We start from the raw sequence: 56233 nt of genomic DNA, 5'->3' as shown, positions 1-56233 counted from the left end.
GCGTTGGCGCGCGCGAGTTGGGACTGGGGGTTCGGCGACTGGGAGTCGGCGCTGGGCGCCGCTTCGCACGTGGGTCGACGCGACATTGCCGAGGTCCTGCTGGCGCACGGCGCGCGGGCCAACCTGTTTACGTTTGCGATGCTCGGCCAGGTGGATGTGGTGCGCGCGATCTGCACCGCTCATCCGGGAATTCAACGCACGCCCGGGCCGCACGGCATCACGCTGCTCAAGCACGCGGTGGCCGGCGAGGATGAGGCGCATGATGTGGTCGAGTATCTCACGGCGCTGGGAGGCGCCGATGAATCGCCGGCCAACCTGCCGGTCGATGAAGCGGCCGCCAAACCGTACGTGGCTCAGTACGAGCCGATCGGCATGCCCCACGTGCGACTGAGCATCGCCTGGAGCGACAAGCGCCAGGGGCTGATGCTTTCGCGCGATGATCGCTCCGCTCGCTTTCTGCTCAATGAAGGTGGCCACGTCTTTCATCCCGTCGGTGCGCCAGATGTGAGCATCACCTTTTCGGTGATCGAGGATCTGGCATTGGACATGACGATCATCGACGGAGACCACACGTTGATCGCGCGGCGTGTGAACTAGTTCGATCTCGCTGAGGCATCGGCCATCCACGCATGAGCACGCTGCTGCGTGATCCGAGCCCCACGCGTCAGCACGGGGCCAGGACGTTCGAAACGCGGCTGCGCTCGATTCATCGTTGAGCGCACACGGCCAAGACCCTCCCTCACGGTCGGGGCTCGGCTCCGGGCGGCGCAGCTCGTTTCCGGACTTTGCGGCTCGGTTCCGGCGGCCCTGTTGTGCGTGCGCCGGCAACCGGTTCGCGCGGATCGGGCAACGCGCACGATTTCACGAGCGACTGAACCTCGCGCTCACTCCGCTCGTACTAGCCCCGAGCGGGCCCCGCAAAATCAGAAGGGTTTGTGGCAACGGGGGCTCGCAATAACGAAAGGACATGCTCATGCGATCACACAAGTCATCCCGCGGATTTCTGCCGCGCCGACTGGCCTCGCTCATCGTCGCCGGCGGCGCCTGTACATTTCTGACTGCACCCGTGCTCATGGGATTCGATGACCCCGCGCCTCCCAAGGCCATCTCGTCGGCGGAGGCGATCTCCGCGGCGTTCCGTGATGCGGCCCGGACCATCTCGCCGTCGGTCGTGAACATCACCACGGTCGATCGGCCCGACAACGTCTCATTTAACCAGCAGTCGCCGGGCCAGCAGATTCCGCCGCAGCTGCGTCAGCAGATTCCCCCTGAGTTCCGCCGCTTCTTCGGCGACACGCCGGGGCAGATCGTGCCCTTCGGCGGTCAGGGCGGCCCGATGCCCGAGCGCCGCGGCCAGGGTTCGGGCGTCATCATCAAGTCGGACGGCTACATCCTCACCAACAACCACGTCGTGCAGGGCGCTGACGAACTGAAGGTTCGCCTCAGCGACCGGCGCGACTACACCGCCACCGTCGTGGGCGCCGACCCCGACAGCGACCTCGCCGTGATCAAGATCGATGCGACCGGCCTGCCCGCCGCGAAGTTCGGCGACTCCGATGCGCTCCAGCAGGGCGACTGGGTCGTCGCGGTCGGTAACCCCTTCGGCCTCGACCACACCGTAACCGCCGGCGTCGTGAGCGCCAAGGGTCGCGGCAACATCGGCCTGAACACCTACGAAGACTTCATCCAGACGGACGCGGCGATCAACCCCGGCAACTCCGGTGGCCCGCTCGTCAATCTGCACGGCGAGATGGTCGGCATCAACTCCGCCATTCACTCGCGCACCGGCGGAAGCGACGGCATCGGCTTTGCCATCCCGTCCAACCTCGCCCAGCACGTGGCCGATTCACTCATCGACAGCGGACGCGTCGATCGCGGCTGGATCGGCGTCGGTGTACAGCCGCTCACGCCTGATCTCGCCCACGCGTTCAACTACACCGGCTCGACCGGCGTGGTCGTGACGAACGTGATGGATGGCACGCCTGCTCAGAAGAGCGGCCTCAAGTCGGGCGACATCATCGTCGAGGTGGACAACCGCACGATCGATTCGCCGCGCGCCCTGATCAACTTCATCGGCCAGCGCGAGCCGGGCGAGCAGGTGAAAGTGACCGTCTCGCGCAATGGCTCCGAGCAGGTCGTCCCGCTGACGCTGGGGCAGCGCCCGGGGCAGGAGCAGGTGATCGCCTCGCAGGCGCCGTCGCAGGCGCCGTCGGCGGAAGCGTCGCTGGGCTTGGCGGTGCAGCCGCTGACGGATGATCTGCGCCGGCAACTGGGCGTTTCGGCGGCCGGTGGCCTGCTCGTGACGCAGGTGCAGCCCGGTTCGCCCGCCGAACGCGCCGGCCTGCAGCCGGAAGACGTCATCGTCGAGGCAAATCACTCGGCGGTGCGAAGCGCCCGCGACCTCGCCAACCAGGCGAAGAACCTCGGCGAGGGCGTGCTGCTCAAGATCGAGCGCGGCGGTCAGCCGCTGTACATGGTCCTCAAGAGCGAATAAGCCGCGAGATGACCTGCGAGGTCATCGCCTTTCACAGCGCACACCGCACCGGCGGTGTGCGCTGTTTTTGTTGATGCGGTGCGAAGTTGTCGCGCCGAACGCATCCTAGCTGCGAGAACGCGGAAGTGACGAACTCTGGCACGTGCTGTCGCGGCACGTGTCGTCATGCCTGCGAAGGCAGGCATCCAGTCGAGCGGGCTGGGACGTTCATTTTTCGAAGACGAGTACGTGCGCGACTGCACGCCCGTGGAGTTCCGCCCCGCCCTTCGCAGGAGCAGGCTCTGCGCGGGAATGACGGGGTTGCCCAATCGACCTTCACAGTCGCGGCTCGTCTCGGCCTGCGCCCTCGCCCACTGTCCAGTCGCCCCTCGGTCCGCTCTACGGCCCCGGCTCGGCAGACGCGCTCGCGTCCGCGGCCTTGCGCAAGTAGACCCAGACCCAGCCGTGGTTCCGCCGTTCGGGTTCGAAACGCGCCAACTGCGGCCAGAGTTCCTGCAGTTCGGTCGAAACCTCGTTGAAGCCCTCGACCTCGGCGGAAACTTCATCCCAGAGTTGGCCCCACTTCTCCTGCTGCTCGGTCGTCATTTCCTCTTCGGGTCCGACGCCGACGCGCTCGCGGAGTTTGGCGTCGAGCACCGCCCAGAGTTGCTGGTAGCGCGTCATCACGGTCTGCTGCCGCTCCCGGATTCGATCGCGCTCCGCGATGTCTTCATCCGACAGGTTCGGCTGCTCGGCGGTCGTCGTCTGAAAGTCGCCTACGAGCACGTCGAGACGGCTGTCGCCATTCCAGTCCGCGATGCAGACCTTGGTGCGCGCGCCGGGGCGCTTGATGAGTTTGCCTTCGATGTCGTCAGTCGGGTTGGTGTACGCGGCCATCATCTCTTCATCCGACATCGGCTGCACGAGCGCGATGGCGGCGGCGAGCGTGGGCATCTGCCTTTCGCCGCGTGCCGTGGCGCGATAGAACCACACGCCGCCCTGGCCGTCGCCGCAGATGAGATCATCCGCGCCGTCGCCATCCCAGTCGGCCACGGTCGGCCCGGCATCGCCCTTCACGCGGATGTTCTCGCCGCCGGCCGCCAGTTGCTGCGCGTCGCCGAACTTCGGCACGCCCTTGCCTTCGTGGACGTTGGGCACGAAGAAGACGTCGCCTTCAATGGTGCCGAGGAGGAGATCGAGATCCCCGTCGCGGTCCCAGTCCGTCACCGCCGCGGCCGACGCCTGGCCCACGTTCACGTCGCCGCCGCTGCTGCTTTCGAGTTTGATCGGCTCTTCGTACGCACCGTCGCGGGCGCCGGCGAAGAAGAAGATTTCGCCTGGCCACGAGCCGGAGATCACATCGCGCATCCCGTCGCCGTTGAGGTCCGCCAACTGCGGACCGAAGCCGACGCATCAGCCCGACGGGATCGAGCCGAGCCCCTTGCGCGTCTGAAACCACGCGAAGTCGCTGTCGAACTTCGGCTCGGCGTTGCTGCCGACGTTGCGGTAGATGCGCATCTTGCCGTCGCCGAACTGGCCGACGAGCAGGTCGTTCTTCCCGTCGCCGTTCCAATCCGCGACCCACGGCGCCGCGTGGCCGATGTCCACGTCGATCCACTCATCGCCCGCGCTGACGCGGAACGGAGGTTCGAATTCAGGCGGACCGGCCAGCGCCGCAGCGCATCCGAACATCGCAACCAAAGCCAGTGACGATTTCATGAGGCCTCCCATCTCAATCGCAAGTTCGGGCCAGCGAGACTCTGAACATCATAACGCACGGCGGGCGGCCGCCGGCTTACGAACGCGCTGAATTGCACAAAGAAAGTGGATTCGTGCGTACCGACCGGAAGTCGAACACGCGTACCGGCCGGCCGCCGCGTTACTGTTCGCCGTCCCCGGCGCGCTGCCTGGCCAGGCGCATGAACTGCTCGTGGCAGCCCAGTTCGGCCGCGGCGTCGCGCGGCGTGCGCTGCAGATATGTGCCGTCGCTGGCCATATCCCACGTCTGCCTCTGGTCGGCGAGCTGGATGCGCAGGATCTCCCAGCACTTCTCGCGCAGGGCTGGCTCCTCGACCGGGACGATCGCCTCGACGCGGTTGGACAGGTTGCGGTACATCCAGTCGGCGCTGCCGAAGTAGAACTCGCCGTGCGCCGGATTCTCGCAGCCGGCCCGGAAGTGAAACAGGCGTGCATGCTCGAGGAGCCGTCCGACAATCGACATCACGCGGATGTTCTCGCTCAGCCCCGGCACGCCTGGCCGCAAACAGCAGAAGCCTCTCACGATCAGATCGATCGGCACGCCCTCGCCCGAAGCGCGGTAGAGCGCCGCGCAGATGCCCAGGTCTTCGAGGCTGTTCATCTTCGCCACGATGCCGCACGGCCGGCCGGCGCGGCAATTGAGAATCTCGCGATCGATCATTGCGATGAAGCGCTCGCGCATGTTCACCGGCGCCACGAGCAGCTTGTGGTAGTCGCGCTTGCGCGACCGGCCGGTGAGGAAGTGAAACAGGTCGATGAGTTCCTCGGTGATGGCCGGGTTGCACGTGAACAGCCCGAGGTCGGTGTAGAGCCGCGAAGTGCCCACGTGATAGTTGCCCGTCCCGATGTGCGCGTACGAGCGCAGTCCGCTTCCTTCGCGACGAACCACCAGCACCGTCTTCGTGTGCGTCTTGAGCCCGAGCACGCCGTACACCACGTGGACGCCGACCTTTTCGAGCGTGCGGGCCCACTGGATGTTCCGCTCTTCGTCGAAGCGCGCCTTGAGCTCGACGAGGCACACGACCTGCTTACCCAGTTCGGCCGCCTGGATGAGCCGCCGCACGAACGGGCTGTCATCGCCCGTGCGATAGAGCGTCATCTTGATGGCCAGCACGTTGCGATCCGTCGCCGCCGCCGCTACGAAGCGCTCGACGCTGGCGCTGAAACTGTCGTACGGGTGGTGCACGAGTTGATCGCCGTTGCGGATGACGCTGAAGATATCCGTCGATTCGTCGGCGAAGGCGGGCGGCGTCACCGGGGTCCACGCGCGGAAGCGCAGGTCGGCAATGGGCAGGTCCGCGATCGGCGCGAGGTCGCTGTAATCGAGTTCGCCGGGCAGCTCGTACACGTCGCTGCGCGAAAGTTCGAGTTCGGCGATGAGGAAGTCGAGAATCTCCGGATTCGGATCCGGTCCGTGCTCGAGGCGCACGATCTTCTCGAAGCGCCGCTGGCGCATCTCCTGCGCGATGGATTCGAGCAGGTCTTCGACGTCTTCTTCATCGCGCTCGATGTCGGCGTTGCGCGTCACGCGGAAGGGCATGATGTCAAGAATGACCATCTCCGGGAAGAGATCGTCGAGGTTGCGCGCGATGAGTTCGTGCAGCGTGACGAAGCGATACACGCCGCTGCCGTTGTCCTGCGGGTTGACGCGAATGAGCGACGGCAGAACTTCGGGAATCTTCACGCGCGCAAAGAGGTGCTCGGTGCTCTCGGGGTGCCGCAACGTGATGCCCAGCGACGTGGAGAGGTTTGAGATGAACGGGAACGGATGACCCGGATCGACCGCCAGCGGCGTGAGCACGGGGAACACGTTCTCGCGGAAGTACTGCGAAGCGAAGCGCAGTTCCGGCCCGGTGAGATCATGCCACTTGACGATGCCGATGCCGCGCTCGGCCAGCGCGGGCCGGATGATCTCGCGATCGGTCTGCGCCTGCTGCTCCAGCATGGGGATCACGGTCTGCCGGATGGCGCTGAGTTGCTGCGCCGGCGTCAGGCCGTCGGGCGTGCGCGGCACGGCGCCCGCGGCGACCTGGCGCTTGAGCCCGCCGACGCGCTTCATGAAAAACTCGTCGAGGTTGCTCGTGAAGATCGCCAGGAAGCGCACGCGCTCAAGCAGCGGCGTGCGGTCATCCATCGCCTCGTGCAGCACGCGACGATTGAACTCGAGCCATGAGAGTTCGCGGTTGAGCAGATCGCCCGGCTGGAGCGCACGCGGCTCGGCGGGAGGCGCAGCGCTTTGGCCGGCCTCACTGGCAAGATGCACCGAATCCGGAGAATTGGCGTTCATCGACCCTCCGCGCCCGCCGCGCAGTGGGTGAAGGTATCGCCGCGGGCACGCGCGTGCAAGCGCTCGGTATGTTAGAATTCGGCTAATGGATGGTCCGCCTTCACCTCCCGCGACTTTGGCCGCTGCGTTCCGTCTACGCTTGCCGGCACATTCGCCCGCCTGTCTGCGGCAGCGTCCGCCCGGGCAGGCCCCACCGAAATCCACGAGCCGCCATGCCCAACGACCGAATCGTCGCATTCATTGACCTCGGCACCAACTCGGCGCGCCTGCTGCTCGTCAGCGTCGCCGCCGACGGCTCGACCACCACGCTTTCGCAGCAGAAGGAGGTCATCCGCCTGGGCGAAGGCGAGTTTGCCAGCCGGCGACTCCAGAAGGACGCGATGGATCGCGCCGTGGCTGTGTGCGGGCGCTTCGCCGAGATGGCCCGGGCCCGCGACGCGAGCGAGATCATCGCCGTGGCCACCTCCGCCACGCGCGAGGCGAGCAACCGCGGCGCGTTCCTCGAGCGCATGCGCCGCGAAGCGAAGATCAACCTCCACGTCATCTCAGGCAAGGAGGAAGCCCGACTCATCTACCTCGGCGTCGCCAGCGGCACGCGCATCGACAATCAGAAGGCCCTGTTCATCGACATCGGCGGCGGCAGCACCGAAGTCGTCCTCGGCAACCAGAGTGAGCACTTCTTCATCGACTCACTCAAACTCGGCGCCATCCGCCTCACGTCGATGTTCTTCGAGCCCGGCTTCGACGGGCCGGTGAGCAAGGCGACGTACCGGCGCCTCACCGAGCACGTGCGCCACAAGACGCTTCGCGCCGTGCAGGCGCTGGGCAAACACAAGATCGACCTCGCCATCGGCTCAAGCGGCACGATCCAGAACATGGTGGATCTCACGGCGCGCCAGACGCTGGGCCGACCGGCGCAGCGCGATGACGCCATCGCGACCGCTGATCTCAGCCGCATGATTGAAGAGCTGTGCGACATGCCGCTGGCGGCCCGGCGCAAGGCGCCGGGCATCAATCCTGACCGCGCCGACATCATCATCGCCGGCGCAGCAATCCTCGAACCCCTGCTCACGCAACTCAAAGTGCCATCCATCCGCGCCAGCGAGCGCGGCCTGCGCGAGGGCCTGCTCATCGATTATCTCGCGCGCAGCGCCCGCGCGGTGCCACTCACTTCGACCTCGTTTCGCGAGCGCAGCGTGCTGCGCCTGGGGCGCACGTGCTCGTTTGACGAGCCGCATGCGCTGCAGGTCGCGCGTCTCTCGCTCATGCTCTTCGAGTCGGCTCGCGACCTGGGCCTGCACCAACTCGGCCCGGCCGAGCGCGAACTGCTCGAATACGCCGCGCTGCTGCACGACGTGGGCACGTTCGTCTCCTACGCCAACCACCAGGTGCACTCGCACTATCTCATCCGTCACGGCGAGCTGCTGGGCTTTGACGATCGCGAAATCAGCCTCATTGCGCTCATCGCTCGCTACCACCAGAAGTCGTATCCGGGCAAGTCGCTCGCCGAGTTCGCCGCACTGCCCGATGAAGATCAGCGCATGGTGGAAGTATGCTGCACACTGCTGCGCCTGGCCGAGTGCCTCGACCGCAGCCACATGGGCGCCGTGACCGCGGCGCGATTCGAAGCGGGCCAGGCGAAAGGTGCGGCTGGCCAGGACAAGGCAAACGGCAAGCAAGAGAGTGATGCGCGGAAGTCTGAAGGCAAGAACGGCAAGAGCCGCGTGACGCTGATCATCGAAGCCGCCGCCGACTGTCGCATGGAGGTCTGGGGCGTGCACGACCGAGCCAAGGCGTTCCGCAAGACCTTCGACAAGCATCTCGACGTGCGCATCAGCGAGGCCTTGGCAGAGAGCAAAGCGGTGAAGTAGGATGAATCCGGGATCGTCGAAGTGAATCGCACTTGTTCGAGACGCGGGGTTCTCGCCGCGAGGTCGATTGACACCTTGCCCCCCCCTAACATGGCTACGCCACTTCATCGGCAGGCGCATTGGACAAGCTCAGCGGTAGCCCGCGGATGTGGTCGAGTTGTCAGCAAAGCCGAGGGTGCTTCGTCATGTTGCAGTGTGCATCGAATTCGTGGATGACTGTGAGAAACGCCGTGACGTTGGCATGCATCGTGGCGTGCGCGTTCCAAACGTCCTGCGGCAAGAGCGAGAGTTCCGACGGCGCTCCTGCAGCCTCGACGACCAGCGCCCCGGCTGCGGTTGTCTCCGAGATTGCAGTATGGAAATCCGTTGGCGGCGTGACCGACGCCCGTGAACTCGCCCCGAAGGCCTCGGGAGGTCGAAACGCTGCCGATCTGCACCGGCCGCTCATCGAGGTGATGAAGACCATGTCGGCCGCCGATGAAGCCATGATCAAAGACCCGTGGGGTACCGATCCAGGCACGCTCAAGTACGCGCTTGAGTCTTATGAACGTGAACTCTCAACGATTCGCGAGGCGCTCGCTCTGCCGTACTGCAACTGGAATGCGCACTACGAGCAGGGCATGGATATGGAGTTGCCTCACCTTGCGTACAGCCGGAGCGTGGCTCGATTGTTCGTGGTCGAGGCCATCGTGCGCGCCGATGCCGACGACTATCAGGGAGCGGCGGCGTCCATCCAGGATATCTTCCGTCTCAGCGATCAGGTCGCGACAGACCCGATCGCGCTGGTCATGGCCGTTCGCTTCTCGCTGGATCAATTGGCGCTGGAGGCGATTCACCAGCTGTTCTACGAGAAGGGTTTTGATCAGATAGACGGGTTGCGGCAAACACTGGCGAATCGCAACTATCGCAGTGAGATCAGAAGAGCGCTGCTCGGCGAAGGAGCGATTGGCATTGGCATGTACCGCACCAAAGCCGGTGGGGCAACGAACCCGATCGAGCAGCAGCCCATGTCTGCGGCGGTCGCCGATGAACTCGTCTGGTATCTGAGGATGACTCGGTCATTCGTCGATCAGTCAATGCAGCCATATTACCAGACGAGCTCGCTTGCGGATGCGCCGCCGAGGCCGGGGAGCGCTGTCGTCGACGAACGCTTCACGAATGCCGATCAATTCGACCGGATGTGCCGGTGGGCTGCCGGCGCCGAGAATTACGCAGCAGCAGCGCAACTGGCGCTCGAACTGCGTGAGCGAAAGGAAAAGACTGGTGCGTATCCAGACCCGTCGGAGGTGAGCACGCCGCGCGATGCGCTCACGGGTGAAAAGATGGGCTACAGCAGGAAGGGCGACGGCTTTGTGATCCGCTTCTCCCATTTCGGGTTTGGCGGGACGCAGACGGATAATGAGTGGGAGTGGTAGGCTGCTGCTGGACATGGTTGACGAAACGCTCCGCGCCGACGACCGGGAATCCGACGGCGATCGAGATCGAATCATGACCACATTCTGGGATGACTTCTTGTCCGGCACGCCGACACCTGAAGTTGTGGCGTTCTCGGGGCGCGTTCTCCTCATCCTCATTGCGGTGTCGTTCATCCCGGCGATCACCGGTAAGTGGGCGCCGCGCTGGACGCATCGCATCGTGGCGTGGGCCGTCGTGTTCACCTGGATCATGTGGGGCACGATCTCCGTGCTGTTCCACTGGGACGTCTACCGCCCGTATCTCGCGGCCGGCTGGGATCTCGAGGAACTCGGCATCAAGTACATGAACGATCTCGGCTACTTCGGCCTGAGCATCTGGGGGATGATCTTCGCCCTGTTCGCCGCGTGGGAAATGCTGACGGGCCGCCAGATCGGCGACCATGATCCGGACGAACAGGATCCGCCTGCCGATGAGTAAGCGAGTCCGCCGATCACCCCCTCACCCCCTCACCCGTTCACCCCATCACCCGTTCACCCCATCACCCCATCACCCCATCACCCCATCACCCGTTCACCCCATCACCCTCCGCCCCCTGCCACCTTGGCACCCGGCTGGCCGCCGCGCCGGCTCGTTGGCAGCATCGTCGCCCGCCAGATCCAGCCGCAAACCGGCCTGACGCTCTGAAAAACGCCGTTTCCACCCCGGCGCCGCCGCCGCCACCCCCGGCACCCGCCTTGCACCTGTCCGGTCTCAACTACGGAGATCGTCCGCGCATGGTGTCCATGCCCGACAACCTGAACCACCCGCGACCCGCCCGCCTGTCCGGCGAGCCTGACGGCCCAGGTGCCGCCGCCCGGCCCGGCAACCGGCTCAACCTCCTGCTCAGTTACGCAGGCTGGCGGCCGCAGAGCTGGGCCGAGCAGCTGCCGCAGCTCCTCGAGCCCATGGGGATCGCGTCGTTCCGCGTTCAGTCCGGCCGCGAGGCGTCGGAGGTCATCCAGCGCCAACGCATGCACATCGCCGTGGTCGATCTCGGCCTGCCCATCGACGACCCCAGCCAGGCCGCACCGAGCACCGGCAGCGAAACCGGCGGCACCCGGCTGCTGCAGATCATCCGCCGCCTCGACGCACCGCCGCCGACCATCGTCATTCGCCGACCCATCGACAAAGCGCACGGCAACGAGCGCACGCTGCACGAAGCCCTGCGCGAAGGCGCCTTTACCGTCCTCGACGTGCCCGTCCAGCTCGAACACCTGCTCGAACTGATGCGCCGCATCCTCCGTCGCCACTACCGCGACGCCTGGCCGACGCTCGGCGGACCCAGTCCCGGATCGTCAAGCTGACACGTCGCGCCGGGGCTCCGGCCCGACCTCGTTGAACTCTCAATGTCATTCAACCTCAACCCCCAACCCACTGCAACCGGAGAACAGAACATGAAAGTCCGCCCACTCGGTGACAAGATCCTCATCAAGCGCGATGAAGCGACGACCAAGACCGATTCCGGCCTCTACCTCCCCGAGTCCGCCAAGGACACGCCGCGCACCGGTGTCGTCAAAGCCGTCGGCCAGGGTCGCCTCAACAAGGACACCGGCGACTACACCCCCTTCAGCGTCAAGAAGGGCGATCGCGTTCTGTTCAACTCATACGCCGGCACCGAAGTCAAGATCGACGGCGAGGAACTCCTTCTCATGAACGAAGAGTCCATCCTCGCGCTCATCGACTGACCCGACGCCGCGCGCCGCGACTGAAAGGCAACAGATGACGCCCGAGCAACTCCGCACCGCACTCACCGGCCTCAAGGGAGATCGCACGACTCGATTCATGTTCGAATCGTGCGCGGAAATGCTCTGTGTGACCAACGCGTTCCTCGTGCCCGTCGAGTCGGACAACCTCATCAAGCTCACGGATGGCAAGAAGGAATACGTCATCGACGCTCAGCGCATCGCGTGGGTCGAGATCGGCTGATGCAACCGCCGGCCAAACGCCGGAGAATCGAGAACACCATGGCCACACCCGTTGAACTCCTGTCCGACACCACCGAGCCTCATCTGCCCTTCGGCCGGCTGCACGTACAGCGCCTGCGCTGCGGGCAGGTCGAGACGGTCGTGGTGACCGGCATCGACTGGGGCGGGTCCATCATCGCCGAACGAATCGCCGTGGTCCGCCCGCCACAGGGAGGCGCCCCGGCCGACGTCGAAGCCGCGCTGCGGGCAGACGTGCTCGGCTCTCTCGAAGCCCGGCGCAACTGAAACCATCAATCGAAGCAACACCGAAGACTTAACACTTACCGGAAGGAACGAATCACATGGCTGCCAAGCACATCGCCTTTGAAGCCGACGCCCGCGAGCGCATTCGCAAGGGCGTCGCCAAACTCGCCGCCGCAGTGCGCACCACCCTCGGCCCGTCCGGCCGCGTCGTCATGATCGAAAAATCATTCGGCGCGCCGACTGTTACAAAGGACGGCGTCACCGTCGCCAAGGAAATCGAACTCGACGACCCCTACGAAAACATGGGCGCGCAGATGGTGAAGGAAGTTGCCTCAAAATCGTCAAAAGACGCTGGCGATGGCACCACGACTGCCACGATCTACGCGGAGGCCATTTTTAGTGAGGGTCTGAAAAACATCACTGCGGGGGCGAATGCGAACGCGGTGAAGCGCGGCATCGACCTCGCCGTCGCCGCGGTCGTTGAAGAACTCGGCAAAATGAGCAAAAAGGTCACCACCTCCACCGAAATCGCCCAGGTCGGCACCTGCAGCGCCAACCAGGACGCCGCGATCGGCAAAATCATCGCCGAGGCCATGGATAAAGTCGGAAAAGACGGCGTGATCACCGTCGAAGAAGGCAAATCCCTCGAAACCGACGTCGATCTCCTCGAAGGCATGCAGTTCGACAAGGGCTACCTCAGCCCCCACTTCGTCACCGACATCGCCAACATGGAGTGCGTCCTCGAGGACTGTTACGTCCTGATTCACGAGAAAAAGATCACTTCCGCCAAAGATCTCATCCCCATCCTCGGCAAGGTCGCCGAGCAGGGCAAGGGCATCCTCATCGTCGCTGAAGACATCGAAGGCGAGGCCCTGGCCACGCTCGTGGTCAACAAGCTGCGCGGCACGCTCAAGGTCTGCGCCGTCAAGGCCCCGGGCTTTGGCGACCGCCGCAAGGCCATGATGGAAGACATCGCCATCCTCACGGGCGGCCGGGCCATCATGGAAGAACTCGGCATCGAACTCGAAAAGCTCACCCTGGCCGACCTCGGCCGGGCCAAGAAGGTTACGGTGGACAAGGACAACACCACCATCGTCGAAGGCGCCGGCAAGAAGGCCGACATCCAGGGCCGCATCGCCCAGATCCGCCACCAGATCGACGCCAGCACGAGCGATTACGACAGCGAAAAGCTCCAGGAGCGCCTGGCCAAGCTCGCAGGCGGCGTGGCGCAGATCAACGTCGGCGCCGCGACCGAAGTCGAGATGAAAGAGAAGAAGGCCCGCGTGGAGGACGCCCTGCACGCCTGCCGCGCCGCGGTCGAGGAAGGCATCCTGCCCGGCGGCGGCGTGGCGGTGCTGCGCAGCCGCAAGGCGCTCGAGAAGGCCCGCAAGGCCGCCAGGGGCGACGAGCAGATCGGCGTGGACATCATCGGCCGCGCCCTCACCGCCCCCATCAAGCAGATCGCCGAGAACTGCGGCCTGGACGGCTCGATCATCGCCCAGAAGGTCGAAGAATCCAAGGACAACAACTTCGGCTTCAACGCCCTGACGCACACTTATGAGGATCTCGTCAAGTCCGGCGTGATCGTGCCCACCAAGGTCGAGCGCGTCGCGCTCCAGAACGCGGCCAGCATCGCCGCACTCCTGCTCACCACGGACTGCGCGATCGTGGAGATCAAGGAAAAGAAGGACAAGGTCCCCGCCGGCGGCGGCGGAATGGATGACATGGACTATTGATCGAGACAGGCTCGCGATTGACCGTCATTCCTTGCCCTGAGCAGGGTCGAAGGGCCGGGGTGGGGGCGCCACTTGTCATTCCCGCGCAGGCGGGAATCCACTCCTCCCTCCTCCGGCTCTGGGGGGGAGGGCCGGGGTGGGGGCGCCATTCGTCATTCCCGCGCAGGCGGGAATCCAGTTGCTTCTCCCGGTGGGGGAGGCAGGGTGAGGGTCTGGTACTGCAACCCACATTCACGAGTTCGACTATACATCTGCAGACCGTTTCAGCGGCCGAGGGGAATGTCCCCCTCGGCCGTTTTGCTTAATGCCTTCCCTCGTGCCAAGTGCCTCTGTCTTTCCCAAGGACCCCTCCCATGGATCTCAACTTCAAGACGGCCGCATCGGATGTGATCTACCGCAAGACGCTCGACCAGGGCAAGATCGAGTCGGCGGTGCGCAGCGCCGCCGCCGGCTTCAGGCGATCAAAGACGTTCAAGGCCACGGTCCCGGGCTGGGTCATCCAGTGCGAAAACCCAACCACCGACGCCGACAGCCGGGTGACGGTTTTGACTGTTGAGGAGGAGTAAAGTTACCCTGCAACGCCCAAGTCCTCCGCGGGGCCCTCCACTGCGAAGACCCGTCGCGGCGAGACCGGACTTGCGAACCTTGAACGCTCAATGGAGTGATCGACGATGTCGAAGCAAGCCTCGAAGGTGGATACATCAAACAACGAATCTCGCATCCTCGACGAACTGAAGGAGATACGCCAGTCGATTCAACGGCTGGAGCAGGAATTCAGGCTCTGGGTGAAGACGCAGGAGATGTATCGGCAAGACAATCGCCGTCGCACATAGCCGCCTCGGCGCCGTGTCGCCCTGCTTTCCCCACCAGTCTAGGTTGGCATTTCGTCGTGATTCCGGGGATACTATCGATGGCACGACCACGCGACCCTTCGTTTCCTCCTGGGACCAAGTTCGCGGGCTACGAAGTGGTTGGCCATCTTGGCTCAGGTGGGATGGGTGAGGTGCTTCATGTTCGGCATCTGATTTTGGGTACCGAGTATGCGGTCAAGATTCTCCCGAAAGGCCTGCTTAGCTCCGTGAAGGCTCGGGATATGTTCAGGCGCGAAGCATGCGTACTTGCCCGGCTCGCCCATCGAAACCTGATCAAAGTGGATGACTTCGGAGACACACACGGCCATCCTTGGTTTCGAATGGAGCTCGCGACTGGTTGTTTACTCCCAGACGGCTCGCGGGCCGTGTCCGCGGATGATCTCTTGACGTGGTTCGAAGGGCGGCTTCCACACCGACTAGTGGGTGCCATATTGGCAAATGTTTTGGATGGTCTAGCCTGCGCACACCGAAATGGTGTCGTGCATCGCGATATCAAGCCGGCGAACATCCTGCTGAGTTCATCCCTGAACGCTGGGCGCGAGATTGTCATTGCCAAGATCGCCGATTTTGGCATCCTTCGAGTGCTCCAGCAATCTGAATCCAATCGGCATGGTCGTGTGTCAAGTCGACTCAGCAGGATGGATGACTTTGTGACCACATCGTCGGGGATCTGCGGAACTCAAGGGTTCATGAGTCCAGAGCAGATGATGGGAGAGTCGGTTGACGAGCGAAGTGACTTCTACTCACTCGGGGCCACTGTTTTCTACTTGCTGACCGGGTCGCTTGACCTAGAGCAGGGCCTTGGAGCGGCTGAACTTGGCATGCGGCAGGCGGCTTGGGAGCGCCTATTGGTTCAAATGCTGCAATTTGCACCGGATGATCGAGTGCAATCAATCGATGCGCTCAAGGATCTGCTGGATGAGTGCGCAGATAGCGGACATGGTCACAGTTTCACGATAGTGACGGAGGAGACGTGTGGCAGTCCCGACGGATTGGATTGGTTCACACCCTATCAAATGGACTTTGCCGGACTGACCGACCATGAGTTGCAATCGATTGAGTTTTTGCTTGAGGACCTCTTGTACAGAATGTATCAAGCCGCCCGAGAGGGGAGGATCGAAACGGCCTATCCGGCATTGCTGGAAGCCAATCGGTCTCGGATCGACGCCTTTCGCCGAAGCCGCTTGCAGGGTTAGCGGATCATGAACCCAAATCGGACAGGTCTTTGTCCAGATCGCAGTTGAGGAAGCGTCGATGTCTCGACAGTCCAGACACGCGAAGTCCAGATGGAAGCTCCAGCGGTTGCTGGTCGTCCTTCTGGGAATAGCGATCATCGGGTGGCTAGCAAACCTCGTATTCGTCCTTTGCGTGGCACCGTCTGCTGAAGAGGCTGCTTCCTTGGGTGACGCATTCGGCGCATCAAACGCCCTGTTTTCAGCACTGGCTTTTGTCGCGTTATTCTACGCGATACGTCTCCAAAGCCAGGAGTTAGACCTGCAGCGTCGGGAACTGCGAATGACCCGCAATGTGCTCAAAAGGCAGCAGTTGGAATTGGCTCGACAGGCAGAGGCTATGAAAATCCAACTTTTCGAGAATAGGTTCTTTCAACTGCTGCGCACGCATCAAGACATTGTGGAGGGTACGTCACTGTTGCGGCATGGCGTGTTTCAGGGTCGCGCCGCCCTTAAGCTAATAGTTGACGAGATGAAAAAGACTTTGACTGCTAGGATCGGCCCCGCGCCGAACTTCGCCAGTTCTGATCTGCGCGAGGGTTATGAGCAATCGATCGATCAGGCATATCGTGTGTTCTACAAGAATCACGGGCAGGAAGTCGGGCACTACTGCCGTCATCTATACCACATGCTGCGATTTATTAACGATCACGCCGGAGATCGCGCGATCGAGTACGCGCGGCTGATTCGCGCTCAATTATCGGAGAAGGAATTGCTACTCCTGTTCTACAACGGCATATCCCAGTATGGGCGGGAGAAGTTTCGGCCGCTGGCAGATCGCTTCGAATTATTCCAGAATCTTCCAAGTGGTCTTTTGGTGTGGCCAGTACATGCGCGCCTATACGAGAGCGCAGTAGGTAGCGATGCCATTGACCTGCAGTGATTAACGCCGCCGCGAGGCTGGGAGCGCTGGGGGCAAGAAAACGGGACTGGTACGATTGTTGCTCGATTGTGAGCGGCACCCGACAGACAGTTGGGGTGCTCTGGCGTTACTCCGGCTGGCACCGATAGAAAGCGGCCGCCGCGACGTAACGGTCGATTGCGATGGTTCGGGTGACGAGCCGGGTTTCCCATCCGACGCTGGTTGAAGTGCCTCGGTAGTCGGCCGTCGCTCCATCGTCGCGCGTGATCATGCCGGTGTGGTAGGTTGTGTCGTTTCGCGGGGCGTCGTAGGTCTCGACGCGCTCAACGCGGTCGGTGCCGACGTAGTTGATGCGATAGATGACCAGATCGGCGCCGATCGTGCGGGCAAACTCGTCGAGTTTGCGAACGTAATCGGGCTGCGTGATCGCGCCCACGAGGCCACTGCCTCCTTTGTCGAAGTCGAAGACGCTGTAGCCGAGCGGCTGGGCCCTGGCCTGCGTTGCTTTGAGTCTTTCGAGGAAGAGGGAATCCGCGTAGTCGGAGCAGTCAATCATTTCGATCGTAGCTTCGACGGGGAGCGCCGCCGTCGATTGCTCACTCACGCGCAGGTAGGATCTCTGCCATTCATTGACGCCGCACCCGGGTAGGAGCAGGAGCGCGGCACAGATCAGGAGTCGCTGCATTGGCATCTCCTTTCAGAGCCCGATCGGGCGCGCGAACGACAAGTTGCGGCTTGCTTCCGTGACCATTGCGGACTTTAGATTGGTCGGTTACGCGGGGCCGCAGTCAGTGCCAGCAGTTAATCGGCGTTACACGAGCAAGACCGACGCACCAGTGGTAGCCGCAATTGTGGGCGCGAGCTACATCCTCAGCCATTTGCTGTGTGCGATACGGACCACCACATCGTCTGCCTGCGTGGGCGTCGCAGCGAACATACCATGCCTCCGGCCAGGTCGCCGCGCGCGCGTCTGGTTCATCTGGCGCATCGATTGGCGGTTCGTCCTGTGGATTCCAATCTACTTCGATGGGTTTGGTGCAGGCGGAGAGCACTAGCAGCATTGCGCCCGCGATGATGAAATGTTTCATGGTGCGGTACTTCCTCTTTAAGATTTGGGCATCGCGGCGGCGAGGCGGGCTTCGAAATCTCCCGGGACGTTGGTGCCGAGCAGGTGCAGATGCTTTACGTGCTTCCATGCTTCTTCGTACTCGCCCTGCTGATAGCGGATCATGGCGAGGTTCCTTCGAGCCGCGATGCCGTTGGGCTCGACACTGAGCAGGTCTTCGTAGTAGGCTGCGAGTTCTGCAAGTTGGCCGGCATCCTTGCCGCGCAACGCCCGTTCGAATTCGGAACTGCCCTGTGCTTGCGCAGAGGGGCCGGAGTAACTGGAGTTGATCTGAATTGCAGTCGGTTGTGAGCCACTACCCGGACAGCCCTTTTCGACTCGAAGAGCCTCCAGCTCGTCCAGGCGCTTCTTGCCACTCTTGACAGCGTCGCCACGCTCCATCGCATTCCCGATGCCGAAGTCGCCAAGAATGCCGAGGACATCACGACCATCGAATCCTTCGGCGTTGATCTGGTCGAGGAACTCGCGGGTCTTGGCAATCTCGATGTCAATCTCGCGGCAGGACAGCTGCTGTCGCTCGGTCGCTGACACAGGCTGCATGCGCCCATACCGCTTCGTAGCGCAACCAGTAAGCATGAGAAGCAGGCAGAGGAGTAGATAGAAGGGCAGCCGGGTCATCTTCGTCTCCTTGGGTTTGGAGTGCGTTAGCGGGACTTGGCATGATCCGCTACGAAGGCCCCCCTTGTCAAGGGGCTGGACCGGATATCTTAAAAAAATATTTCCAGCGTTTGGCGAATGCCGTTCCGTCCGCCGTCACGAGCGAGTAGCATGGGTCCGAGGACTCGCAGGGTGGGATACGCACTGGTTCCGGCCAGGATTTGATTCGAGCGTTTTATGCGCGACCGCGAACTTGGAGCTATGTATCTGGGAATGGTGCGGATACTGGAGCCGTTTCTGGTGGCGAATCAGTTTCGCTTTTTGGGCGAGGCCAAGTCCCTGCACCGGCGCAGGAGCAAGTGGACCGACGGCGTGTTGCGCATCAGGCTGACGGTGGAGCGACAGCATCCGCCGCCGGAGCTCGCGTTCGGTCCGCAAGTGCGGCCGCGTTTCTTCTTCTCACCCGACTTTGCGCTGGAGTTGCTTGACGGCGCTGCGAGCGGCGAACGACTGACGCCTGCCGATGCTTGTCGAGTCGTGTTCCATCGCCTTGGGGAGATTCGTCGACTCGTGGACGCCGATCATGTGGCTACGACCAGGCAGCGGTACGACGCGAATGGCGCGAGCGCCGTCAACGAATTCCTGCGGCTGCTCGGACGCGCGGAAGATACGGGTGGGCCGGGGTCGCGCTGACGAAGCGAAGCGAATCGCATGGGTCCGAGGACTCGCGGGCTATGCCCCGGCGTTGTGCGAAGTTCTCAGCGGCACTTTCTAAACGTGACCGTTCGCGCGGCGAGGTCGTAGCGCTCGACGCGATAGCCGGCTTCGAGCCAGGCGAGCTTGTGAACGTGAGTCTTGGGATCGCGTTCGTCGGCCCACCATGCTTGATAGGTGTAAGCCGAGTTGGGTAGGCCGCCGGGGATGAGTTGGTCGATCTCGGCGAAGGTCATGGTGATGCGGTGAGGTGAATGAGACTGGACTCCCGCCTTCGCGGGAGTGACAGGTTGGCCGCGTCGTCGGAGTTCATCGCGCAGGGCGTCGTACTTGGCCACGGAGAAAAGATAGCGAGGAGTTGGCGACAGGCACTCGGCATTGAGGAGAGGAATCGCCCAGGCATGGCTATGCCCGGGCTTTCTTTGGCGACCTCTTGCCTAACTGAATACGAACACGTAGAGTGCCAGGTCATGCTTCCGTGGAACAACTGGTACCACTGCATGGGACATACGTACGGCTCGTGGCTGCGCGGCGATGAGCGCGGCTGGCGGGCGCGGCATCATCGCGAGCATGTTGATGGAGATTACAGGCGGCCGCCCGCGGCCGAGGCGTTCGCTTCGCAGCGGCGGTTATCGCGCGCGCTGCTCAAGCGGCCGCCGGTGGTGTTGTCGCCAGCGCAGCGCGAGGCGGCCTGCGCGGCGATGGGCGAGAAGCTGATCGCGCTGGATGCGCAGGTCGTGGAGCTGTGCGTCGGCGCCACGCACTTTCATGTGCTGGTGAGGTTTGCGAATTGGCAAAGCCCGGGGATGGCTATCCCTGGGCTTTGCAGAGCGAACTCATTGCAGGATGGGCGCGATCCTGTGCCTCGACACGTAATGGGCATGGCGAAGAAGCACGCGGCGTTTGCCCTGCGCGATTGCGGCATCGTCGGCGGCGCGTGGGCCACGCGCTCGAAGATGGAGCCGGTGAGATCGCGGGCGCACCAGTTGGAAGTCGTGGCGTACATTCGCAGGCACGCGGACGAGGGTGCGGCGATCTGGTCGAAGCTGCAACGGCGCGTGGCGGAGTAGGTTGCGATTGGTTCTTGCGCGTCACGCCCAGGGTTAGCTAACCCGGGGCGTTGGGCAGATGGCGCGCGCATGTGCGCCTGTCTGGGGTATGGTGGCGGGTTTGCGCTTGCATGCGTGGCGTTGCGCGGCATGTTGTGGGGCATGAGTCAGAAGCGACTGCCGGCGGTGCCGAACTTGCGGACGTTGCATCAGCGCCCTTCGTGGGTGAGCTGGTCGGGACGGATTGATCGTTCGGCGTGTGCCGAGGTGCGCGTGGGCGAGGTGCGGGCGCAGATGGAGGCGCTCGAGCCGGTGCGTTCGCTCTCGAGCGACTGCGAAGCGCGTGGGCGGGTGGTGATGCACGCGCGCTGGCTGTGGATGCTGCACCAGAAGCGCAAGCCGCGCGAGATCCAGGGCGACTATCGGTGGAAGAGCCACGCGATGCAGCCGGTGCGCGGGTGGGATCGTGACAAGCGGTGGAAGCGTTCGCTCAAGGATCTGGCGGGGCCGGACATGGGCCCGGAGCGGAGCAAGATTCTTCTGGCGAACCCGAATCGCGGTGCGTGCCAGGAGAAGATGCTGGGCCTGGCGGCGGACTGGGAGCAGGAACTGACGGTGGAGCATTGGTTCGTGGCGAAGGTGAGCGATGAGGCGTATGTGCTGCCGAACCTGCGGGAGAAGTGGGATCGGCGGATCAGGCGGTATTTCCTGATGTGCCCTGGGAAGGCGCTGGGGTATCGCTCGGTGCCGGTATGGCGGCCTGATGCGCGGCGCGTGACGCCGACGGAGCGGCAGAAGTGGTGGTGGGCGATCGGGCGCGAGGCGTGGGGCGAGCCTTGCACGGGCAAGTGTTACAAGTTGTTTCTGCCGCTGTGCACGCCGCAGGAGTTGGATGATTCGATGATCGCGCTGGAGTGGCTGAAGATGGTGGATCAGTTGCGTCGAGCGGGTCGGCTGAGCGCGGCGGCGACGGAGGATGAGCAGGTGGTGGCGGCGCGGTATGGGCCGCTGCTGCCGCCGCGCCGGCTGGTGTGCGGGAAGTGTCTCGGACTGCATTACGGCAAGGCGAAGAAGATGATGGAGCGCTGGCGCGCGAGCACGAAGCACGTGACGGGGCTGGGCGTGGGCGAGCGATATATTCGGCCAGGTGCGATGGGGCGGGCGGCGAAGGGGCGAGAGAGTTGAGAGGAGAGAGGAGAAAGGAGACGGACTGGATTCCCGCCTGCGCTGGAATGACGCGGCGGGGGGCCGAGAGAGTCGCAAGGCGAAAGGGGACGGGTGACAGGCGCGACGGGCGCAGGCGTGGCGATGCCTGGGCGTTGGGCGTCACACCTCGGTGATCTCTTTGGTCTTGTGGTCGACGAGGGTGTCGACTTCGGTTTCGTACTTCTTGGTCATTTCCTGGATGTCGTTCTTGAGGCCTTTGGCCATGTCTTCGGAGACGCCGTTGGCCTTGTCTTTTTCGGCCTGGTCGATGTGCTTGTTGGCGTCGCGGCGGGCGTTGCGGATGGCGACCTTGGCCGCCTCGCCCATCGTCTTGCACTGGCCGGCGAGTTGCTTGCGGCGATCGCCGGAGAGCGACGGCACGGGCACGCGGATCTGCTTCCCCTCGGGGCGCGGGTTGAGGCCGAGGTCGGCGCGCTCGATGCCCTTGATGATGTCCTGTATGGTGGATGGGTCGAAGGGCTTGACGAGGATCTGCGTGGGCTCTGGGACGGAGAGGCCGGCGAGGTTTTTGAGGTCGGTGGCCGAGCCGTAGGCCTCGACCTTGACGTGTTCGATCATGGCGGTGGTGGCGCGGCCGGTGCGCATGCCGCGGAGTTCCTGCTTGAGGTAGTCGACGGCCTTGGTCATGTGCTCTTCGCATTCGAGCACGATCATGTCCACATCCATCAGCGTTTCCTCCGCCGATCGTCATCGGGTGCCATGGGAATGACAAGGATACGCCGGAGGAAGGCGCGGGGCATCGCGGCGGCCTGGCGGCGGCGGCGCGGGCCGCATGAAGGAGCGCTGCGGCACGGAGCCGGTGGTGCGGAATCTGCGAGCTGAGATTTCAGCGTGGGGGCGCGGCGAAATCAGCCGACGGCGATCGCGGGCGTGTCGCCAGGCCGCTTCCACACGGATGTGCGGCCGCGCGGCTCGCGCGTCAGTTCGAGGTGGTCGAGGTAGCGGCGGAGGTCGCGAATGTCGAACGACATGAGAAACTCGACGGCGGCGGACTGGTTGATGGCGATGATGGCGCTGGTGAGTTGATCTTTGGTCATCATGAGTCTGCTCCTTCGGTGGACCATGCGCTGCGGCGGCGCGACGATCGCGGCGCTGCCGGCAGCGCGGCAAGGCGGTAGGATTGATCGTCGCAAGCGCGGCGGTCGCGGGGGCGTGTAACCCGGGCGGACGGATGAATGCAGGGCCGGCGGGCGCGGCGAGGGGGCCGCTACAAGAGAAGGTGGGCGCATGGCAGGGCGGTACAACGCATGGAAGCGCGCGGCGGCGGCGGCGTCTTTAGCCGTTTTTGTTATCGGCTGTGCAAGTGAGCAGACCCAGCGCGAGGCGGCGAAACCGGCGGGGCTGCGCGAAGACAACCGCGTGCAGCGCGAGCCTTCGATCGCCATCGGCGGGCAGGAGGCGTCCGATCTGGCCGGGCGGATCATCGTCGGCATGCTCACGGCCATCGGCGAGCCGGCTCGAGATGCGCAGGGGCGCACCACCATCATCATGCCCGACCTGGTCAATCGATCGAGCGCGCCCAATGAAGGCGTGATCGCGCTGGGAGACGAATTGCGCGCCGATCTGGCTGCGGCGGGCGAGGCGAGCGGACTGCGGTTCGTCGATGACGGCGCCGTCGAGCCGGCGCGGGCGCAGTACGTGATCGCGGGCGAGGCGTACACGGTGCAGCGCAGCGGCCGGCGCTACTGGGAAGTGTTCTTCATCCTCTACGACGTCGACGCGGCGACGGGCGCTCGCCATGACCGGCGCTGGGAGAACGCGCGCGGCTACCTCGTGCCGCGCTGAATTTCGGTCAGTACACCCGGCCGCCCAGCGGGACTTCGCGCTCCGGCGCGAGCAGCACGACGCGGCCCTGCTCATCGGGCAGGCCGAGCACGAGCACCTGTGATTCGAACCCGGCGATGCGCCGCGCGCCCAGGTTGACCGCGGCGATGACGAGGCGGCCGACGAGATCCTGCGGCTGGTAGAGGTCGGTGAGCTGTGCGCTGCTCGTGCGCTGGCCGAGTTGCGGGCCCAGGTCGAGCCAGAGGCAGTAGGCAGGTTTTCGCGCCTTGGGGTTGGGCTCGCAGCGCGTGATGCGCCCGACGCGGAGATCGAGCGCTTCAAAGGCTTCAACGGGGTCCATCGGCGGCGCGCTCCATCGCGTCATATTCGTCTTCGTCTTCATCCTCGTCATCAGGGTCGTACCAGGCGCACAGTGTGTTACACACGGTGCAGCGCGTCTCGCCGACTTCCGGGCGCACGAGCAGGAAGCCACAGCACGGGCAGTAAGGATGTATCTCGTCAATGAGGGCGACGGGGGGCGTCAGGCCGACGCTCTCGATGGCCTGCTCGAGGCGGAGCTGTTCCGTCCAGCGGATGGTGAGTATCGGCTGAAAGTTGAAACCATGGACCATGTTGTGCATGGCGATGGCTCCGAGGCTGGGGTCCGCGTAGGTATGCGGCACATCCGCGAGATCGAGCGCCGCGCGGATGGCGTCGAACTGCATGCGATCAAAATAGGAGAGGCGACGGGTGCGCGGCTCGCCGCACTCGCTGCACATGGAGGAGCGCACGCCGCGCAGCAGGTAGCCGCACTTGTGGCAGTGGGGGCCGTCCATTTCGGTGTCGAACGGAGTTGGCGACATCGCTGGATGCTACTCTCATGCGGCAACCCGGGCCGGGGCGATGCGGATTCAGCCATGTCGCCGTGGCACGGCCACACTACCATTTCACATGACGATTCGGGTGGGTCCATTTCCGATTGCGGCCGCGCTGATCGCCTCGCTGGCGCTGCATCTGAGCGCTTTCGGGCTGGTGCACGGCATCCGCAGCTGGGGCGGCCTGCCGGTTACCCAGGCGCGCGCTGACGAGTCGCCGCAGCGGCCCGAAACCAGCCCACCGCCCGAGGAAGATGAGATCAAACTCGGCATCGAAGACGGCGCCCCGGCCGTGGTGACGTGGATCGGCTACGACGAGTACGAGGAGCACCTGGCGCGCCTCGCCCAAACCGAGCAGGCCGCATTCAGCAGCGCCATCGCGCGAGGCACGCCGGAAGCGATGAGCACTGAGCAGGCGCCGCCACAACAGGCGCCGGCGCCTCAGCCTGCTGAAGTGGAGCCGCCCGCCGCGCCTGATCAGGCTGGAGCGAAGTCGGCAGCGCCAGAGGAGATTGCTTCATCGTCGCCGGCGGCGCAGGAGGCGCCCAGGCCCGCCGAAGCCGCGCCGTTCGATTCTTTCCCGCTCCCGCCGGCGCCGGCCGAGCGCTTCATTCCTCCGCCACGCGAGGTTGAGCCGCAGCCGCAGGCGGAGCCGATCGATGAACCGGACGAGCAGGGCGAGTCGCCTGCGCCGAGCCAACAGCCGGCCGAGCGACCGCTCGAGCGGCCTCAGGCGCCGAGCGAAACTGTGATCGAGGCGGACCCGACGCTGACTCCCACGACGGCGCCATCACCGCTGCCGGGCGTGTCGCCGACGCCCGTCTCGTCGCCGCAGGGTGAGCCGACGCCGCTCGACTCGACGCAGAGCAGCAAGGACTCTGCCGCGACGAGCACGAAGCAGGTGCCCGAATCGAAGTGGGACAGCGGCAAGCCGCTCGCTGCCGAGGGTCTGGAACTGCGTCCGTACTCGCTCTACCGGCACATCACCTGGGATTCGCACGATGTGATGTTCGCGCAGCAACTCAACCGCGGCCGCTGGGACGGGCGCGTGGTGCGCAATCCGATCGTGTCGATGCGCTTCGACCGCCACGGTCGCGTCGGCGAAGCGCGCATCATCCGCCCGAGCGGCTACGCGCCGCTGGACCAGATGTACCTCAAGTCGTGGATTGCCCGGTGGACGGCGGCCGGCGAGGGGCTGACGCAACTCAAGCTCGATGAACTCACCGCGCCGATCCAGATGAAGATCGTTTTTATCGATGAGCCGCCGCCCAAGACCGATAGAGCCGGCGACCCGAACGAGCGTTCGTAGGCGGTTCTCCTGCACGCATCTGGCCCGGCGCGCCGGCGGATTTATCGCGACCTGTCAAAGTGGCAACGCTTCGCGCCGGTGGTGCCGCGCTGACAGCCGCGGGGGCGAGAATCCCCCAAAAAACAGGCACCAAACGACACTTCGCCGCGGTATGCCGATTGCAATTCATCTTCCGGGACGGCGGATCCGCCGCCGTGCAACTGTGCAGCCACTGATGCTTCTCAGGAGGTGTAATTATGTTGACCCGTTCTTTCTTCTCTGCTTCGCCCGTCGGCGCCTTGGCCGAGATGGACCGGCTCTTCGATTCGATGGTCGGTGCCCGCTCGCCCTTCTGGCTCGGCGGCAACGCGCCCCGCGCGCGCATCAACTATCCCGCGCTCAACGTCTACGAAGATGAAGCCAACGTCTACGCCGAGGCTGAGCTGCCGGGCCTGAAGTTCGAGGACCTCGATGTGTCGATGACCGGCAGCGAACTGACCATCCGCGGCAAGCGGCAGATCAACCTGCCCGAGGGCGCGACGTCGTTGCGGCGCGAGCGCCTCGTGGGCGAGTTCGAGCGCACCATCGAGCTGCCGCTGGACATCGACGTGGACAGCGTGCAGGCAACGCTGAACAACGGCGTGCTTCTGATCACCATGCCTAAGGCCCGCTCCGCACAGCCGCGCAAGATTCAGATCCGCGGCGGCGGCGAGAAGGCGTGAGCGATCACTTCTCAGTCATTTCAACCACATCGAGATTCGCAACCCAAAGGAGTCTCAGTCATGAATACCAGCAACCAACTCCCTCAGGGCGCATCGACGGGCAATGTCGCCGTCCGCCGGCCTGACACGGCGCGCAGCGGCGCGGCCGAGTGGTCGTATCGCCCCAACGTGGACATCATCGACACCGACGCAGCGATCGAAGTGCACGCCGATCTTCCCGGCGCGGCGGGCGAGTCGATCGAAGTCGCCTTCGAGCAGGGCATCCTCTCGATCGAGGCGCAGGTGCCCCAGCGGCAGAGCGAATCGTGGAAGCGCGTCGTGACGGAGTTCGGCGTGGGCAACTTCCACCGCCGGTTCCAGATCGAGGCCGACATCGACGCCGATCACATCGACGCCGACTACAGCGACGGTGTGCTCAAGGTGACACTGCCCAAGTCGCGCCAGGCCCAGCGGCGGAAGATTCCCGTGAAGTCGTGAGCGCCGCGCTCACCCGCGGCGAAACAACCCATGCGGACTCGCGCTGCGGTAGCGCGGGTCCGCCCCTTTTTTTCCCCATCCTAACAAAAGGTGCCAGGTACCTTTTTTCATGTCAGAAGGTTCCCGATGAGTCCGGTCCACCAGTATGCAGCGCTGGCGGCGAAGGAGAAGAGGTACCGCCCGCCGAAGAAGAAGACCGCCAGCAGCGCCAGCAGCGCAAAGCGGTCGACGTTCTGGTGTGAATAGATGCGCTCGGTGGCCGGCACGAGCGAGCGCAGGATCGTCGAGCCGTCCAGCGGCGGGATGGGCAGCAGGTTCAGCGCCATCAGAGCGATATTGAGAATCCCGCCGATCAAGAGAAACGGCGTGAGCTGCTCGGCGAACGCCTTGACGCCCTCGCTCGCCCCGGGGCCCGCCGCCATCGCCTCAAGCGCGCCGAGAATGGTGAGGGCAATGACGGCGAGCAGGAGGTTCATCGCCGGGCCCGCCGCAGACACTTTGGCGTCGCCGAGGAGGCCGTCGCGAAAGCGGCTCGGGTTCACCGGCATGGCGCCCCACGCGATGCCGATGAGGGCGAACATGAGCAGCGACATGCGGCCCATGTGCACGAGCGGGTTGAGAGTCATGTGGCCGGTGGTGCGCGGCGTGTCGTCGCCCTGCTCGATCGCCGCCCAGCCGTGCGCCAGTTCGTGCAGGCAGATGGAGAAGATGACCCAGAAGATCCAACTGAGGAGCCGGATGTAGCCGCTCGGGTCGTCGCCGAGGATGTCCGTCACCCACCACGTCGTCATGCGGGCAATGCTACGCAAGGCCCGGCGCGAACGACTTGAACTGCCTTCGCGCTCTGGTCTCTGCGGCACATCCAGGCGCGCATCACTTGAGCGCAAAGAACAGGGAGCCCGCTGAGTGGGGGACGGGCTCCCTGAGGTTACGGCAGGACGAAGGAGACGCGAGGCGCCATTCCCGGCGGATTCCCTCCGGTGTTAGCGCTGCAGGTACTCGGGGAAGACGGTGAAGTAGGAGGCAGTGTTGTAGAGAGGCCGGCTCGTGTTGCCGTCGTACTCGGTCTTCACCTGCGCGGCGTGGCCGTCAAGGAACGCCCATGCGTTCGTATCCACGGCGCCGTGGTGCGTGCGCTCGGGCGCTCGCCCCTGCCAGAACGTGGCATCGGTGGGATCGTCGATGTACGCGGCGAACTGGCTCGGATAGACGAGCCGCGCCCGGCGGAACATCTTCACGCCGCGCTCCCAGGTCCACGTGCCGTTGGCGCGCTGGTGGCTGCTGAGCAGGTAGAACCAGTAAACGTTGAAGAGATACGACGAGCCGATCGACTGATAGGACGACCGGCCGTAGGTGATGTTGCCGTTGTTCTCCTGGTAGTTGTATCCGCCTGCCGCGTCGGCCGGGCATTCAAAGATCGGGAAGTTGAATTTGTCCGGGTTGCGGAAGTCGCTTTCGCTCAGACCGGCATCCATGCGGCTGTTGTACTGGCCCCACTGCGTGGGATCGAGGCACGCCGAGCCGCCGCGCGGCAGGTCCGGGTGCGCGTAGGCGTTCAGCGGACGATCGAAGGGAAACACCGCGTATGGCAGCGCTCCCGTGGCGCCCACGGGCGAGCCCTGCACGGGGTAGCGCCCGCCGTGGTTGTAGTTGGAGTAGTAATTGCCCAGGTACGGCCGGGCGACAGGCATGTAGTCATCCCCATCGTCCTGGTACATGCCCGAGGCCAGCACCACCTGGCTCAGGTTGCTCAGGCACGCCGTGGTCCGGGCCGCTTCGCGGGCGCGGCTCAGCGCCGGCAGCAGCAGGCCGATGAGCAGCGCGATGATGGAAATGACGACCAGCAACTCGATGAGCGTGAATGCACGTGCGCGGCGATGGTTCATGGGGCCACTCCTTTCGTGGATGGAGGGCGGCGGGCGGTCGTTGTGCGGGGCGGGTGGTGGGAAAGCGTGCTGCGCCGCGCGCCGTCGGGGCCGTTGTGTGCAACGGCGTCCGGAGTTATACGACCGGCGGAGTTCGCCGGATCGCGCCGACCCGCGGCGGGCGGCCAATTCGGGGAATCCGCCCCGAAGTCGCGAATGGCCCGAGGCGTGCGAGGTGAATGGCAAGAAAAGCAAAGGACGCTGCCCGGGGGCAGCATCCGTGGATGATTGCGTCCGGAGCAGGCTCAGTTCCGCTGGAGGTATTCCGGGAACACGAAGAAGTAGGTGGAGGTGTTGTACTTGGGCAGCGTGCTCTGGCCGTTGTTCTCGTACTCGATCTTGATCATCGCCGCGTGGGCGTCGAGGAAGGCGACGGCGTTCACATCCGGCGTGCCGTGGTGGTTGCGCTCGGGCGTGTGGTTCTGCCAGAAGGTGACGTCGGTCGGATCATCGAAGAAGCCGACGAACTGGCTCGGATACACGAGGCGGGCGCGCCTGAACATCTTCACGCCGCGGCTCCACGTCCAGCTCTGGTTGTGATTGCGGTGCGCCCAGTTCTGCCAGTAGATGTTGAAGAGGTACGACGTGCCGATGCCCTGGTAGCAGGAGCGGCCGTACTTGAGCGTTCCCCAGCCTTCCTGGTAGTTGGCGCCCAGCGCCTTGTCGCCGGGGCACTCGAAGATCGGGAAGTTGAACTTGTCGGCCTTGTTGAAATCGTTGGGGCCGAGCCCTTGATCAAAGGTGCCCTGGTTGGGTTCGCGGCCGGGCGATCCGCCGCGCGGCAGTTCGGGGTGCGCGTACTTGTTGAGCGGGCGGTCGAACGGATAGACGCAGAACTGCGTCATATTGCTGCCGGAGACGGGATAGCGGCCGCCGTGATTGAAGTTGGATCGGTTGCCGTTCTCGCCGTTGCTGCCGTAGGGCGCGCGCACCGGCATGGCGTCGTCGCCATCGTCCTGGTACATCGTGCACGAGCGCATGACCTGGCCCATGTTGGCCAGGCAGACGGTGTTCTTGGCCGCCTCTCGCGCGCGGCTCAGGGCCGGCAGGAGCAGGCCGATGAGCAGGGCGATGATGGAGATGACCACGAGAAGTTCGATGAGCGTGAAGCCCCGACGCGACTGTTTGGACATGACGTGACCCCTTTGTGCGAGGACCAGAGACGAGTTCCAAGTGCGTGGCCGGTGGCGAAACAGTCCCGCCGCGAGCGCCCCGCCAATCGGCGATGCTCTCCCAGTATAACAGAACAGGACGAATCGTGCAAGGGAATTCCCTGATATTTGAGGCGAACACGCCCCCGGACGGACGTCATGAAAAAAACGGGCCCGCGCGGGCGGGCCCGTCTGAGCAAGTCGTGGAGCAGCAGCAGCTTACTGAAGGTACTCGGGGAAGACCAGGAAGTACGTGGCGGTGTTGTAGAGCGGGAAATTGGTGTTGCCGTCGTACTGGGTCTTGATCTGCGAGGCGTGGCCGTCGAGGAATGCCCAGGAGTTGGTATCGGCCTGGCCGTGATGCGTGCGGGCCGGCGGCTGGGTGCGCCAGAACGTCGCGTCCGTTGGATCGTCGAAGAATCCGACCATCTGGCTCGGGTAAACGAGACGCGCGCGTCGGAACATCTTGGTGCCGCGATCCCAGTTCCACGTCGAATTGCGTCGCGGGTGACCTGAGAGCGTCGTGAACCAGTAACAGTTGAAGAGGTAGGAGCAACCGATGGCCTGATAGCACGAGCGGCCGTCAAGCGGATTCAGACCGCCGCCTTCCTGGAAGTTCCAGCCGCCGCTCTTGTCGGCGGGGCATTCAAAGATGGGGAAGTTGAACTTGTCGGCCTTGTTGAAGTCGTTGGGGCCCAGTCCGGGGTCGAACGTGCCCTGGCCACCGCTCCCGGGAACCGATCGGCCGCCGCGCGGCAGTTCGGGATGGGCGTACTTGTTGAGGGGGCGATCGAAGGGATAGACGCAGGCCCAGTTGAGCGTGGCGCCGGCGACGGGATAGCGGCCGCCGTGGTTGAAGTTCGACCATCCGCCGGAGTAGGGATGCCGAACGGGCATGTAGTCGTCGCCGTCATCCTGATACATGAAAGTCGAGCGAACGAGCTGCCCCATGTGGCTCAGGCAGGCCGTGGTCTTGGCTGCTTCGCGCGCGCGGCTGAGAGCCGGGAGCAGAAGGCCGATCAGAAGAGCGATGATGGAGATCACCACCAGAAGTTCGATCAGTGTAAAACCCCGACGCGGATCTCTGGACATGAGCTGACCCCTTTTCGGTTGGTTTGGCTGGCGCGGCAATGTGCGGACCTGCCCCATGGTCCGCCGTCTGACCGCGCGGCTCAGTCCAGTATAACCGAAGGTCAGGAGTGCTGCAAGGGAAATCTGCGAAAAGCGCCGCAGCCAATCGGCCAGTGGGGAGCGGCGCGGGCGTCGCAGGGGTGGAAAGAGAAAGGGCCCGCACATGCGTGCGGGCCCTCTTGCGAACTCGATTGGTAAGGCAGGTTCAGCGGGTGATGTACTCGGGGAAGACCGTGAAGTACGTCGAGGTGTTGTAGAGCGGGCGGGCCGTGTTGCCATCGTACTCGGTCTGGATCTGGGCGGCGTGGCCGTCGAGGAAGGACCACGAGTTGGTGTCAGCCTGGCCGTGGTGGGTGCGGTCCGGGGCGCGGTTCTGCCAGAAGGTCGCGTCGGTGGGGTCATCGATGTAGCCGACGAACTGGCTGGGGTAGACGAGACGGGCGCGGCGGTACATCTTCACGCCACGATCCCAAGTCCAGGTGCTGCTGCGGCGGGGATGGCCCGAGAGGATCTGGAGCCAGTAGCAGTTGAAGAGATAGGAGCTGCCAATGGCGGCATAGCAGGAGCGGCCGTAGCCGATCTGTCCACCGGTTTCCTGGTAGTTGTAGCCGCCGGCCTTGTCGGCGGGGCATTCGAAGATCGGGAAGTTGAACTTGTCGGCCTTCTGGAAATCACTGATGCTCAGTCCGGGGTCCATGCGAGACTGCCAGTTGGCCCACTGTGCAGGATCCAGGCAGCCGTGCCCGCCGGTGGGCAGATCGGGATGCGCATACTTGTTGAGCGGACGGTCGTAAGGGAGGCAGCAGTAGTTCTGCGTGCCGAAGCTGGAGCCCTGAATCGGATAGCGGCCACCGTGGTTGAAGTTCGACCAGTAGCCGCCGCCGTAGGGTCGCATGACGGGCATGTAGTCTTCGCCGTCATCCTGGTACATGTGCGAGGAGCGGATGATCTGGCCGAGATTGCTCAGACAGGCCGTGGTGCGGGCTGCTTCGCGCGCGCGGCTGAGAGCCGGGAGCAGAAGGCCGATCAGAAGAGCGATGATGGAGATCACCACCAGAAGTTCGATCAGTGTAAAACCCCGTACAGACTTGCGTGACATTCCGCAACCCCTTTCTGAAGGATCGTTTGCTTCGCGTGAAGCGCTGCTTGTCTCTGTTTCGCCTGTGCTGCGAAAAACCCGCCGGTATGTCCCGCGCCGCCGTTCTCCTTCGAGGATCGCAGACGAGCGAGTTGTGCGCAAGCCGAGCCCGGTCACCCGAGCCTGCGTCTCCGGCCACTCCGCCGGAACTTTCCCACCGTGGGAAAGAATAGCATCAAATTAGAGTCACGCTGGCGGCAATCGAGCGAAACGCGAAAAAAAGTAAAAGCCACCCCCGAATTGTTTCCGAACATAGGGCAAAAGTACGAGTCGACAAAGATCGGAACCATTACTCCTGCTCGAGTTCGCCCAGGCGGCGGAGCAGGCGGGAGACTTCGCGGCGGAGTTCATCGACGGCGGCTTCGCGCTGGGCATCCGCCGGCGGCGCGGGCGCGGGAGAAGCAGACGCGGCGGGCCAGGGCATCCACGGGTTCAGACTCCCCATGGCTGCGGCGCCGGGCCACGCGGTTGCGGGCGAAGTGGGGGCCTGGAGCGGCTGCCAGAGGCTGCTCATCCAGCCCCCGAGGGCGTGCTCGTGCAGACGGATCATCTGGTGCAGCAGCCACGCGGGCATGAGGCGGAGTTTGGCCGGGTCGTGTTCGATGAGCGCCTGCGCCAGCGTCTGGTTGGTGATGTCTTCGCCGCTGGAAGCGTCGAGGATCTGCACGACCTGCCCGCGGCTGACCATGCGGTAGAGATCTTCCTGGGTGATGTGGGCGCTGGCGGCGGTGTCGTAGAGACGGCGGTTGGCGTACTTGCGAATGACCGTCACGCCCGGCGGCGCCGGCGGCGCGGCCGCGGCGGGGTTCGAGGCGTCCGCCCTGGCGCGGCGGGGCTTCGAAGAAGGGGATCGGCGGGGGGATGGCTTCTTTTTTCGGCTGGCCATGGAGATCGCCTCGGGTCATCGCCTGAGAATGGGCCTGGCTTGTGCCTATGCACAACTTTTTGTGCAATTGCACAACATCTGGGCTGGACGCCGGGCCGATGTGAAGTATGATAGACCGGTGGATTGGCCGATTTCCTGAAAACCAGCGAGGCCGCCCGAACCGGCCGGGAGCAGCAATCATGAACGCAAACGCACAACAGATCAACGAGACGATGGCGAACTGGAACCGCCAGTGGGCGGACGCAGCCCTGGGCGCTGTCAAGGCCCACGAGCAGTTCGTCACGAACATGGTGACCGCCATGAGTAAGCCCGTCGCCATGGACGCCATGCCCGAGCAGACGCGCGACGCCGCGGAAAAGTGGATGGACTACACCACCCGACAGGCGCTCGAAGGCGAGAAGTTCTTCGCCAACATGATGCGCGACGGCATCGAGCACAGCCGCGAGTTCTTCAAGGCCCAGCCTGAATTCGCCTGGCCGATGGATGCGGAAAAGACCCGCGCTGCGACCGACAGGTTCATGCAGGAGTCCGCCCGGACCACCGCCGACGTGATCAACCGCGAGATGGCGTTCGTGAACGAGCGGCTCAACGACGCGGCCGACTTCGGCCGGGCCATGCTGGGCAACCTGAACGCCACGACCGAATCGACCGACGGCAAGAACAAGCCTCGCCCGGCCGCGAAGGTCTGAACGCGCAGCGGCGAAAGGCAACGAGAGCAAGGCCGCTGCGGCGCACGAGCGACGCAGGCGGCCTTGTTTCACGTCGCCGGGAGGTTGATTTCGCCATCGGCGCCGAGAAGATCGTCCGCGCCGCCAGATCCGGCGCGGCCATGAGGAATCTGCGATGACCCAATCGTCGAGCCAGAACCCGTTCAACATGCCGCCGTTCGACCCCGCAGCGATGCAGTCGGCGTGGCAGCAGATGATGGGGCAGTTCGCCCGCGCGACCGGCCAGCCGGCGCCGGCGTCGATGCCGGAAATGCCCGCCGAGGCATTCAAGCAGATGCACAAGGCGTGGCTGGACGCCATGGCGCGCTGGGCCGACGAGTACATGCGCAGCCCGCAGTTCCTCGAGCAGATGAAAACGTCGCTCGAAGGCGCCCTGGCCATGCGCCGGCAGGTCGATGAGTTCATCCGCAAGGCGACCGAGCAGTCGTACGGCGGATCGCTCGGTCTCTATGACGCCGTTGGCGCCGTGCGCGACGCCGAATCATGGCTCACGCGCCGCCTCGACGAGATGGACCAGCGGCTGCGGGGCATCGAAGCGAAACTCGACGGAGGCGCTGGCGCCGGCGGGCGGCGGCGGGGCGGGAAGGCTGCGGCGCGAGCGAGCACCAGTTCACGAAAGCCTGCGACGTCGAAGAAGAGCAAGAAGAAATCCACCAAGCGCACCAGCAAGAAGGCGCGATAATGTCTGGCACGACTGAAACGGCGATGCAGGGCTGGCTCGAGCGCATGAACATGATGCCCAAGGTCATGGACTACGCCCGCAAGGCCCGCAAGGGCGCGACGGAATTTGAAGTGGCCTTCGAGTCAGGGCCGGTGAAGGTGCGGCGGTACCGTAGCGACGTGCCCAAGCAGTACGCCCCGCCGCTGCTGTGCGTCTTTGCGCTGGTGAACCGGCCGTACGTGCTCGACCTGCTGCCGCACAAGAGCGTGATCCGGCAGTTCCTCAATCGCGGCTTTGACGTTCACCTCGTGGACTGGGGCGAACCCACGCCCGCCGACAGCGACCGCACGCTGCACGACTACATCGAGGTGCACCTGCACCGCATCGTGCAGCACCTGCGCCTTTCGTGCGACGTCGATCAAATCTCGCTCATGGGCTACTGCATGGGCGGGACCATGTGCGCGATGTACACCTCGCTGCACCAGGAACTCATCCGCAACTTCATTCTGATGGCGGCGCCGATCGACTGGTCGGACCGCAGCCAGCTGCTGGCGGTGTGGACGGACCAGAAGTACTTCGACGTGGACAACCTCGTGGACACGCTGGGCAACGTCCCGCCGGAGTTTCTCGGCAGTTCGTTCCGCCTGCTGCGGCCGGTGGATACGTACATCAACAAGTGGCTGGGCTTCTACGAGCGCATGACCGACGAGGCGTTTCTCGAAGAGTTCTTCGCGATGGAGACGTGGAGCAGCGACGACATTCCCATTTCGGGCGAGGTGTATCGCGATTTCGTGAAGTACGGCCTGCAGCAGAACCTGCTCGTGCAGGGGCGCTTCCCGCTGGGCGAGCACCGCATCGACCTGCGCAAGATCAATTGCCCCGTGCTCAACCTGACGGCGGATGCGGACCATCTCGTGCCGTGCGGTCAGAGCCTGCCGGTCAAGGATTACATCAGCAGTGACGACTACGAGGCGATGAGCATCCGCGCCGGGCACATTGGCCTGGCGGTGGGAAGCAAAGCGCATCGCGAACTCTGGCCGCGCGTGTGCGACTGGCTGGCGGCACGATCGGACGCCCTCTAGCCGCGACCCGGCGCTTTGCGCAGGGGAGCGCAGCGGACGGATTTTGCTCGCATGATGCACGGAGGCGGAAGATGCAATTGAGCGATCGAGTGGCGGTGATCACGGGCGGCGCCAGCGGCATCGCGCGCGCTACGTGCCTGGGGCTGGCCCGCGAAGAGGTCCGGGCGATCGGCGTGGTGGATGTGTCCGACGACGTGTTCGCCGCGTGCGAAGCGGGCAACCGCACGCTTGGCCGCGACGTGCTCGTGCCCTTCAAGGGCGATGTGAGCAGCACGGCGTTTCGCCAGAGCGTGTACGCCCAGATGGTGCAGCGCTTCGGCCCCGTGCACATCTGCGTGCCCGCGGCGGGAATCGTGCGCGATGCGCTGGCGGTGAAACTCGACGAAACCGGCAAGGCCGTGCTCTACGACGAGCATCTGTTCCGCAAGGTCATCGAGATCAACCTGCTGGCGCCGATCTACTGGGCGATGGAGATGATCGGCACCGTCGCCGAGGACCGCGCGCGGCGGAAACTTGGGCGCTGGGAGCCCGAGGAGAAAGTCCAGGGGACGATCATCTTCATCGGGTCGATCTCTTCGGCCGGCAATCGCGGCCAGGTCTCCTACGCAGCGACCAAGGCCGGGCTCGCGGGCGCGCAGGCGACGCTGGCCAAGGAAGCGATCTACCACGGCGTGCGGTGTGCGATCATCCACCCCGGCTTTACCGACACGCCGATGGTCCGGGCGATGGATCCGAAGATGGTGCGTGAGAAGATCCTGCCGCTCACGCAATTGCGCCGCCTGCTGCGGCCCGAGGAAGTGGCGGATGCGATTCTGTTCATGATCCGCAACTCGGCGGCCAGCGGCGCGCTGTGGGTGGATGCCGGCTGGCACCCCCCGGCGTGAGGCGAACGAATCCCCGCCGCCATTGCAGGGTATTCACCCCGTAGGAATTGCGCGCGGCAGTTGGTACACTGACCAATAACCGGCGAGGCTTTCCGCCAGCCGGTGTGGCATGCAACGGGAGAGGTGCGTCATGACACAGTCGCTCGAAGGCAAGATCTGTCTTGTGACCGGGGCCGCGCGCGGCATCGGCCGCGCCATCGCGCTGGCCATGGCTGACGTGGGCTGCGATGTCGCCATCAACTTCTCCACCTCGGAGGAGGCCGCCCGCGAAGTGTGCGACCAGATCGTCGCCAAGGGACGCAAGGCCAAGATCTATCGCGCCAACGTCGCCAACGACGAAGAGAATCGCGAGATGCTCAGCCACGTCAACGAGGACTTCGGCATCGTGCAGATCCTCGTGAACAACGCCGGCATCACCCGCGACCGCACGTTTGCCAAGATGACGCGCGAACAGTGGGAAGAGGTGATGGACGTCAACCTCACCGGCCCGGCGTTGATCACACACGCGATGCTCAAGAAGATGATCGAATCCGGCTGGGGCCGCATCATCAACATTACCTCGATCATCGGACAGACGGGCAACTTCGGTCAGGCGAACTACGCCGCGGCCAAGTCGGGGCTGATCGCGCTGACCAAGTCGCTGGCCAAGGAAGTGGCGCGCAAGAACATCACCGTCAACTGCGTCGCGCCCGGCTTCGTGACCACCGACATGACCGCGAAGGTTCCCGAGAACATCCGCGAGCAGATCACCTCGGGCATTCCCATCGGCCGCTTCGGCGAGCCGGAGGAAGTTGCCCACGCGGTGGCGTTCCTCGCCTCGCCGCTGGCGTCGTACATCACCGGCCAGGAAATCAACGTCAACGGCGGGTTGTACATGTAGGTCGGGCCAGGGTGGCGCCGGGCCGCGATGCCGCCCGATAGCGGCGCGAGTGATCGGTCACGCCGATATGGTTGGGCGTGACACCGATCCAGTGGACACTCTGGTCGATCGGTCTTGCGGCGTGCCTCGTCGCGCTGGGCTGGGCGCTCTTCTGGAATCGGCATCGTGGGCGCCTGCGGTGTCCGAAGTGCTGGTATGACATGCTCGCCGCGGCCGGACGGACGTGCCCGGAATGCGGCCGCATGGTCAAACGGGATCGCGACTGGCGGCGCACGCGGCGGCGCTGATGGCGAGCGTGTTTATCGCCGTCGGGCCGTTCTGGAAGGCGCTGGTGGTGCGCTACGCGGATTACCCGCCGAACACGGCGCTCATTCTCATCGTGGCGAACGAGTGGGTTGACGATCCCGACGATCCCCTTGATGCGATGACCTTGGACCACGAACTCATGTGGCGACTGCGGGAGTATCCCGTCTCGTTGCGCGCCTGAAGCGGGGGCTGACGAAGAGCGCGCTCAGCGCCCGCTGCGGCTGGTCTCTTTCGCCGGGGCTTTCGACATGGACTTCCTGGCCGGCTTGGCGCCCGCCGTCTTCCTGGTTGACTTCTTGGCGGATGACCTGGCGGATTTCTCTTCGGACTTCTTCGCCGGCTTCTTCGCGGCGCCCTTGGCAGCGCTTGACGATGACTTCTTCGCGGATGGCTTGGCGGTCGTCCCGGCTGCGTTCGCGGCTGCCTTCTGCTTGCCCGCGTTCCTGATGTTCTGCTCGTAATAGGCGATGTAATTGACAACCGGAACGCGGCGCATGGCTTCGCCGATCACGTCGAGGGGCAGGTCCGCGATCTTGCGGAAGCGGATGCACGACTTGCCCATGTCGAGCTTCATTGCCGGTCTTGGCCCAGGCGCTGCGGAACCACGACTCTTGCGCGGGCGAGCCGTAGATGGACATGAGGTAGAGCGCCATGTGATTCTTCTTACCCTCATTCCGACCTTTTGCTAGGGAGAGGGAGTTTTCCGACGGGGCCTCAACGCGGGGAATAGACCTGATCCTGCGCGGTCATTACGATTTGCAGCCGCTGCTGGCGACCCCACACTCTTTCAGAATTAGAGGAGCAACTCATGACTCATCGACCCTGCCCGCCTCGTCTCGTCCGGTCGCGCGCCGCCTGCGGGCTCGTTCTGCTCTGGCTGGCCCTGCCGCTCACCGCATGCAGCAGCGGGGAAACGACGATGGGACTCCTGCTTGTGCCCAATGCCCGGGCCTCGCTCACCGTCGAAGGATCGAATCCCTTTGTCGTCGTGAACAACAGCGGGCCGGGCGAGGTCAACGTCCTCTTCAAGGCTGCACATCTACCCGCTGATGGACCGCATCGACTGATCCGCGGTTCGGTGGCTCGGACGCTTCGAGACGGGGGCGCCATCGAACTCTCCAATGACTCAACGGAGAAGTGCGACATCATGTTCACCATCGAGAGGTCAACCGGGACCACCCTCGATCAACAGCCAGCCGCACCGCCGGCAAAGCAATAACCGGCGCCTGCCGCTCCCCGCCGACCGTGGTCATGGCTGACATCGACTGCATCATCGCGGACATTACGACCGTGCAAGTCGATGCGATCGTCAACGCGGCGAACCAGCGGCTGCTCGGCGGAGGCGGCGTGGATGGAGCGATCCATCGCGCGGCCGGGCCGGGGCTGCTCGAAGAGTGTCGTCGATTGCCCGAAGTGCGCCCGGGCGTGCGCTGCCCGACGGGGCAGGCCGTGATCACGGGCGGGCACGACCTGCCGGCGCGGTTCGTCATCCACACGGTCGGGCCGGTGTGGGGCGGCGGCCGGCAGAATGAAGAGGCGCTCCTCGCGTCGTGCTACCGCCAGTGCCTGCTGCTCGCGGCGGACCATGCCATCGCCACCATCGCCTTCCCCTCGATCAGCACGGGAGCCTTCGGTTTCCCGGCAGAGCGTGCGGCGGAGATTGCGGTGCGGACCATGCGCGAGACCGGCGCGGAGGTTGAGTCGATCCGGCGCGTGATCGCGTGTTGTCTTGATGACGCGAGCGCCGGACACTACCGCGCGATCCTGAGCGCCTGACCAGGCAGGCACTATGGTTCCCTGTGACCACACTGCACTGGATCCTCTGGTCGCTCGGGCTGCTGGCATGTGTCGGCCTGTCTGCATGGGCGCTTTTCTGGGACCGGGCGCGCGGGCGGCTGCGATGCCCGAGGTGCTGGTACGACATGCTCGGCACGCCGGGGAAGACGTGCCCCGAATGCGGCTGCACCGTCAAGCGCGACAGCCAGTGGCGGCGCACGCGGCGGCGCTGGAAGACGGCGAGTGCGGCGCTGCTTGCGAGTGTGTTTATCGCCGTCGGGCCATTCTGGAAAGCGCTGCTGGTTCTGAGCGTGGACTATCTGCCTGATACCGCGCTGATCATGCTCACGGGCCGCATTTCCTTTGATGAGCCATACCCGGGATATGTCTTCGACAACGAGTTGAGAGGGCGGCTGCAGGAAGGGCCGGACTACTGCGTGAGCCGCTGGAATCGCGCGGCGATGTGGCGCTGGCAGTGGCGGCTGCTGGCGGGGCGCGATGAGCCGGAGATGGCGTATCTGCAGCAGGTGGCCGAGGTCTTCGCGCAGCCGCCACCGGCGCGGCAGGCGCTGGTCGTGACGCAAGAGGAAATGCTCGCGCTCGATCATGATGCGACGGGGACGCGCGTTGGCGCATTGCAGGAGCGGCTGCAACTACCGCGCGACACGTTTCTGGTCGGGTACGAGGACAGCCTGGGCGTCAAGTGGCTTGACCTGAAGGCCGCAGACGGCGCGGCGGCGCGCTTGTATCTCATCTCGAGCATGCAGCTCTTCGCCCTCTTTGCCCTGAGGCGGGAAGGCGATGAGTGGGTCTTCGGCGGGGCGTATGACATTCACAGCAAGTACGCCGACCCGGAGCTCCGCGTCCTGGCCGAGGATGAGACAATCTGCGAACTCGGTTCGATCAGCACGGGCGGCACGGGCACGTGGCGGGGGCTCGCGAGCTGGTGCCGCGTCGATGATACCGGGTTGCGATTCGTGCATGGCTGGGCGACGGGCGGGAATGAGTACTGGAGCAACGGGCCATTCAATTACGAGTTCTCCACCGCCGCGCCGAGCGTCGGGCGCGATGAGCGCGGCATGTACGTCGATCACGCGATCACATTGACGATCACGAATGCGGATGTCTCATGGACCCTCGCTCAAGGCGATCCGGCGGACGCCGCGGCGGTGGCGGACCTGGCCGACGTGTTTCAGCGAGCCGGCGTGGCCCGCTACCGATGGGACGATGGCGACGAACGCTTCGTGCTCAGCGAAAGTGAGTCGGCCTGGACCGATGTGCAGGTGCAGGGCTCGTTCTACGACGACACGCTCTTCATCACCCAGAACTTCGACACGCTCGTCAACCTCGCGACCGGCGACGACCCGGCCCGCCGCGCCTGGGTGCGCCTGGCGCTGACGCGGCTGGAGGAGAGCGCGGCCAAGAGGCGGCTCATTCAGGAGATCCGACTTCGACCCGCCCATTGACGATGTGGTGTTGCCGGAATGGCTGCGGGGAGAGAGGTCAGGCAGTCTTACTCGCTTTTTGTCCAAATCTCCCTCCGGCATTGCTACCCCTGCCGCAATCTGTTATAAACAGAGGATCAATGCCCGCGAGTACACGGGCTTCGGAGAACCGCCATGCTCAGTTTCCTACCAGACTTGACCCAGCGGCCCTGTCGGCGATGGCTCGGGACGCTCTTGCTGTGCTGCGGCGCCGCTGTGGGCTGCGTGCTGTGGACCGCACCAGAGGCGCTCGCCCAAAGCGACTGCGGCGGCTGGGAGCAGATCGAGTATCCCGGGCCGAGCGCGCGCTCATGGCACGGCATGGTGTATGACAGCTCACGCAATGTGACGGTTCTGTTCGGTGGATACAGCGAGTTTCGCAGCGGACTTCCTGACACGTGGGAGTATGACGGCGAGAACTGGACACAAGTCAGCGATACCGGCCCCGGTTCGCGCGTGCGCCATGCCATGGCGTACGACAGCGCGCATCAGGTGACGGTCATGTACGGGGGAGACCTTTCGGCGGACACTTGGGTATGGGATGGCCGCCTGTGGTCGCTTGTCAGTACATCCGGACCTGGATCGCGTTACGCCCATGCGATGGCCTTCGACAGTCGGCGAGGAGTCGTGGTGATGTTCGGTGGAACGCGAGGCAACACCCTCCAGAACGACACGTGGGAGTGGAATGGCGCTTCGTGGTCGCAGGTGGCGACGGGCGGACCCAGCCCGCGATGGTACCACACAATGGCCTTCGATGAAGCACGAGGCGTGACCGTCATGTACGGCCGCCGCAATACCGGCGGTGAAACAGACACGTGGGAGTGGGATGGAATTGAGTGGCGCGAGGTCTCTGTGAATGGTGGGCCGACTGCACGCACGGGCGCCGCCATGGCTTACGACGCCCAGCGACAGCGGACCGTTCTCTTCGGACAGAACTGGGACAGTGACGAGGCGGAGACCTGGGAGTGGAACGGCATTGCCTGGGAATTGGTTGCCAACCGGGGACCAATCGTCCGAACGTCACACGCCATGGCCTTCGACACGCTGCACAACAAGACGATCATGTTCGGTGGGACCATATTGGGATCCAACTCCCTGCGCGACACCTGGTCCTGGGATGGCCGTCAATGGCATTCTGAAGCGCATTCGCATCCCTCAATCCGCTCCGATCACGTCATGGCATACGACAGCAGTCGCGGCGTTTCCGTGCTGTTCGGAGGTTTGGCCCATGCGTCTCTGGGCGATACATGGGAGTGGAACGGCACGCAGTGGCGAGCCGTCTCTTTCGATGGCCCTTTGACGCGGTGGCGCCCCACTATCGCCTACGACTCGCGTCGGGGCGTCATGGTCCTGTTCGGCGGGCGAAACAGCGAAGCAGGTGTACTCGGTGATACATGGGAGTGGGATGGTAACGTGTGGACGCAGGTCTCCGATACTGGACCGCCCCCGCGGGAGGGCAGCGCCATGATCTTTGATGAACGGCGAGGGGTAGCGGTCCTCTTCGGGGGTCGGAACGCCGGGTATGACGAGATGAGCGACACGTGGGAGTGGGATGGCACAAATTGGGCGCACATTTCCGACTTGGGACCGGACGCTCGCTGGCGCCACGCGATGGCTTATGACACAGATCGCCATCTCACCGTTCTCTTCGGCGGGAAACGCGGTACCGAACTCTTTCAGGATACATGGGAATATGACGGGCAAACCTGGGTCCAGGTCGCTGCTGACGGCGCTTCACCTCGCGCCAGGCACGCGATGGCATTCGACTCCTCGAACCACGTGACTGTGATGTACGGCGGTGAGGGGCCACGCCTCGGCGAGGGGCGCCAGACGTGGGAGTGGGACGGCCTTCGCTGGGTTGTTAGCGCACTGGCTCCAACCGAGGTGGCGGGCCGGCGATCCGGAGCGATGGTTTACGATGCAGCACGAAGCGGGATGTTCCTCTTCGCAGGTCAGGATCAAACAGAACACTGGACCGGCGACACCTGGACCTATAGCGGCAAACACGCGTTCACTGAGCAGCCGCAGCACCAGTTCGTTGATCTGCACGAGACGGTGGACTTCCATGTCGCGGTGCGCGAACCGGAGACGGCAACGTACCAGTGGACGTGGAACCGCCGCCCGCTCCGCGATGGCGGGCCGATCTCCGGCAGCCATACCGACACGCTTCGCGTGACCGACGTCACCGGCGACTACACCGGGCGATTGCAGTGCATCGTGCGGCGCGACGGATGCGCCGATCAAAGGAGCATCGCGGCACACCTCATCGTTCTCGACCCGACGATCGCACTCTCAGCCGAATGCCCGGGCGGCGGTGAGGCGGTGTTCGAGTGGTCCAACTGCACACCCGGCGGCGCCATTGCCATCCTCGGCGCCAACGGCCCAGGACAGTTCGTCATCCCGAGCGGCCACGCATGCGCCGGGACGACACTGGACTTGACCGGCGAAGGGCTGACTCTCATCCGCTATGCACAGTCGAGTGCCGTCGGCGATGGCAGACTCGTCAGCGTCGCTCCGGCGCAGTGGTGCGGCCGGTCGCTCCAGATCATTGACCGCGACTCCTGCCGGCCCTCGAACGTGGTGCGCGTAGAGTGAGGGCACGATCACGAGGCCGCGCGGGTGCGGCTGATGCCGGCGCGGTTGCCGGACAGCACAGAAAAGACGCGGCTGGTGCGGGCGATTCAGGAGCGTGCGAAGTAGCGAAGATCACCTCGCCGGCTGCTGCGAAGCGCCGCCGTGGATCGCGTGCAGGTCGAAGATGTACAGGCACGGCCCGGCGGTCGGCTCGCTGTGCCACGTGAGCGCCCAGTGCTCGTCGGGTGAGATGGACAGGTTCATGTCGCCGGTGCGCGGCGGCAGCTGCAGCGGCTGGAGATATGTCTTCCAATCCCGGTCGTAGACGGCGATGGTTGCCGGCGCGGCGGGGGAACTGATGCCCTGTCCTGCGAAGTACAGCCTGCCCGAGCGGCCGCCCTGGATCGACGCGATGCGGCGCAATGGAATCGTGAGCAAATCCTCGGCCTCGCGCATTCCCGGTGACCAGCGCCTGATCGTCTGCTCGGAGATTTCTGCGTACGCAACGGCCAGGAACTCGGTCTCGGTCAGCAGGAGTTCATCCCCAGTCACGCCGACCACCTGCGACAGATCATGCTTGGCCGTGCGCTGCGTGAGTACGGTCTGGCCCGAGTTGAGATCGATCAGATCGCAGCCGGATTCGGGCTGCCGCGGGGCGAGCGCGCGGCGCAGGATCACCGTGTCAGCATCCGGCAGTGCAAACAGCGAATGCATCAGCAACTGCGACCGCTCCGGAAACGAAACGACCTCCGACCACTGCCCCGTCTGCAGATCGCACGCAAGCGTCACGCGATAATCGACGTAGGCATACAGAACATCCCGGCTCGGGTGCAGGGCGATATCGCTGATCCCGGCCCACAGCTCGCCGACCGTCCCGGGCAGAGGCAACTCCCGCACAGTGCGGCCTGACCCGGCATCAATCTCGGCGACACCGCTGCGCCAGTACAGGTAGAAGTGATTCTCGCGCAGCCCGGCGAGTCGCCCATTCCACCTCGTGCCATCGCGCTTCTGAATCGGCTCGTAGCGCACGGTGCGCACGACTGCTCCCGTTTCCGGGTCGATCCGCGCGATGCGCAGCATCGGCAGTGCGTGTCGCATCATCGACCAGCGCTGGTTCGCCGTCGCCCACGCGTGCAGCCGGGCGGAAGGCCAGTCGAACCAGTTCGCGGCGCGACCGGTGCGCGGCAGGTGGCCGCGCGCCGCGTAGTAGACTCCGCACACACCTACCAGCAGAGCCGCTGCGACCACGACCGGCCGCCGACGCAGTCTCCGGCCGTACATCACTCCGCCGCCCGCAAGATCCCGCCCGCACTCGGGGCATTGTTTCGCGTCGCTGCGGCCGGTGAGTCGATAGCCGCACTTGGCGCAATACGGCTCGCCGGGCGCCACCAGCCGCCGGCGACGCCAGCGCCGCCAGAGCATCGCAGCCAGAACGATCAGCAGGATCAGGCTCAGCGCGCTGGCGCCGATCTCCGGCCAGTGCTCCACCGCCACCGGCCAGGCGTCGATGGTCGAGACCTCCATCGACACGTACGGGTGCGACGAGTCGTCGGGCCAGAGCACATCGAGGACCTGGCTCTCGGACGGCATCGTGAGCGACTGGCTCACTTGTGCCGGCGCCTGCGTCACACTTCCGCCAACGTCGGGCGGCACCGGTGAAACAACCAGCGAGGACTCATCGCCTTGACTCGAAGCCATGCAGCCCGTCCCTTTCGCTTCACCACTCCTGTCCGAGCCAGTCGGCGTACTGGGCCTTCTGCTCGTCCGTCGGCTCCTCCACCTTGCGCAGCGTCCACGAACCATCGGGGACGCCGGTCAGCGCGATGTCCACTTCGCGCAGGTGATCCCTGCGGAAGAAGGTGATGTGAATCGACTGCCCCGGATCGAGCGCGTTCACCTGATCATCAAGATCGCCCTGCGAACCGATCCGCTTTCCATTCACGGCCACGAGTTCATCGCCCACCAGCAGGCCCGATGCATACGCCGGGCTGTCGGCCAGCAGCGATGACACGCGCGTGCCGCTGATATTCAAGCCCAGGTAAGCCTTGAGCGGAATTTCGCCGGAAGAAGGCGTGCTTGTTTCTTCGGCGGTTTCATCCTGATCCTCTGGACCCGCTTCCTCACCCGTGCGGCTCGTTGAGCCATCATCCTCGCGCTTCGCCGGCTCGAAGACGAGTTCGAGGCCGCAGGCATCGGCGAGCGATTCGAAGTCGAAATCTTCCGTGCCGCGGATGTGCCGCGCGAAGAACGCACCGAAGTCGCTGCCGCTGATCTCATTGATCACGGCGAGCAGGTCCTCGGGCGTGTAGCCGCCGCCGCTGAGCGGAAAGCGCTCGTACAGCGTGCGCATGACGTCGTCAAGGTCGGCGGCGCCGCCGCTGCGCTTGCGAATGGACCAGTCGAGCGCGAGGCTCGCCATGGCGCCGCTGGTGTAGAACGAGATGCTCGAGTTCACGTCGTCCGGCGTCGACTTGCTGAACTTGATCCACGCATCGAACGAACTCTCTTCGACGCTCTGCACCAGCCGGCCGGGCCGGCGGCGCAGCGCATCGATCGCGTCGCCCATGCTCTGGAGATACTTCGCCGGTTTCGTGTGTCCGGTCCGCACGAGCGTGAGATCATCGTAATAACTCGTCGTGCCTTCCGCGACCCAGAGCAGTTTCGTGTAGTTCTCGCGCTCGTAGTCATACGGATTGATCCCCGCCGGGCGGAACTGCTTGACGTTCCACGTGTGAAAGAACTCGTGCGCGACCAGGCCGAGGAAGCGGTCGTAGGCGCCGTCATCTTCGAACGAGCGGCGCGAGGTCTGCATGACGGTTGAATTGAGATGTTCCGTGCCCCCGCCGCCACCCATGCCCACGTGGGTGATGAAGACGTAGCGCTCGTAGGGAAACGCGCCGAAGATGTCGCGCTGGACGCGGACGATGGCGGCGAAGTCGTCGGTCAGCTTCTGCTCGTCATACTCGATGTCCTCGTCGCCCCAGAGGATGATCTCGTGCGGCACGCCATCGACGTCAAACGTCAGCCGCCTGTGCACGCCGATCTCCAGCGGCGAATCGACGAGCACGTCGTAATCGGGCGCGATGAGCGAGCGCGGATCGTTCGGATCGCTTTCGAGCCCCGTCGCGATGTCCCAGTCCTCCGGCGCCTGCACGCGCACCACCAGCGGATCATCGCGCCGCTGCGGCACGTACACGAATACTGACGAAGGCGAGAGAAACGCGTGCGTGTCATCGACGTGCCGCGTGCGGTCGGCCAGCGAATTGGCGTAGACGCGATAATCCAGCCGGACCGATTTCGCGCCTTGCGTGCGCACGCTCCACGCATTCTTGCGGACTTTCTCGACGGGCAGGCCTTCGCCCGTCGCGGCGTCGCTGGCCCGCACCTCGCGCACCGTGCCGGCCGGGTCGAGCACGGCGTAGCGCCCCGGCCGCCACACGGGCAGGATGAACTCGACTGTCTCGCCGTCCACCTCGGGCACGACGATGGACATCTCGACCATCTGCGTCTGCGGGGCGGGCAGGGCGACGGTGTACTCAATCGGCCCGTCCGCCGCACACGCCGGCAGGGCGAGCAGCATGATCGCCAGAAGCGGCAGGCATCGGCCCCGGCGGGCAAGCGAAGCGGTCAGCGTCGTCAATTCACGTCCTCCCTGCAGATGTGTGAACGGAGCAAAGCGATATCACCGGCCTGAGACGACACGGTCAGCCGTCTACAATCTCTGCCCATCACCGGCGGCGCCGACGCGACGCCGCGCCGGTTCATGGTACGGGGCCAATTGAGGGTGCGGCGGCGATGAAACGAGCCTTTCGACGGATCTGGGCCAGGTCGCCGCGATCGCTGCGCATCGCCGCGGGAAAGACGTGGCGCGTGCGCGGCTGGTTCGAACCGATCCTGCTGGGCGAGAAGAAGGTCAACGCCCGCCTCGCCGCGACCAATCTCTTTTTCCTGCTGGGCAGCGGGCGCTGCGGCACGCTGTTTCTCTCTTCGCTGCTGGCCAAAGATCCGCAGGCCACGGTCCGTCACGAGCCGCGCGGCCATCCGGACATGGAGTCCCGGCCGCGCTCGCGGCGCGAACCCGCCTTTGCCGACTACTACATCCAGCACTACCGCAAGTACGTCATCTACCGCGACATCGTCGATACGGGAAAGAAGACCTACGGCGAAGTCTCATCGCCGCTGCGCTGCCTCGGCGGCGCGCTCCACCGGGCCTTCCCCCACGCGCACATGATGGTCCTCGCGCGCGACGGCCGCGACACCGTCCGCAGCGCGCTCAACCGCCAGATGGGCCGCGGCTTCCAGGCGTCGCACGATCCGGTGCGCCCGCTGCCCGGGGATGCATTCCACGGCCGGTGGGCGTCGATGTCGCACTTCGAGAAAGTCTGCTGGTGGTGGATGGACGCCTACCGCACCCTGCTGCGCGACCTGCCGGAGCAGCCGATCATCCAGTTCAATCGCACGCTCAAAGAGTACGACTACCTCAAGACCAACGTGCTCGATCCCATCGGCCTGCACATCAGCGAAGAAACGTGGACGGCCCACAAGGCGCGCAAGAGCAACAACTCGGCCGAGGAGTACCGCGTTCCCCACTGGCGCGACTGGACCGACGCCGAAAAGGCATTCTTCGACGAAGTCTGCGGCCCCACGATGGAGCGCCTCGGCTTCCCCCGCGGGCAGTGGAGCTAGCCTATTCGCCGGCGCCAATCGCCGCGACGTCCCATTTCTGACCGAAAGCGGCCCGCGCGCAACTGCGGCCCGGGCGCGTTGGCGCCCGGGCCGCAGGGTCGATCCTCGCGTCGAGTCTTTTAGGCCGTTGCCTCAAGCACGAGGTTGAAGGGAGACTGAGCGGCGATGCGCGTGCTCTTGAAGCCGCCGCTGCCGACGATCTCGGTGAGCCGCGCGGGCCCAGCCTGGGCGCCGAGCGAGTCGCCGCCGCTCTGGCTCAGGGCCGAGGGCACGCACACGGCGGCTGAGAAGGCGTAGTACACGCGGCCGATGGGATTGAGATTCTCCTCGAGTCGATCGCCCGCCGCCGGTTCGACGATCATCCACGTGCCGCCGGGCTTGAGCGATTCGCGCACGTGCCGGGCGGCGCCGCGCGGGTCGCCCATGTCGTGGAGCGCATCGAAGACGCACACGAAGTCGTAGCCGGCGCCGTCGAGCCTTTTGGGAAAGTCCTGAGCCGTGGCGATCTCGAAGCGCACGTTGTCCAGACCCTCTTCCCGCGCGTGCTGCTTCGCGTGCTCGATCGACGGCGCGTGTGGATCGAAGCCGATGAACTGCGAGTTGGGAAACGCCTTGGCCATGATGATGGTCGAAGCGCCGTGCCCGCAGCCGATGTCGGCGACGCTCGCGCCGCGCTCGAGTTTTTCGCGCACGCCATTGAGCGAGGGGATCCACGTCTGGACGAGGTTGCTCGCGTAGGAAGGGCGGAAGAACTTTTCGGTGCCGCAGAAGAGGCACTCGTGGTGATCGCCCCAGCCGATGCCGCGGCCGGTGCGGAAGGCCTCGGCGAGCGCTTCATCGCTGCGGATGAGCGAGCCCGCCGAGAAGAAGCCGCCGGCCATGTAGAGCGGGCTGTTCTCGTCGGCAAAGAGCATGGCCTGCTCGGGCGTCATGCTGAAGCGCTCCGTCGCCGCGTCGTACTCGATGTAACCCGACGCCGCCTGGGCCGAGAGCCACTCGCGGATGTAGCGCTCGCTCGTGTTGGTGCCTTTGGCCAGTTCGGCGGCAGTGAGCGGACCGATGCGCGCGAGCGTTTCGTAGAGGCCGAGGCGGTCGCCGACGATGACGAGCAATGCGTTGGCCGTGCCGCCGAGGTCGGTGATGACCTTACCGACGAGCGATTCGAGTTCGGGAGTGAGTGTGGGCATGGTCTCTTTCCTTTCAAAGTAGTAGCGGGAGTACTAAAATAGACCGACCGGTTGGTATCACATTGGAAAGCAAGAAGTTGACGGCGCGGCAGCGGCCGTAAGTCCTTTCAGTTCGAGTGGGTCAGCAGCAATGAGAGGTAGCGGCGGAAGGTGCGCAGGGCCTGAGGCACCATGCGGATGTCGCTGTGGGCCCGGCTGAGAACCACGCCGCCTTCGATGACGGCGATGTACTGCTCGGCCAGCTCCCGCGCCGACGGCGAGCCGGGGCCGCGCACCGCCTTGGCCAGCGGGGCGAAGATCGACTCCATGTAGTCGGCCAGGTCGCGCAGCACCTGCGAAACCTCTTCGCGAATCGCCGGCTGCGTTTCGCTGATTTCCAAGGCAAAAGCACCGACGAGGCAGCCGTCGCACCAGATGTCCTCGGCGCCTTTTTCAATGTGCTCGACGTATTTTACCGCCGCCTGGGCTGGAGAGAGGCCGGTGAGATCGAGCCCGGCTTCGACCTGTTCGCGGGCCCGGCTCATGTGGTCGCGCAGGGCCGCCAGGGCGCACTGCTCCTTGGTCTCAAAGCAGTGGTAGAAGCTGCCCTTGCTCACGCCGGCCGCCGAGCAGATGTCGGCCACTCCGGTGGCGGAATATCCGTTGGAGAGCATGAGTGCGTACGCGGCCTCGATGAGTCGGGATCTGGTTTCGGAGTCGGTCATCCGAGGGCAAGTGTAGACCGACCGGTCGGTCAGTCAAGGTAACGCCGTCGAAAAACGGGCAAAAAAAGAGCGGAGTCGAGCAGGCGAGCTTTGCCCAGGTTAGCAAAAGGTGCCAGGTTTTTTATTCAATGTAGCCGAGGCTGCGCAGGCGGTCTTCGAGGACCTTCTGTTCCTGCTCGCTGTATTCGGTTTGCTCGGCCGCGCTCGCTTCGCTTGCCGCGACCGCCGCCTCGGTGGTCCGCTCGTCGGCGGCGCGCACGGGGTGGTCGGCGAGCCAGCCGGGCTCCATCGCCACCTTCATCACGCGGCCATCCATGTGGGCGGGGATCGGCTGGTCCTGCAGGTGCAGGATCGTCGGCGTCATGTCGAGCAGGCGCAGGCCGCTGCCGATGCGCTCGCCCCTGCGGAACGCCGGCCCGATGCCGAGAAAGACGCCGTGGATCTGGTGATCGCCCGAGATGACGCGCGGGTCTTCGCCGGGCATGATGGAGAGTTCCTCCTGCGGCGCCTCGTAACCTTCGGGCATCTGCACGCCGTGGATGACGATGTCTTCGCGCCAGCGCACGAGGATGTCTTCGCCGGGCCCGGTGTGGGTGCCCTTGTAGATCTCGCTTGAGAAGAACACATCGCGCACGATCGGCTCGCCCGTAACGCTGTCTCGCATCTCCTTGAGCTTGCCGCGCAGCTCTTCCATGAGCCGCGGCGCCTCGGCCTGGTCGACGATGCCCTGCCCCTCGCGCCCTCTGATGTTCAGGCGCAGGCGCGGGAACTGGGCATCGCTGTACACGCGCGTCCTGGACCAGTCCACGCCGGAGAACAGCGCCTTGCTCTGAGCCCAGTTGCGCACGCCCGGCATGAGCCGCGCGAGCTTCTCCTTGGTGCCGCGACTCGTGTGCGAAGCGACGAACTTGAGCGCCTTGCTCACCGCGTTGGGCTTGCCGCCGCCCTGTTCGTAGACGAGATAGCCGTGCGCTGCGAGCCACTGGTTGAGCTGGCTGGAGACGGGGCACTTGTGGCCGAAGCCGTGGTCGCTGATGACCATCAGATGATCATCCGGCCCGATGCGATCGAGCATGTCTCCCAGGGCCGCATCGAGCTTGATGTACACGCTGTCGATCACGCCGCCGAACTGCCTGACCTCTTCGGCGCTGCACTGTGCGTGCTTGGGGTGCGTGGGGTCCATCCATTTCCAGAAGCAGTGCTGGGCCGCGTCGAGACTGCGAAACACGAACAGCAGGCAATCGACGGGCATCGAGTCGAGCATCGTCACCAGGGCGCGGTGCTTGGAGTCGAGTTCTTCTTCGAGCAGTTGCACGGCTTCGTCGGGCCGGCCGCGCGCAATGGCGCCCGTCAGCCCCGGCTCGATGACGTACTCGCAGCCCATCCTTGCTTCGAGCTTCTCAATGAAGTCATCCGGCGAACAGAAACGCGGCGACGCCTTGCCCGGCCCATCCAGGCCCGCGATGACGTAGCCGCCCTTGATCGGCTCGGCGGGGTAGGTCATCGGCGTGTTGATCACTCCGGCCGTCTGACCCGCCTGCTCGAGGTAGGTCCAGAAGCCGGGCACGTGCTTGTAGCCGCCGTGGATGTAGCGCAGCGAATAGGTCTGGGGGAGGAACTCGTAGAACTCGTAGATGCCGTGCTTGCCGGGATTGCAGCCGGTGAACATGCTCGTCCACGCCGAAGCGGATCGCATGTTCTCGACGCTCTCGAGCGGGCCGGAGACTCCCTCGTCGACGAGGCGCTGGAAGTGAGGCACGCGGCCGTCGCGCAGCAGTCGCGACAGAACGCTCCACGTGGCGCCATCGGCGCCGAGAATGTACGTGCGGCCTTGTGGCATGGGGACAATCGTAGACGGGTGAATCTCACTCCCTCCCCCGGCTTCCGGGGGAGGGCCGGGGTGGGGGTTCTTCTTGAATTGGCCGCGCCGCCGCGAGCGCGCAATGTATCGTCAATCGAGAGCGCCCCCTCCCTGTCCCTCCCCCGCAAAGCCGGAGGAGGGGACTGATCCAGCAATCGGCGCGAAAGGCGACTTGAGACTCGGCCGATGGTTCCTAACCTCCACCCGCTGGATTTTTTCGGACTTCACGACACCCTTCTGAACCACGCAAGAGCCCTCATGGCGAAAAAACGCCCGACGAGTAAAAGCAAGCCCGCTGCATCGCCCAAACAAGCGGGGACGAAGCGCGGTGCATCGTCCGCAGGATCAAGCCGGAGCTCCGCGAAGCCGCGAGCGGCGTCCGTCGTCGGCCGCATCGAGCCCGCCGAACGCACGCCCAACGCGCGCGTCATGGGCAACCAGTCCCTCGCCACTATTCCGACGACCGGCCCGCTCATCGGCCACGACAAGCCGGCTCAGGTCGGCACCGCCATCCTCGGCGCTGGGATCGCCGGGATGTCAGCCGCGCTGCACATCAAGAAGGACTACGCCATCTTCGAACAGGCCGAGCGCATCGGCGGTCTGTGCTGCACGGAGAACTTCGGCGGCTTCCTCTTCGATCGCTCGATCCACATCCTCTACACGAAACAGCCCTACGCCAAGAAGTTCATCACCGGCCTGCTGGGCAAGAACTTCGACCTGCGACCCAAGTACTCCTACATCCACAGCCACGGTGTCTACACCGCCTATCCGTATCAATCCAACACCTTCGGCCTGCCGCATGATGTCGTCGTGCGCAACCTGATGGGCCTGATCGAAGCGACGTACACCAAGCCCGAGCGCGAGCCGCGCAACTTCAAGGAGTGGGCCTACGCGACCTTCGGCGCCGGCATTACCGAAGAGTTCTTCCTGCCATTCAATTACAAGGTCTGGGCGATCGACCAGGAGCAGATGAGCTACGACTGGATCGCCGATCGCGTGCTCACACCGCCGATCAAGACGGCCATCGAAGGCGCGATCGCGCCGAGCAAAGGCGACTACGGCCCCAACGCGAAGTTCTGGTATCCCAGGAAGGGCGGCATGGAGAGCCTGCCGCGCTCGATGGGCGAGCACCTCAACGAAGGCAGTGTGCACACCTTCACGCGCGTCAAGACCATTCACGTCGCCAAGCACACGCTCGAGTTCGAAGATGGCTCGATGTGCAAATACGACTCGCTTATCTCCACCGCGCCGATCAGCAAACTGGCGCAACTGGCCGATAGCGTGCCCGCCGAGGTGAATGCGGCGGTTGGCAAATTGAAATGGAACACGGTGTACACCGTCAACATCGGTTTGCAAATTCCCAACCTCACGCCGATGCACTGGGCGTACTACCCCGATCCCAAACTCATCTTCCACCGCCTGAGCTGGCCCAAGAACTTTGCGCCGAGCATGGCGCCGGCGAACTGTTCATCGGTCGCCGCAGAGATTTCCGTCAGCCAGTGGAAAGACGTCGGCCCGACTGACGCCAAGACGCTGCTCAAGAAGACGATCGAGGGCCTCATCGCCATCGGCCTGATCACCCACAAGCAGGCGAGCAAAATCAAGCCGCAGCACTGCGGCGTCGTGCGCCTCGACCCAGCCTACGTCATCTACACCTGGGATCACCGGCCCGCGACGAAAGTGATCCACGACTGGCTTGAGAGCAACGACATCTACGCCTGCGGCCGCTTCGGCGACTTCGAGTATCTCAACATGGATCACTCGATCCTGTCCGGCAAGCGCGCTGCAGAGAAGCTGATGAAGCGCGACCTTAACGCGTTCCCATTGAAGGGTGTGGATGAAAAGGCGCTCGAACGCTGGATCGCGGCAGACTTCCAGATCGGCGTGGCGCACACGGATGCCGCGATCGATGCGAAGTTGAAGGCGCAGGGGGCGTAGGACCCGCAGTTAGCCGCAACGCGAACGCTCGGCGCAGCGGAGCGCGGCGAAGTGCAGACGCACCCGCGAGCGCGATGATCGTCCAACGTTTACCACCAAGGACACAAAGACACAAAGCGGGCACGAAGGTTCGAGCGAGGAATGGGTATGGTGGCACGGGCGACCCGACCGTACAGATCCAACTGGCCAGAGGCCCGATCCGCCGTCAACTTCGCCCGTCCCCAAACCCCGCGATCGAGACAGGTCGCTTCGCCGGCGGCGTGTAGGATGATTGCATGCACCGGACCCGGCCAATTCGCTGGCTCACCCGGCGGCGTGCGTTCTGGACCATCGCCACGCTGCTCGCCCTCTGGCTCGCGTGGCAGGTGTACGACATTTTCACCGGCAAGCCGCAGCCGAGCATCGACTATGCGAGCCAGTTCTATGAACTGTGCAGCAGCGCGCAAGGCGAAGGCGAAAACGCCTGGCCGCTGCTGATGGAGGTGCTGGAGCGCGTCGATGAGGCGTCGAAGACGCTGAGTGAAGACCCCGTCGCTACGCAGTACTACACCGACGGCACGATGATCCCCGGGATGTTCTCTGACCTCACCTGCCAGCGCCTCACGCATCCGAGTCTCAAACCGCACTACCGAGCCTTGGACGATCTTCGGGCGGACGGCACACTCGACCAACTCGGGCAGTTGGCCAGCATGAGCCGTTGCGTGCGGCCGCGGGTTGACGGCGAGCCGTTCAACAACGCTTACATCGCCGCCAACCTGCCGGTGCTCACGAAGGTCAGGCAGTTGATCAGGCTTCAAGCCGGTCGCATGGCGGTGACCGCCAGCAATGGGAAGTGGCAGGATTTAGCGGACATCACGAACGAATCCCTCGCCGTGTCTCGTTTCGTCGGCTACCAGCCTTCGCTGATCAATCATCTCGTTGCAGTCTCCTGCGTCGATTCCGTTCTCGGCGAGTTGCGCACGACACTCGTTGAACGGCCGCTCGACGAAGCCTCGGCGCGAAGCCTCTTGCGCATCGTCGAAGATCGCGCCAAACTGCCCACGGCCGAATTCACCATGGCGGGAGAGCACTTGCTCCATCTGGATCAGATTCAGAACCTGTACACCACGTCCGGCCGGCTACCGATCAGTTCGTTCGGCATGCTCAATCCCGGCACAACGCTTCCGGGCACAGCGGCGCCGGCAAGGTCGTTCAAAGACACGGCCGCCGATGTCGCGGCCATCATCATTCCCGGGCGCGCGACGGCCGAGCGCCTCGACGCGGAGTACACGCGCGAGGTCGTTGAGAAAGTCGAGAGCCGCGAGCTGCGTGATCCGGACGCGTCCATTGCCCGGTGGACACGCCCACTCCCTTTGCATCAGGTGGTCATCAAGTCGATGACTCTGAATCCGCAATTGGTGGCCTTCGGCTGGCGGCGCCACCAGCACCACATCGAATCCACCCGCCTGATGCTCGCCATTGAGATCTACATCGCGAGCGAGGGCCGCGCGCCGACCTCGCTCGACGATCTGGCGCCCGACATTCTCCCGGAGGTGCCGCTGGATCCGCTCAACGGGCAGACGTGGGGCTACTGCCGCCTGAGCCAGACCTCGGACGGAACGTCATACCTGCTGTGGTCCTTCGGCGAAGACGGTGTGGACAACAACTGCTACGAGGGCGACGAGAAGACAGGAAGATACGGCGAGCCGGGGACCGACCGCTGGATCAACAAGCCGCGGTACATCCCCGAAGGACTGAAGCGGTAGAGGCGCATCGCGCCTTGAATACTCCGATGCCCGATACTCCGCGCAAAGTCCGCCTCATCAGGCGCCGAATCATCTGGGCCGCGCTCGCGCTGCTCACCCTCTTTCTCGCCTGGCAGGCCTACGACATCCTCACCGGCAAGCCGCGGCCAAGTGTGGACTACGCCACGCCGTTCTATGACCTCGTCGCCAGCGTACAGGGTGAGGGCGAGAATGGCTGGGATCTCTACACGCAGACGGTTGATCACATCGGTGAGACGTGCTCGGCCGCGTTCATGGCGGCCATGGAGGCGCACAGCGAGCGGGCGGCATCCGAGGATGGAGAGGAGCCGGCTGCGACGTTCGAGAATGTTTACTTTCCATCGTTTGACGATGTGAATCGCGGTCCGTTCGATCGCGCGGCGTGGCAGCCTCATCTGCAGATCATCGACTCGCTGCAGGCGGAGGGCTCACTCGAAGCGCTGAGGCGCGTGTGCGCGATGCAGCGCTTTGCGCCGCCGCGCGATACATCGCTGACGCTTGAGGAGATCTACCGCACCGGCCCGCAACTCAGCAATTTCCGGACGGTGTGCCGGCTGAACGCCGCCCGCATGCGCCTATCGGCGCACGATGGCCGGTGGGATGAGTTTGCGCAGGTCGTCGATGAGTCGCTGGCGCTGGCGAACATCATGTCGAGCCAGGCGACGATCCTGCGCCAACTCATCGCCGTTTCCCTCGTCGCGATGGTGGATCGCGAACTTCGCTGCTCTCTTGTTGAGTTTGATGCGCCCGCATCGGTCTGCCGGCAACTGCGCGAGATTCTTGAAGCGCGCCTGCCATTGCCGGGCGTTGCGCTGCACCTCGAGGGCGAGCGTCTCTACCAGCTCGATGGTCTCCAGCGCATCTATACTGCATCCGGCCGCCTGCCCGTCTCCGAGTGGGGCAAGCACCGCGGCGACCTGAGCGGCCTGTTCCCC

At 64.5% G+C, this 56233-nt stretch carries 58 protein-coding genes and 2 pseudogenes (2 of these 60 only partly in view); 37 read left to right on the top strand and 23 right to left on the bottom strand.

Going from position 1 to position 56233, the window contains the following annotated elements; genetic code table 11:
- Both IT430_18235 and IT430_18230 read left to right on the top strand, forming a co-directional pair.
- Positions 1-597 carry the 3' portion of a hypothetical protein gene (locus IT430_18235; GenBank protein MCC6909878.1) on the top strand. It extends 228 nt beyond the left edge of the window, so only the last 597 of its 825 coding nucleotides appear in the window; its start codon lies beyond the left edge, outside the window; it ends in the stop codon at positions 595-597.
- A 370-nt stretch (positions 598-967) separates the two neighbouring features.
- Positions 968-2494, top strand: coding sequence for a DegQ family serine endoprotease (locus IT430_18230; protein MCC6909877.1), 1527 nt, complete (start codon positions 968-970; stop codon positions 2492-2494).
- A gap of 378 nt (positions 2495-2872) precedes the next feature.
- On the opposite strand, the gene IT430_18225 is transcribed toward IT430_18230, so the two are convergent.
- From IT430_18225 to ppk1, 3 genes are all read right to left on the bottom strand, one after another.
- Entirely contained in the window at positions 2873-3865 is a 993-nt protein-coding gene (locus tag IT430_18225) for a VCBS repeat-containing protein (protein MCC6909876.1), read from the bottom strand.
- 21 nt (positions 3866-3886) lie between these two features.
- Complete coding sequence (locus IT430_18220) at positions 3887-4192, bottom strand: hypothetical protein (protein MCC6909875.1); 306 nt, start codon at positions 4190-4192, stop codon at positions 3887-3889.
- 160 nt (positions 4193-4352) lie between these two features.
- Positions 4353-6518 (bottom strand): polyphosphate kinase 1, encoded by a 2166-nt coding sequence (ppk1, locus tag IT430_18215; protein ID MCC6909874.1) that lies wholly within the window; start codon positions 6516-6518, stop codon positions 4353-4355.
- 212 nt (positions 6519-6730) lie between these two features.
- Between ppk1 and IT430_18210 the strand changes: the two genes are divergently transcribed.
- The 12 genes from IT430_18210 (at position 6731) to IT430_18155 (ending at position 16735) form a co-directional block, all read left to right on the top strand.
- Complete coding sequence (locus IT430_18210) at positions 6731-8389, top strand: Ppx/GppA family phosphatase (GenBank protein ID MCC6909873.1); 1659 nt, start codon at positions 6731-6733, stop codon at positions 8387-8389.
- Between the two features lie 212 nt (positions 8390-8601).
- Positions 8602-9804 carry a hypothetical protein gene (locus tag IT430_18205; GenBank protein MCC6909872.1) on the top strand — a complete coding sequence of 401 codons (1203 nt, stop codon included), beginning with the start codon at positions 8602-8604 and terminating at the stop codon, positions 9802-9804.
- 73 nt (positions 9805-9877) lie between these two features.
- A complete protein-coding gene (locus IT430_18200; GenBank protein MCC6909871.1) occupies positions 9878-10282 on the top strand; it encodes a hypothetical protein in 405 nt (134 codons plus the stop codon).
- 305 nt (positions 10283-10587) lie between these two features.
- A complete protein-coding gene (locus tag IT430_18195; protein ID MCC6909870.1) occupies positions 10588-11148 on the top strand; it encodes a hypothetical protein in 561 nt (186 codons plus the stop codon).
- Between the two features lie 90 nt (positions 11149-11238).
- Positions 11239-11529 carry a co-chaperone GroES gene (locus tag IT430_18190; protein ID MCC6909869.1) on the top strand — a complete coding sequence of 97 codons (291 nt, stop codon included), beginning with the start codon at positions 11239-11241 and terminating at the stop codon, positions 11527-11529.
- Between the two features lie 34 nt (positions 11530-11563).
- Positions 11564-11770: a hypothetical protein gene (locus IT430_18185; GenBank protein ID MCC6909868.1), complete on the top strand. Its 207-nt coding sequence runs from the start codon at positions 11564-11566 to the stop codon at positions 11768-11770.
- A 38-nt stretch (positions 11771-11808) separates the two neighbouring features.
- On the top strand, positions 11809-12054 hold the full coding sequence (locus tag IT430_18180) for a hypothetical protein (protein ID MCC6909867.1): 246 nt from the start codon (positions 11809-11811) through the stop codon (positions 12052-12054).
- A 56-nt stretch (positions 12055-12110) separates the two neighbouring features.
- Entirely contained in the window at positions 12111-13748 is a 1638-nt protein-coding gene (gene groL / locus IT430_18175; protein ID MCC6909866.1) for a chaperonin GroEL, read from the top strand.
- Positions 13749-14101: 353 nt separating this feature from the next.
- Positions 14102-14314, top strand: a complete 213-nt coding sequence (locus IT430_18170; protein ID MCC6909865.1) for a hypothetical protein — start codon at positions 14102-14104, stop codon at positions 14312-14314.
- Positions 14315-14419: 105 nt separating this feature from the next.
- Entirely contained in the window at positions 14420-14581 is a 162-nt protein-coding gene (locus IT430_18165; protein MCC6909864.1) for a hypothetical protein, read from the top strand.
- 161 nt (positions 14582-14742) lie between these two features.
- Positions 14743-15816: a serine/threonine protein kinase gene (locus IT430_18160; GenBank protein ID MCC6909863.1), complete on the top strand. Its 1074-nt coding sequence runs from the start codon at positions 14743-14745 to the stop codon at positions 15814-15816.
- Positions 15817-15874: 58 nt separating this feature from the next.
- Positions 15875-16735 carry a putative phage abortive infection protein gene (locus tag IT430_18155; protein MCC6909862.1) on the top strand — a complete coding sequence of 287 codons (861 nt, stop codon included), beginning with the start codon at positions 15875-15877 and terminating at the stop codon, positions 16733-16735.
- Positions 16736-16841: 106 nt separating this feature from the next.
- Here the strand turns inward: IT430_18155 and IT430_18150 are convergent, their stop codons facing one another.
- The 3 genes from IT430_18150 to IT430_18140 all read right to left on the bottom strand — a co-directional run bounded on the left by IT430_18150 (position 16842) and on the right by IT430_18140 (position 18458).
- Positions 16842-17399, bottom strand: a complete 558-nt coding sequence (locus tag IT430_18150; GenBank protein ID MCC6909861.1) for a hypothetical protein — start codon at positions 17397-17399, stop codon at positions 16842-16844.
- Positions 17400-17502: 103 nt separating this feature from the next.
- The gene (locus tag IT430_18145) at positions 17503-17802 is read right to left on the bottom strand and encodes a hypothetical protein (protein ID MCC6909860.1); all 300 of its coding nucleotides are present in this window, start codon (positions 17800-17802) and stop codon (positions 17503-17505) included.
- A gap of 17 nt (positions 17803-17819) precedes the next feature.
- Positions 17820-18458 (bottom strand): tetratricopeptide repeat protein, encoded by a 639-nt coding sequence (locus IT430_18140; GenBank protein MCC6909859.1) that lies wholly within the window; start codon positions 18456-18458, stop codon positions 17820-17822.
- 216 nt (positions 18459-18674) lie between these two features.
- Here IT430_18140 and IT430_18135 point away from each other — a divergent pair, with 216 nt between their 5' ends.
- Positions 18675-19130, top strand: a complete 456-nt coding sequence (locus IT430_18135) for a hypothetical protein (GenBank protein ID MCC6909858.1) — start codon at positions 18675-18677, stop codon at positions 19128-19130.
- Between the two features lie 65 nt (positions 19131-19195).
- Here IT430_18135 and IT430_18130 read toward each other — a convergent pair whose 3' ends face one another.
- A complete protein-coding gene (locus IT430_18130; GenBank protein MCC6909857.1) occupies positions 19196-19489 on the bottom strand; it encodes a hypothetical protein in 294 nt (97 codons plus the stop codon).
- A 132-nt stretch (positions 19490-19621) separates the two neighbouring features.
- Here IT430_18130 and IT430_18125 point away from each other — a divergent pair, with 132 nt between their 5' ends.
- Together IT430_18125 and IT430_18120 are read left to right on the top strand one after the other, a co-directional pair.
- Positions 19622-20221: a hypothetical protein gene (locus tag IT430_18125; GenBank protein MCC6909856.1), complete on the top strand. Its 600-nt coding sequence runs from the start codon at positions 19622-19624 to the stop codon at positions 20219-20221.
- A gap of 141 nt (positions 20222-20362) precedes the next feature.
- The gene (locus IT430_18120) at positions 20363-21385 is read left to right on the top strand and encodes a hypothetical protein (protein MCC6909855.1); all 1023 of its coding nucleotides are present in this window, start codon (positions 20363-20365) and stop codon (positions 21383-21385) included.
- A gap of 141 nt (positions 21386-21526) precedes the next feature.
- Here the strand turns inward: IT430_18120 and frr are convergent, their stop codons facing one another.
- Both frr and IT430_18110 read right to left on the bottom strand, forming a co-directional pair.
- Entirely contained in the window at positions 21527-22093 is a 567-nt protein-coding gene (gene frr, locus IT430_18115) for a ribosome recycling factor (protein MCC6909854.1), read from the bottom strand.
- A gap of 182 nt (positions 22094-22275) precedes the next feature.
- Positions 22276-22467, bottom strand: a complete 192-nt coding sequence (locus IT430_18110) for a hypothetical protein (GenBank protein ID MCC6909853.1) — start codon at positions 22465-22467, stop codon at positions 22276-22278.
- Between the two features lie 187 nt (positions 22468-22654).
- Between IT430_18110 and IT430_18105 the strand changes: the two genes are divergently transcribed.
- On the top strand, positions 22655-23212 hold the full coding sequence (locus tag IT430_18105) for a hypothetical protein (protein ID MCC6909852.1): 558 nt from the start codon (positions 22655-22657) through the stop codon (positions 23210-23212).
- A 7-nt stretch (positions 23213-23219) separates the two neighbouring features.
- Here IT430_18105 and IT430_18100 read toward each other — a convergent pair whose 3' ends face one another.
- Both IT430_18100 and IT430_18095 read right to left on the bottom strand, forming a co-directional pair.
- A complete protein-coding gene (locus tag IT430_18100) occupies positions 23220-23552 on the bottom strand; it encodes a tRNA-binding protein (GenBank protein ID MCC6909851.1) in 333 nt (110 codons plus the stop codon).
- Complete coding sequence (locus IT430_18095) at positions 23539-24054, bottom strand: hypothetical protein (GenBank protein MCC6909850.1); 516 nt, start codon at positions 24052-24054, stop codon at positions 23539-23541. Before IT430_18095 ends, IT430_18100 begins: the two co-directional genes overlap by 14 nt.
- Before the next feature lie 88 nt (positions 24055-24142).
- Here IT430_18095 and IT430_18090 point away from each other — a divergent pair, with 88 nt between their 5' ends.
- From IT430_18090 to IT430_18080, 3 genes are all read left to right on the top strand, one after another.
- Positions 24143-25375: a hypothetical protein gene (locus IT430_18090; protein MCC6909849.1), complete on the top strand. Its 1233-nt coding sequence runs from the start codon at positions 24143-24145 to the stop codon at positions 25373-25375.
- Positions 25376-25611: 236 nt separating this feature from the next.
- A complete protein-coding gene (locus tag IT430_18085) occupies positions 25612-26076 on the top strand; it encodes an Hsp20/alpha crystallin family protein (GenBank protein MCC6909848.1) in 465 nt (154 codons plus the stop codon).
- A 60-nt stretch (positions 26077-26136) separates the two neighbouring features.
- On the top strand, positions 26137-26553 hold the full coding sequence (locus IT430_18080) for an Hsp20/alpha crystallin family protein (GenBank protein MCC6909847.1): 417 nt from the start codon (positions 26137-26139) through the stop codon (positions 26551-26553).
- A gap of 107 nt (positions 26554-26660) precedes the next feature.
- On the opposite strand, the gene IT430_18075 is transcribed toward IT430_18080, so the two are convergent.
- From IT430_18075 to IT430_18050, 6 genes and pseudogenes are all read right to left on the bottom strand, one after another.
- A complete protein-coding gene (locus IT430_18075) occupies positions 26661-27344 on the bottom strand; it encodes a site-2 protease family protein (protein MCC6909846.1) in 684 nt (227 codons plus the stop codon).
- A gap of 975 nt (positions 27345-28319) precedes the next feature.
- A pseudogene (locus tag IT430_18070) lies at positions 28320-28439 on the bottom strand (type II secretion system protein).
- Positions 28440-28723: 284 nt separating this feature from the next.
- The gene (locus IT430_18065; GenBank protein MCC6909845.1) at positions 28724-29611 is read right to left on the bottom strand and encodes a prepilin-type N-terminal cleavage/methylation domain-containing protein; all 888 of its coding nucleotides are present in this window, start codon (positions 29609-29611) and stop codon (positions 28724-28726) included.
- Between the two features lie 990 nt (positions 29612-30601).
- Positions 30602-30721: pseudogene (locus IT430_18060) on the bottom strand (prepilin-type N-terminal cleavage/methylation domain-containing protein).
- Between the two features lie 244 nt (positions 30722-30965).
- On the bottom strand, positions 30966-31859 hold the full coding sequence (locus IT430_18055; GenBank protein ID MCC6909844.1) for a prepilin-type N-terminal cleavage/methylation domain-containing protein: 894 nt from the start codon (positions 31857-31859) through the stop codon (positions 30966-30968).
- A gap of 328 nt (positions 31860-32187) precedes the next feature.
- Positions 32188-32670, bottom strand: a complete 483-nt coding sequence (locus tag IT430_18050) for a polyhydroxyalkanoate synthesis regulator DNA-binding domain-containing protein (protein MCC6909843.1) — start codon at positions 32668-32670, stop codon at positions 32188-32190.
- Between IT430_18050 and IT430_18045 the strand changes: the two genes are divergently transcribed.
- The 8 genes from IT430_18045 (at position 32660) to IT430_18010 (ending at position 37506) form a co-directional block, all read left to right on the top strand.
- Positions 32660-32923 (top strand): hypothetical protein, encoded by a 264-nt coding sequence (locus IT430_18045; protein MCC6909842.1) that lies wholly within the window; start codon positions 32660-32662, stop codon positions 32921-32923. The two genes, IT430_18050 and IT430_18045, sit on opposite strands and share 11 nt — an antisense overlap.
- A gap of 40 nt (positions 32924-32963) precedes the next feature.
- Positions 32964-33473, top strand: coding sequence for a hypothetical protein (locus IT430_18040; GenBank protein MCC6909841.1), 510 nt, complete (start codon positions 32964-32966; stop codon positions 33471-33473).
- A gap of 154 nt (positions 33474-33627) precedes the next feature.
- Positions 33628-34194: a hypothetical protein gene (locus IT430_18035; GenBank protein ID MCC6909840.1), complete on the top strand. Its 567-nt coding sequence runs from the start codon at positions 33628-33630 to the stop codon at positions 34192-34194.
- Positions 34194-35255 (top strand): alpha/beta fold hydrolase, encoded by a 1062-nt coding sequence (locus IT430_18030; protein MCC6909839.1) that lies wholly within the window; start codon positions 34194-34196, stop codon positions 35253-35255. The genes IT430_18035 and IT430_18030 overlap by 1 nt, the downstream gene beginning before the upstream one ends.
- A 71-nt stretch (positions 35256-35326) precedes the next feature.
- On the top strand, positions 35327-36139 hold the full coding sequence (locus IT430_18025; protein ID MCC6909838.1) for an SDR family NAD(P)-dependent oxidoreductase: 813 nt from the start codon (positions 35327-35329) through the stop codon (positions 36137-36139).
- A 130-nt stretch (positions 36140-36269) separates the two neighbouring features.
- The gene (fabG, locus tag IT430_18020; GenBank protein MCC6909837.1) at positions 36270-37019 is read left to right on the top strand and encodes a 3-oxoacyl-[acyl-carrier-protein] reductase; all 750 of its coding nucleotides are present in this window, start codon (positions 36270-36272) and stop codon (positions 37017-37019) included.
- 77 nt (positions 37020-37096) lie between these two features.
- Positions 37097-37306 carry a hypothetical protein gene (locus IT430_18015; GenBank protein MCC6909836.1) on the top strand — a complete coding sequence of 70 codons (210 nt, stop codon included), beginning with the start codon at positions 37097-37099 and terminating at the stop codon, positions 37304-37306.
- Positions 37306-37506, top strand: coding sequence for a hypothetical protein (locus IT430_18010; protein ID MCC6909835.1), 201 nt, complete (start codon positions 37306-37308; stop codon positions 37504-37506). Before IT430_18015 ends, IT430_18010 begins: the two co-directional genes overlap by 1 nt.
- A gap of 24 nt (positions 37507-37530) precedes the next feature.
- Here IT430_18010 and IT430_18005 read toward each other — a convergent pair whose 3' ends face one another.
- Positions 37531-37899, bottom strand: coding sequence for a hypothetical protein (locus IT430_18005; GenBank protein MCC6909834.1), 369 nt, complete (start codon positions 37897-37899; stop codon positions 37531-37533).
- A 234-nt stretch (positions 37900-38133) separates the two neighbouring features.
- On the opposite strand from IT430_18005, the gene IT430_18000 reads away from it, so the two are divergent.
- The 4 genes from IT430_18000 to IT430_17985 all read left to right on the top strand — a co-directional run bounded on the left by IT430_18000 (position 38134) and on the right by IT430_17985 (position 43180).
- Positions 38134-38544: a hypothetical protein gene (locus IT430_18000; GenBank protein MCC6909833.1), complete on the top strand. Its 411-nt coding sequence runs from the start codon at positions 38134-38136 to the stop codon at positions 38542-38544.
- 32 nt (positions 38545-38576) lie between these two features.
- Positions 38577-39101, top strand: a complete 525-nt coding sequence (locus IT430_17995; GenBank protein ID MCC6909832.1) for an O-acetyl-ADP-ribose deacetylase — start codon at positions 38577-38579, stop codon at positions 39099-39101.
- Positions 39102-39124: 23 nt separating this feature from the next.
- Positions 39125-40567 (top strand): hypothetical protein, encoded by a 1443-nt coding sequence (locus tag IT430_17990; protein MCC6909831.1) that lies wholly within the window; start codon positions 39125-39127, stop codon positions 40565-40567.
- Positions 40568-40720: 153 nt separating this feature from the next.
- Positions 40721-43180 carry a hypothetical protein gene (locus IT430_17985; protein ID MCC6909830.1) on the top strand — a complete coding sequence of 820 codons (2460 nt, stop codon included), beginning with the start codon at positions 40721-40723 and terminating at the stop codon, positions 43178-43180.
- Between the two features lie 111 nt (positions 43181-43291).
- On the opposite strand, the gene IT430_17980 is transcribed toward IT430_17985, so the two are convergent.
- Positions 43292-44857 (bottom strand): zinc ribbon domain-containing protein, encoded by a 1566-nt coding sequence (locus IT430_17980; protein ID MCC6909829.1) that lies wholly within the window; start codon positions 44855-44857, stop codon positions 43292-43294.
- A gap of 19 nt (positions 44858-44876) precedes the next feature.
- Positions 44877-46799, bottom strand: coding sequence for a M61 family metallopeptidase (locus IT430_17975; protein MCC6909828.1), 1923 nt, complete (start codon positions 46797-46799; stop codon positions 44877-44879).
- A 155-nt stretch (positions 46800-46954) separates the two neighbouring features.
- Between IT430_17975 and IT430_17970 the strand changes: the two genes are divergently transcribed.
- Complete coding sequence (locus IT430_17970; GenBank protein ID MCC6909827.1) at positions 46955-47845, top strand: hypothetical protein; 891 nt, start codon at positions 46955-46957, stop codon at positions 47843-47845.
- A gap of 119 nt (positions 47846-47964) precedes the next feature.
- Here IT430_17970 and IT430_17965 read toward each other — a convergent pair whose 3' ends face one another.
- From IT430_17965 to IT430_17955, 3 genes are all read right to left on the bottom strand, one after another.
- On the bottom strand, positions 47965-49032 hold the full coding sequence (locus tag IT430_17965; GenBank protein MCC6909826.1) for a methyltransferase domain-containing protein: 1068 nt from the start codon (positions 49030-49032) through the stop codon (positions 47965-47967).
- Between the two features lie 107 nt (positions 49033-49139).
- Complete coding sequence (locus IT430_17960) at positions 49140-49736, bottom strand: TetR/AcrR family transcriptional regulator (protein MCC6909825.1); 597 nt, start codon at positions 49734-49736, stop codon at positions 49140-49142.
- A gap of 121 nt (positions 49737-49857) precedes the next feature.
- Positions 49858-51576: an alkaline phosphatase family protein gene (locus tag IT430_17955; GenBank protein MCC6909824.1), complete on the bottom strand. Its 1719-nt coding sequence runs from the start codon at positions 51574-51576 to the stop codon at positions 49858-49860.
- A 450-nt stretch (positions 51577-52026) separates the two neighbouring features.
- On the opposite strand from IT430_17955, the gene IT430_17950 reads away from it, so the two are divergent.
- The 3 genes from IT430_17950 to IT430_17940 form a co-directional block, all read left to right on the top strand.
- Positions 52027-53535 (top strand): FAD-dependent oxidoreductase, encoded by a 1509-nt coding sequence (locus tag IT430_17950; GenBank protein MCC6909823.1) that lies wholly within the window; start codon positions 52027-52029, stop codon positions 53533-53535.
- A 275-nt stretch (positions 53536-53810) separates the two neighbouring features.
- Positions 53811-55280, top strand: coding sequence for a hypothetical protein (locus tag IT430_17945; GenBank protein ID MCC6909822.1), 1470 nt, complete (start codon positions 53811-53813; stop codon positions 55278-55280).
- A 26-nt stretch (positions 55281-55306) separates the two neighbouring features.
- Positions 55307-56233, top strand: partial view of a hypothetical protein gene (locus IT430_17940; GenBank protein ID MCC6909821.1) — the 5' portion only. It continues 453 nt past the right edge of the window; the window shows 927 of its 1380 coding nt (coding positions 1-927); its start codon is at positions 55307-55309; its stop codon lies off the right edge, out of view.

The sequence above is a fragment of the Phycisphaerales bacterium genome, assembly GCA_020852515.1.
In the GTDB taxonomy this organism is placed as follows: domain Bacteria; phylum Planctomycetota; class Phycisphaerae; order Phycisphaerales; family UBA5793; genus UBA5793.
The sequence above is the reverse complement of the archived record's forward strand: the minus strand, read 5'-3'. Positions and strand labels throughout refer to the sequence as shown.

Bases quoted from the DNA above. Each gene is read 5' to 3' on its own strand.
- IT430_18230 (MCC6909877.1), top strand. From the start codon at position 968: ATGCTCATGCGATCACACAAGTCATCCCGCGGATTTCTGCCGCGCCGA.
- IT430_18220 (MCC6909875.1), bottom strand. From the start codon at position 4,192: ATGAAATCGTCACTGGCTTTGGTTGCGATGTTCGGATGCGCTGCGGCG.
- ppk1 (MCC6909874.1), bottom strand. From the start codon at position 6,518: ATGAACGCCAATTCTCCGGATTCGGTGCATCTTGCCAGTGAGGCCGGC.
- IT430_18210 (MCC6909873.1), top strand. From the start codon at position 6,731: ATGCCCAACGACCGAATCGTCGCATTCATTGACCTCGGCACCAACTCG.
- IT430_18205 (MCC6909872.1), top strand. From the start codon at position 8,602: ATGACTGTGAGAAACGCCGTGACGTTGGCATGCATCGTGGCGTGCGCG.
- IT430_18200 (MCC6909871.1), top strand. From the start codon at position 9,878: ATGACCACATTCTGGGATGACTTCTTGTCCGGCACGCCGACACCTGAA.
- IT430_18195 (MCC6909870.1), top strand. From the start codon at position 10,588: ATGCCCGACAACCTGAACCACCCGCGACCCGCCCGCCTGTCCGGCGAG.
- IT430_18190 (MCC6909869.1), top strand. From the start codon at position 11,239: ATGAAAGTCCGCCCACTCGGTGACAAGATCCTCATCAAGCGCGATGAA.
- IT430_18185 (MCC6909868.1), top strand. From the start codon at position 11,564: ATGACGCCCGAGCAACTCCGCACCGCACTCACCGGCCTCAAGGGAGAT.
- IT430_18180 (MCC6909867.1), top strand. From the start codon at position 11,809: ATGGCCACACCCGTTGAACTCCTGTCCGACACCACCGAGCCTCATCTG.
- groL (MCC6909866.1), top strand. From the start codon at position 12,111: ATGGCTGCCAAGCACATCGCCTTTGAAGCCGACGCCCGCGAGCGCATT.
- IT430_18170 (MCC6909865.1), top strand. From the start codon at position 14,102: ATGGATCTCAACTTCAAGACGGCCGCATCGGATGTGATCTACCGCAAG.
- IT430_18165 (MCC6909864.1), top strand. From the start codon at position 14,420: ATGTCGAAGCAAGCCTCGAAGGTGGATACATCAAACAACGAATCTCGC.
- IT430_18160 (MCC6909863.1), top strand. From the start codon at position 14,743: ATGGGTGAGGTGCTTCATGTTCGGCATCTGATTTTGGGTACCGAGTAT.
- IT430_18155 (MCC6909862.1), top strand. From the start codon at position 15,875: ATGTCTCGACAGTCCAGACACGCGAAGTCCAGATGGAAGCTCCAGCGG.
- IT430_18150 (MCC6909861.1), bottom strand. From the start codon at position 17,399: ATGCAGCGACTCCTGATCTGTGCCGCGCTCCTGCTCCTACCCGGGTGC.
- IT430_18145 (MCC6909860.1), bottom strand. From the start codon at position 17,802: ATGAAACATTTCATCATCGCGGGCGCAATGCTGCTAGTGCTCTCCGCC.
- IT430_18140 (MCC6909859.1), bottom strand. From the start codon at position 18,458: ATGACCCGGCTGCCCTTCTATCTACTCCTCTGCCTGCTTCTCATGCTT.
- IT430_18135 (MCC6909858.1), top strand. From the start codon at position 18,675: ATGCGCGACCGCGAACTTGGAGCTATGTATCTGGGAATGGTGCGGATA.
- IT430_18125 (MCC6909856.1), top strand. From the start codon at position 19,622: ATGCTTCCGTGGAACAACTGGTACCACTGCATGGGACATACGTACGGC.
- IT430_18120 (MCC6909855.1), top strand. From the start codon at position 20,363: ATGAGTCAGAAGCGACTGCCGGCGGTGCCGAACTTGCGGACGTTGCAT.
- frr (MCC6909854.1), bottom strand. From the start codon at position 22,093: ATGGATGTGGACATGATCGTGCTCGAATGCGAAGAGCACATGACCAAG.
- IT430_18110 (MCC6909853.1), bottom strand. From the start codon at position 22,467: ATGATGACCAAAGATCAACTCACCAGCGCCATCATCGCCATCAACCAG.
- IT430_18105 (MCC6909852.1), top strand. From the start codon at position 22,655: ATGGCAGGGCGGTACAACGCATGGAAGCGCGCGGCGGCGGCGGCGTCT.
- IT430_18100 (MCC6909851.1), bottom strand. From the start codon at position 23,552: ATGGACCCCGTTGAAGCCTTTGAAGCGCTCGATCTCCGCGTCGGGCGC.
- IT430_18095 (MCC6909850.1), bottom strand. From the start codon at position 24,054: ATGTCGCCAACTCCGTTCGACACCGAAATGGACGGCCCCCACTGCCAC.
- IT430_18090 (MCC6909849.1), top strand. From the start codon at position 24,143: ATGACGATTCGGGTGGGTCCATTTCCGATTGCGGCCGCGCTGATCGCC.
- IT430_18085 (MCC6909848.1), top strand. From the start codon at position 25,612: ATGTTGACCCGTTCTTTCTTCTCTGCTTCGCCCGTCGGCGCCTTGGCC.
- IT430_18080 (MCC6909847.1), top strand. From the start codon at position 26,137: ATGAATACCAGCAACCAACTCCCTCAGGGCGCATCGACGGGCAATGTC.
- IT430_18075 (MCC6909846.1), bottom strand. From the start codon at position 27,344: ATGACGACGTGGTGGGTGACGGACATCCTCGGCGACGACCCGAGCGGC.
- IT430_18065 (MCC6909845.1), bottom strand. From the start codon at position 29,611: ATGTCCAAACAGTCGCGTCGGGGCTTCACGCTCATCGAACTTCTCGTG.
- IT430_18055 (MCC6909844.1), bottom strand. From the start codon at position 31,859: ATGTCACGCAAGTCTGTACGGGGTTTTACACTGATCGAACTTCTGGTG.
- IT430_18045 (MCC6909842.1), top strand. From the start codon at position 32,660: ATGACCGTCACGCCCGGCGGCGCCGGCGGCGCGGCCGCGGCGGGGTTC.
- IT430_18040 (MCC6909841.1), top strand. From the start codon at position 32,964: ATGAACGCAAACGCACAACAGATCAACGAGACGATGGCGAACTGGAAC.
- IT430_18035 (MCC6909840.1), top strand. From the start codon at position 33,628: ATGACCCAATCGTCGAGCCAGAACCCGTTCAACATGCCGCCGTTCGAC.
- IT430_18030 (MCC6909839.1), top strand. From the start codon at position 34,194: ATGTCTGGCACGACTGAAACGGCGATGCAGGGCTGGCTCGAGCGCATG.
- IT430_18025 (MCC6909838.1), top strand. From the start codon at position 35,327: ATGCAATTGAGCGATCGAGTGGCGGTGATCACGGGCGGCGCCAGCGGC.
- fabG (MCC6909837.1), top strand. From the start codon at position 36,270: ATGACACAGTCGCTCGAAGGCAAGATCTGTCTTGTGACCGGGGCCGCG.
- IT430_18010 (MCC6909835.1), top strand. From the start codon at position 37,306: ATGGCGAGCGTGTTTATCGCCGTCGGGCCGTTCTGGAAGGCGCTGGTG.
- IT430_18005 (MCC6909834.1), bottom strand. From the start codon at position 37,899: ATGAAGCTCGACATGGGCAAGTCGTGCATCCGCTTCCGCAAGATCGCG.
- IT430_18000 (MCC6909833.1), top strand. From the start codon at position 38,134: ATGACTCATCGACCCTGCCCGCCTCGTCTCGTCCGGTCGCGCGCCGCC.
- IT430_17995 (MCC6909832.1), top strand. From the start codon at position 38,577: ATGGCTGACATCGACTGCATCATCGCGGACATTACGACCGTGCAAGTC.
- IT430_17985 (MCC6909830.1), top strand. From the start codon at position 40,721: ATGCTCAGTTTCCTACCAGACTTGACCCAGCGGCCCTGTCGGCGATGG.
- IT430_17980 (MCC6909829.1), bottom strand. From the start codon at position 44,857: ATGGCTTCGAGTCAAGGCGATGAGTCCTCGCTGGTTGTTTCACCGGTG.
- IT430_17970 (MCC6909827.1), top strand. From the start codon at position 46,955: ATGAAACGAGCCTTTCGACGGATCTGGGCCAGGTCGCCGCGATCGCTG.
- IT430_17965 (MCC6909826.1), bottom strand. From the start codon at position 49,032: ATGCCCACACTCACTCCCGAACTCGAATCGCTCGTCGGTAAGGTCATC.
- IT430_17960 (MCC6909825.1), bottom strand. From the start codon at position 49,736: ATGACCGACTCCGAAACCAGATCCCGACTCATCGAGGCCGCGTACGCA.
- IT430_17955 (MCC6909824.1), bottom strand. From the start codon at position 51,576: ATGCCACAAGGCCGCACGTACATTCTCGGCGCCGATGGCGCCACGTGG.
- IT430_17950 (MCC6909823.1), top strand. From the start codon at position 52,027: ATGGGCAACCAGTCCCTCGCCACTATTCCGACGACCGGCCCGCTCATC.
- IT430_17945 (MCC6909822.1), top strand. From the start codon at position 53,811: ATGCACCGGACCCGGCCAATTCGCTGGCTCACCCGGCGGCGTGCGTTC.